This is a genomic window from Variovorax pasteuri (assembly GCF_051216435.1).
GTDB lineage: Bacteria > Pseudomonadota > Gammaproteobacteria > Burkholderiales > Burkholderiaceae_C > Variovorax.
In genome coordinates this window covers 338,746-396,416 of sequence record NZ_JBPJZS010000006.1, presented here as the reverse complement: position 1 = coordinate 396,416, position 57,671 = coordinate 338,746, and the positions used below count along the sequence as shown (strand labels likewise).

General features: G+C 69.9%; 42 protein-coding genes (2 of these 42 only partly in view). 16 read left to right on the top strand and 26 right to left on the bottom strand.

From position 1 onward, the window contains the following. The 6 genes from ACSFBM_RS23010 to ACSFBM_RS22985 form a co-directional block, all read left to right on the top strand. On the top strand, positions 1-375 hold the final stretch of the coding sequence (locus tag ACSFBM_RS23010; RefSeq protein ID WP_435486444.1) for a putative Na+/H+ antiporter. Its footprint begins 882 nt before the window's first position; 375 of the gene's 1,257 nt are visible here — the last part of the coding sequence; its start codon lies off the left edge, out of view; its stop codon occupies positions 373-375. A 119-nt stretch (positions 376-494) separates the two neighbouring features. Beyond that, positions 495-1,463 (top strand): TRAP transporter substrate-binding protein, encoded by a 969-nt coding sequence (locus ACSFBM_RS23005; RefSeq protein WP_435486443.1) that lies wholly within the window; start codon positions 495-497, stop codon positions 1,461-1,463. An 18-nt stretch (positions 1,464-1,481) separates the two neighbouring features. After that, complete coding sequence (locus tag ACSFBM_RS23000; protein WP_435486442.1) at positions 1,482-1,988, top strand: TRAP transporter small permease; 507 nt, start codon at positions 1,482-1,484, stop codon at positions 1,986-1,988. Then, positions 1,981-3,282 (top strand): TRAP transporter large permease, encoded by a 1,302-nt coding sequence (locus ACSFBM_RS22995; protein WP_435486441.1) that lies wholly within the window; start codon positions 1,981-1,983, stop codon positions 3,280-3,282. The genes ACSFBM_RS23000 and ACSFBM_RS22995 overlap by 8 nt, the downstream gene beginning before the upstream one ends. Positions 3,283-3,450: 168 nt before the next feature. Continuing rightward, complete coding sequence (locus ACSFBM_RS22990) at positions 3,451-3,636, top strand: hypothetical protein (protein ID WP_435486440.1); 186 nt, start codon at positions 3,451-3,453, stop codon at positions 3,634-3,636. Positions 3,637-3,650: 14 nt separating this feature from the next. Then, the gene (locus ACSFBM_RS22985) at positions 3,651-4,691 is read left to right on the top strand and encodes a lysylphosphatidylglycerol synthase domain-containing protein (protein WP_435486439.1); all 1,041 of its coding nucleotides are present in this window, start codon (positions 3,651-3,653) and stop codon (positions 4,689-4,691) included. A 32-nt stretch (positions 4,692-4,723) separates the two neighbouring features. Here ACSFBM_RS22985 and ACSFBM_RS22980 read toward each other — a convergent pair whose 3' ends face one another. Then, positions 4,724-7,024 (bottom strand): sensor histidine kinase, encoded by a 2,301-nt coding sequence (locus tag ACSFBM_RS22980; RefSeq protein WP_435486438.1) that lies wholly within the window; start codon positions 7,022-7,024, stop codon positions 4,724-4,726. A 7-nt stretch (positions 7,025-7,031) separates the two neighbouring features. After that, positions 7,032-7,892: a response regulator gene (locus tag ACSFBM_RS22975; protein WP_435486437.1), complete on the bottom strand. Its 861-nt coding sequence runs from the start codon at positions 7,890-7,892 to the stop codon at positions 7,032-7,034. Positions 7,893-8,113: 221 nt separating this feature from the next. On the opposite strand from ACSFBM_RS22975, the gene ACSFBM_RS22970 reads away from it, so the two are divergent. Continuing rightward, entirely contained in the window at positions 8,114-16,186 is an 8,073-nt protein-coding gene (locus tag ACSFBM_RS22970; protein WP_435486436.1) for an SdrD B-like domain-containing protein, read from the top strand. Positions 16,187-16,224: 38 nt separating this feature from the next. Then, positions 16,225-20,457 carry an OmpA family protein gene (locus tag ACSFBM_RS22965; RefSeq protein ID WP_435486435.1) on the top strand — a complete coding sequence of 1,411 codons (4,233 nt, stop codon included), beginning with the start codon at positions 16,225-16,227 and terminating at the stop codon, positions 20,455-20,457. A 38-nt stretch (positions 20,458-20,495) separates the two neighbouring features. Here ACSFBM_RS22965 and ACSFBM_RS22960 read toward each other — a convergent pair whose 3' ends face one another. The 4 genes from ACSFBM_RS22960 to ACSFBM_RS22945 form a co-directional block, all read right to left on the bottom strand. Next, on the bottom strand, positions 20,496-21,188 hold the full coding sequence (locus ACSFBM_RS22960; RefSeq protein ID WP_435486434.1) for an aspartate/glutamate racemase family protein: 693 nt from the start codon (positions 21,186-21,188) through the stop codon (positions 20,496-20,498). 69 nt (positions 21,189-21,257) lie between these two features. After that, the gene (locus ACSFBM_RS22955; RefSeq protein WP_435486433.1) at positions 21,258-21,506 is read right to left on the bottom strand and encodes a hypothetical protein; all 249 of its coding nucleotides are present in this window, start codon (positions 21,504-21,506) and stop codon (positions 21,258-21,260) included. Between the two features lie 71 nt (positions 21,507-21,577). Then, positions 21,578-22,456: an amidohydrolase family protein gene (locus tag ACSFBM_RS22950; protein WP_435486432.1), complete on the bottom strand. Its 879-nt coding sequence runs from the start codon at positions 22,454-22,456 to the stop codon at positions 21,578-21,580. 30 nt (positions 22,457-22,486) lie between these two features. Then, on the bottom strand, positions 22,487-23,911 hold the full coding sequence (locus ACSFBM_RS22945) for an MFS transporter (protein ID WP_435486431.1): 1,425 nt from the start codon (positions 23,909-23,911) through the stop codon (positions 22,487-22,489). A gap of 250 nt (positions 23,912-24,161) precedes the next feature. Between ACSFBM_RS22945 and ACSFBM_RS22940 the strand changes: the two genes are divergently transcribed. The 3 genes from ACSFBM_RS22940 (at position 24,162) to ACSFBM_RS22930 (ending at position 28,851) form a co-directional block, all read left to right on the top strand. Then, positions 24,162-25,532 (top strand): dicarboxylate/amino acid:cation symporter, encoded by a 1,371-nt coding sequence (locus ACSFBM_RS22940; protein ID WP_435486430.1) that lies wholly within the window; start codon positions 24,162-24,164, stop codon positions 25,530-25,532. Positions 25,533-25,624: 92 nt separating this feature from the next. After that, entirely contained in the window at positions 25,625-27,490 is a 1,866-nt protein-coding gene (locus ACSFBM_RS22935) for a sensor histidine kinase (protein WP_435486429.1), read from the top strand. After that, positions 27,487-28,851 (top strand): sigma-54-dependent transcriptional regulator, encoded by a 1,365-nt coding sequence (locus ACSFBM_RS22930; RefSeq protein WP_435486428.1) that lies wholly within the window; start codon positions 27,487-27,489, stop codon positions 28,849-28,851. The genes ACSFBM_RS22935 and ACSFBM_RS22930 overlap by 4 nt, the downstream gene beginning before the upstream one ends. A gap of 30 nt (positions 28,852-28,881) precedes the next feature. Here the strand turns inward: ACSFBM_RS22930 and ACSFBM_RS22925 are convergent, their stop codons facing one another. Genes ACSFBM_RS22925 through ACSFBM_RS22905 form a run of 5 tightly spaced genes read right to left on the bottom strand, consistent with a single transcriptional unit; the run spans position 28,882 to position 34,941 of the window. Continuing rightward, entirely contained in the window at positions 28,882-30,297 is a 1,416-nt protein-coding gene (locus tag ACSFBM_RS22925) for a coniferyl aldehyde dehydrogenase (RefSeq protein ID WP_435486427.1), read from the bottom strand. Between the two features lie 4 nt (positions 30,298-30,301). Further along, positions 30,302-31,156, bottom strand: a complete 855-nt coding sequence (gene nadE, locus ACSFBM_RS22920; protein WP_435486426.1) for an ammonia-dependent NAD(+) synthetase — start codon at positions 31,154-31,156, stop codon at positions 30,302-30,304. 25 nt (positions 31,157-31,181) lie between these two features. Further along, positions 31,182-32,354 (bottom strand): phospholipase A, encoded by a 1,173-nt coding sequence (locus ACSFBM_RS22915; protein WP_435486425.1) that lies wholly within the window; start codon positions 32,352-32,354, stop codon positions 31,182-31,184. Then, positions 32,351-32,848: a hypothetical protein gene (locus ACSFBM_RS22910; protein ID WP_435486424.1), complete on the bottom strand. Its 498-nt coding sequence runs from the start codon at positions 32,846-32,848 to the stop codon at positions 32,351-32,353. The genes ACSFBM_RS22915 and ACSFBM_RS22910 overlap by 4 nt, the downstream gene beginning before the upstream one ends. After that, positions 32,845-34,941, bottom strand: a complete 2,097-nt coding sequence (locus tag ACSFBM_RS22905; RefSeq protein ID WP_435486423.1) for an ATP-dependent helicase — start codon at positions 34,939-34,941, stop codon at positions 32,845-32,847. The genes ACSFBM_RS22910 and ACSFBM_RS22905 overlap by 4 nt, the downstream gene beginning before the upstream one ends. A gap of 166 nt (positions 34,942-35,107) precedes the next feature. Between ACSFBM_RS22905 and ACSFBM_RS22900 the strand changes: the two genes are divergently transcribed. Further along, entirely contained in the window at positions 35,108-36,154 is a 1,047-nt protein-coding gene (locus ACSFBM_RS22900; RefSeq protein WP_435486422.1) for an AEC family transporter, read from the top strand. Positions 36,155-36,169: 15 nt separating this feature from the next. On the opposite strand, the gene ACSFBM_RS22895 is transcribed toward ACSFBM_RS22900, so the two are convergent. Beyond that, positions 36,170-36,901: a hypothetical protein gene (locus ACSFBM_RS22895; protein ID WP_435486421.1), complete on the bottom strand. Its 732-nt coding sequence runs from the start codon at positions 36,899-36,901 to the stop codon at positions 36,170-36,172. A gap of 255 nt (positions 36,902-37,156) precedes the next feature. On the opposite strand from ACSFBM_RS22895, the gene ACSFBM_RS22890 reads away from it, so the two are divergent. After that, complete coding sequence (locus ACSFBM_RS22890; RefSeq protein WP_435486420.1) at positions 37,157-37,366, top strand: hypothetical protein; 210 nt, start codon at positions 37,157-37,159, stop codon at positions 37,364-37,366. Positions 37,367-37,377: 11 nt separating this feature from the next. On the opposite strand, the gene ACSFBM_RS22885 is transcribed toward ACSFBM_RS22890, so the two are convergent. From ACSFBM_RS22885 to ACSFBM_RS22870, 4 genes are all read right to left on the bottom strand, one after another. Then, complete coding sequence (locus ACSFBM_RS22885; RefSeq protein ID WP_435486419.1) at positions 37,378-38,295, bottom strand: hypothetical protein; 918 nt, start codon at positions 38,293-38,295, stop codon at positions 37,378-37,380. A gap of 49 nt (positions 38,296-38,344) precedes the next feature. Then, positions 38,345-40,444, bottom strand: a complete 2,100-nt coding sequence (locus ACSFBM_RS22880) for a primosomal protein N' (protein ID WP_475545042.1) — start codon at positions 40,442-40,444, stop codon at positions 38,345-38,347. A gap of 456 nt (positions 40,445-40,900) precedes the next feature. Further along, positions 40,901-42,010, bottom strand: coding sequence for a uroporphyrinogen decarboxylase (gene hemE, locus ACSFBM_RS22875; RefSeq protein WP_435486418.1), 1,110 nt, complete (start codon positions 42,008-42,010; stop codon positions 40,901-40,903). 44 nt (positions 42,011-42,054) lie between these two features. After that, entirely contained in the window at positions 42,055-42,990 is a 936-nt protein-coding gene (locus ACSFBM_RS22870; RefSeq protein WP_435486417.1) for a LysR family transcriptional regulator, read from the bottom strand. An 80-nt stretch (positions 42,991-43,070) separates the two neighbouring features. On the opposite strand from ACSFBM_RS22870, the gene ACSFBM_RS22865 reads away from it, so the two are divergent. Beyond that, complete coding sequence (locus tag ACSFBM_RS22865) at positions 43,071-43,790, top strand: SDR family oxidoreductase (protein ID WP_435486416.1); 720 nt, start codon at positions 43,071-43,073, stop codon at positions 43,788-43,790. A 6-nt stretch (positions 43,791-43,796) separates the two neighbouring features. On the opposite strand, the gene tcuC is transcribed toward ACSFBM_RS22865, so the two are convergent. The 4 genes from tcuC to ACSFBM_RS22845 all read right to left on the bottom strand — a co-directional run bounded on the left by tcuC (position 43,797) and on the right by ACSFBM_RS22845 (position 49,108). Beyond that, a complete protein-coding gene (tcuC, locus tag ACSFBM_RS22860; RefSeq protein ID WP_435486415.1) occupies positions 43,797-45,149 on the bottom strand; it encodes an MFS transporter in 1,353 nt (450 codons plus the stop codon). 125 nt (positions 45,150-45,274) lie between these two features. Then, positions 45,275-45,967 carry a redoxin domain-containing protein gene (locus ACSFBM_RS22855; RefSeq protein ID WP_435486414.1) on the bottom strand — a complete coding sequence of 231 codons (693 nt, stop codon included), beginning with the start codon at positions 45,965-45,967 and terminating at the stop codon, positions 45,275-45,277. Positions 45,968-46,062: 95 nt separating this feature from the next. Then, entirely contained in the window at positions 46,063-48,297 is a 2,235-nt protein-coding gene (locus ACSFBM_RS22850; RefSeq protein ID WP_435486464.1) for a protein-disulfide reductase DsbD family protein, read from the bottom strand. A gap of 43 nt (positions 48,298-48,340) precedes the next feature. Beyond that, complete coding sequence (locus ACSFBM_RS22845; RefSeq protein ID WP_435486413.1) at positions 48,341-49,108, bottom strand: alanyl-tRNA editing protein; 768 nt, start codon at positions 49,106-49,108, stop codon at positions 48,341-48,343. Between the two features lie 163 nt (positions 49,109-49,271). Here ACSFBM_RS22845 and ACSFBM_RS22840 point away from each other — a divergent pair, with 163 nt between their 5' ends. Beyond that, on the top strand, positions 49,272-50,645 hold the full coding sequence (locus ACSFBM_RS22840) for a PQQ-dependent sugar dehydrogenase (RefSeq protein ID WP_435486412.1): 1,374 nt from the start codon (positions 49,272-49,274) through the stop codon (positions 50,643-50,645). A 19-nt stretch (positions 50,646-50,664) separates the two neighbouring features. On the opposite strand, the gene ACSFBM_RS22835 is transcribed toward ACSFBM_RS22840, so the two are convergent. Together ACSFBM_RS22835 and ACSFBM_RS22830 are read right to left on the bottom strand one after the other, a co-directional pair. After that, positions 50,665-51,237: a GNAT family N-acetyltransferase gene (locus ACSFBM_RS22835; protein ID WP_435486411.1), complete on the bottom strand. Its 573-nt coding sequence runs from the start codon at positions 51,235-51,237 to the stop codon at positions 50,665-50,667. 18 nt (positions 51,238-51,255) lie between these two features. Next, on the bottom strand, positions 51,256-52,266 hold the full coding sequence (locus ACSFBM_RS22830) for a zinc-binding alcohol dehydrogenase family protein (protein ID WP_435486410.1): 1,011 nt from the start codon (positions 52,264-52,266) through the stop codon (positions 51,256-51,258). 85 nt (positions 52,267-52,351) lie between these two features. Here ACSFBM_RS22830 and ACSFBM_RS22825 point away from each other — a divergent pair, with 85 nt between their 5' ends. Beyond that, positions 52,352-53,257 (top strand): LysR family transcriptional regulator, encoded by a 906-nt coding sequence (locus tag ACSFBM_RS22825; protein ID WP_435486409.1) that lies wholly within the window; start codon positions 52,352-52,354, stop codon positions 53,255-53,257. A gap of 407 nt (positions 53,258-53,664) precedes the next feature. Here ACSFBM_RS22825 and ACSFBM_RS22820 read toward each other — a convergent pair whose 3' ends face one another. From ACSFBM_RS22820 to pgaB, 4 genes are all read right to left on the bottom strand, one after another. Further along, entirely contained in the window at positions 53,665-54,462 is a 798-nt protein-coding gene (locus tag ACSFBM_RS22820; protein ID WP_435486408.1) for an SDR family oxidoreductase, read from the bottom strand. A gap of 113 nt (positions 54,463-54,575) precedes the next feature. After that, complete coding sequence (locus ACSFBM_RS22815) at positions 54,576-55,163, bottom strand: PgaD family protein (protein WP_435486407.1); 588 nt, start codon at positions 55,161-55,163, stop codon at positions 54,576-54,578. Then, positions 55,153-56,430: a poly-beta-1,6-N-acetyl-D-glucosamine synthase gene (gene pgaC / locus ACSFBM_RS22810; protein WP_435486406.1), complete on the bottom strand. Its 1,278-nt coding sequence runs from the start codon at positions 56,428-56,430 to the stop codon at positions 55,153-55,155. The genes ACSFBM_RS22815 and pgaC overlap by 11 nt, the downstream gene beginning before the upstream one ends. Then, positions 56,427-57,671 carry the 3' portion of a poly-beta-1,6-N-acetyl-D-glucosamine N-deacetylase PgaB gene (gene pgaB, locus ACSFBM_RS22805; RefSeq protein ID WP_435486405.1) on the bottom strand. The gene runs 807 nt beyond the window's last position, so only the last 1,245 of its 2,052 coding nucleotides appear in the window; the start codon falls outside the window, past its right edge; it ends in the stop codon at positions 56,427-56,429. Before pgaB ends, pgaC begins: the two co-directional genes overlap by 4 nt.

Here is a 57,671-nt window from a genome sequence, read left to right as displayed (position 1 = left end):
CTGCTCGTCGGATTTTTCCTGGCTGGCTTGGTGGTGCTCGGCGGAATGCAGCAGTGGTGGTTGCAGCCGGTGGTGTCCAGCCTGGAGCCGGTGGCCTTGTTCTTCGGCGCCCTCGGCTTGACAGCCATCACGGACAACGCGGCGCTGACCTATCTGGGATCGCTCATCGCGGGAATCTCGGACGAGTCCAAATACATGCTCCTTGCCGGGGCGGTGGCTGGCGGTGGACTGACGGTGATCGCCAATGCGCCGAACCCGGCAGGCGTTGCGCTTCTCAAGAAAGGGTTCTCCGACGAGACGATCGGCGCTGGCGGCCTGCTGCTCGGAGCGCTAGCGCCGACGATGGTCGCTGCCGCAGCGTTCATGCTCTTGTAGAAGGCTGGCGGAAGCTGCGGCAACCACGAGCGAGCCGAAAGCCCGTGGCAACCCGAAGACGATGGCGCGGTATTTGCTCCTATTCTTGTGGTCTCGACATTCCTTCCACCGGAGCAATCATGAATTTCAAGTTCTGTCTCGGCCTTGCTGGTCTGACACTGGGCGTCTCTGCATTCGCGCAGACCAAGTGGGACCTGCCGACGGCGTACCCGGCGAACAATTTTCATACCGAAAATCTTGCCCAGTTCGTCGGTGACGTCGACAAGGCTTCCGGCGGAAAGCTGAAGATCACGCTTCACGCGAACGCGTCACTCTTCAAGGCCCCCGAGATCAAGCGCGCAGTGCAAGGCGGGCAGGCACAGATGGGCGAAATCCTGCTGGTCAATTACCAGAACGAGTGGCAGGGCTTCGGGGCGGATGGCCTTCCATTTCTGGCGGACAGCTACGACGCGGCATGGAAGCTTTATCAGGCGCAGAAGCCGGCGCTTGAAAAGAAACTCGGCGACCAGGGGATCATGCTGCTCTACGCGGTGGCATGGCCTCCTCAGGGCATCTTCGTCAAGAAGACCATCGAATCGGCCGCAGACCTCAAGGGTGTGAAGTGGCGTGCCTACAGCCCCGCGACGGCGCGCATCGCAGAGTTGGTCGGCGCGCAGCCGGTGACCGTGCAGCAAGCCGAGCTCTCGCAAGCCATGGCAACCGGCGTGATCGAGTCCTACATGTCCTCCGGCTCGACGGGCTACGACACCAAGACGTACGAATACATCAAGAACTTCTACGACACCCAGGCCTGGCTGCCGAAGAACGCGGTGCTGGTCAGCAAGAAGGCGTTCGACGCGCTCGACAAGCCGACGCAGGAGGCCGTGCTGAAGGCCGGTGCCGAGGCGGAGAAGCGTGGCTGGGACAGCTCGAAGAAGAAGAACCTCGAATACCTCGACCTGCTCAAGAAGAACGGCATGACGATCCATGTTCCGTCCGCACAGTTGAAGGCAGACATGAAGAAGGTGGGCGAGACCATGCAGAAGGAATGGATCGAGAAGTCCGGGCCCGAAGGCCAGGCGATCATCGACGCCTACAAGAAGATGTAGGGCACGGGCGTTCATCCAATGCGCAAGACGCTCGATTTTCTCTATGACAGTGCCGCCGCCCTGGCGGCGCTTTTCATGATCGGTCTGCTGTTGATGGTGCTGCTGTCGATCGTGGGACGACAGCTTCACTTCAACGTACCAGGCACGGATGCCTACGCTGGCTACCTCATGGCCGGCGCCGGCTTCCTGGCCCTGGCGCACACGCTCAAGCGTGGCGAACACATCCGGGTGACGCTGATCGTCTCCAGCCTGAAGCCTTCCGCCCGGCGCTGGCTGGAGCGCTGGGCCATGGGCGCAGGCGCATTGCTTGCCGGTCTGTTCGCGTTCTACAGCGTGCGGCTGGTCTGGAACTCCCATGTCTTCAACGACATCTCCACAGGCAACGATGCGACGGCGCTGTGGATTCCTCAGCTGGCCATGGCCATCGGCACCGTGATCCTCGCCATCGCCTCGATCGATGAATTTGTCCTCGAGTGGCGTGGCCGGGTTGCACCTCAAAACAACGAGGCGCTGCGCCATGAATGACCTCGCCGTTGCAGGCCTGCTGATCGTCAGCCTGTTCCTCATTCTTGGCAGCGGTGTCTGGATCGGCCTCACCCTCTCCGGGGTGGCTTGGATCGGCATGGAGCTCTTTTCGTCGCGCTCTGCCGGGGATGCGATGGCCGTCACGATCTGGGGATCTGCGTCCAGCTGGACACTGACCGCGCTGCCGCTCTTTGTATGGATGGGCGAGATCCTGTTTCGCACCAGGCTGTCGCAAGACATGTTCAAGGGTCTGGCGCCCTGGATGCAGGCGTTGCCAGGGCGGCTCCTGCACACCAACGTGGTGGGCTGTGCCATCTTCGCAGCGGTGTCGGGGTCGAGTGCCGCAACCTGCGCAACCATCGGAAAGATGACGCTTCCCGAACTCAAGAAGCGCGGCTATCCGGAGGACATGGTCATCGGCACGCTGGCCGGAGCCGGGACGCTGGGGCTGCTGATTCCGCCCTCGATCATCATGATCGTCTATGGGGTCAGCGCGGACGTGTCCATTGCCAAGCTGTTCATCGCCGGTGTTCTGCCCGGCGTGCTGCTGGCATTGCTTTTCTCCGGCTACATCGCGCTGTGGGCCTTGCGCCACCCGGATCAGATCCCTCCGGCCGACGCCAAGATGAGCTTCATGCAAAAGCTCGGCGAATCCCGCAGCCTGATTCCCGTGGCGCTTCTGATCCTGGCGGTGCTCGGATCCATCTACGCGGGGATTGCCACGGCGACGGAAGCTGCGGCGGTCGGCGTTGTGGGTGCCCTTGTCATTTCGGCGGTGCAAGGTTCCCTGAACTGGAGCTCCTTCAAGGAGTCGCTTCTGGGGGCCACGCGGCTGTACTGCATGATGGCGCTGATCCTGGCGGGCGCGGCCTTTCTGACGCTGGCCATGGGCTACATCGGGCTGCCACGCCACCTTGCCGAGTGGATCGGTTCGCTGGGCTTGTCGAAGTTTCAACTCATCATGATGCTGGCCATTTTCTACATCGTGCTGGGATGCTTCCTGGACGGGATCTCGATGGTGGTCCTGACGATGGGTGTGATCATGCCCACCGTGCTGGCGGCGGGCATCGACCCGATCTGGTTCGGCATCTTCATCGTGCTCGTGGTCGAGATGGCGCAGATCACGCCACCCGTTGGATTCAACCTTTTCGTCCTTCAAGGCATGACGGGGCGCCAGCTGCCGTATATCGCGAAGGTGGCACTCCCCATGTTCCTGCTGATGGTTCTGGCCGTGCTGCTCATCTACTTCGTGCCCGGAATCGTGACCTGGCTGCCGCAGCAAATGACCCTGTAAGGCGGGCAGCCGACCAGGTTCCGCCTGCAAGCAAAGGGCGAAGGGGCGCCTGCCGCCGACCGGCGGCTATGGCAAATGTCCTGCACCCGTCGTCGCCGACGGATGGCGGTGCCTGCGCCCCGGACGCCGAAAACTCTTCGCATCCACACAGAGATCGAGGAGTTGTCCATGTCCACGTCCAAGCCTTCAGGGCACGAAGAACCCGAAGTCACGCAGGAAGAGTCCGTGCCCAGCGATGGCCGCGACACCGAGGGCGAGGAGCTGATGAAGCAGGTGCGCAACGACAAGCTCCAGGACAAGGGCTCCGCGGCACCCAAGACGCCCGCGCCAAGCGGCAAGCAAGACCCGGCCTGAGGCGCAGCACGGCCATGAATTTCCAGGCGACCCACGCGGCTGCTTCTCTGGACGCCGCGCCGGACGCTGCCCGCCCACCCCACTCGCTGTGGCAACGCTGCCGCAAATGGCTGCTGCCTCTGCTCGGCATCGCCGTGCTGGGCCTGTTGCTGTCTCACGCGCACAAGGTCGACTGGGCTGGCGCCTGGCATGCGTTGCAGCGCTACTCGCCCTGGCTGCTGCTCGCGGTGCTCGGGCTCGCGACGGCCAGCCATGCGCTCTACGGCTGCTTCGACCTGATCGGCAAGCGCCATGTGCGCCACCGCCTCCCGTATTGGCGCACCTGGGCCATCGCGGTGACGAGCTATGCCTTCAACCTCAACCTCGGCTCCCTGGTCGGCGGCATCGCGATGCGCGCACGCCTCTATGCGCGCGCCGGGCTGGACGACGCGACCGTCGCGCAGATCGTCGGCCTCAGCCTCGTCACCAACTGGCTCGGCTACGGGCTGCTGGCTGGCGGGCTGTTCGCCTCGGGCGTGATCGAGCCGCCGCGCCAGGCGCACATCGGCGAGTTCGCATTGCGCGCGCTCGGCGTGGTGATGATTCTTCTGGCCTTGGCCTATGTGGTGGCCTGTGCCGTGTCGCGCGGGCGCGAATGGCGCTTCAGGGGCAAGCGCCTCCACCTGCCGAGTGCGCGCCTGGCCGTGGTCCAGCTGGCGCTTTCCGCGAGCAACTGGGCGCTGATGGGCGCGGCCATGTACTTGTTGCTGGGCCAGCAGGTGCCTTACGCGACCACCCTGGGCGTGCTGCTCGCCGCGTCCATCGTCGGCGTGATCACGCCGATTCCGGCCGGGCTTGGCGTGCTCGAGGCCGTCTACCTCGCGCTGTTGTCGGGCACCGTGAAGCAGGGCGCGCTGATGGGCGCCGTGCTTGCGTACCGCGCGCTGTACTACCTGCTGCCGCTGGCCGGCGGACTGGTGCTTTACCTGTTCCTCGAACGCTACGCGGCAAGCCATCCGCAGGACGCAGCACAGGGCGCTGCGCCCAGGCCTGAATCACCCGCTGCGCCGGCCTGACCGCGGCACACGGGCAGCAACGCGCCGCCACGTCATGAGCCCGCGTTCGGCGTGGCACGCGCCAGCAGACGGATGTGCTCGAAGTCCAGCAGGTCCAGCGCGTGCCGCACCGCGTCGACCAGCGCCGAATGCCGCGTGTCGCCGTCCAGCCGGTCGGCCCATTCGTGCAGGTCGCTCCAGCGGCCGTCGCGCGCGAGCATTTCCAGTTCTTCGCGCACCGCCGCAGGCAGCGGCGCGATCGCGGGCAGGGGCGGGCGCCGCCTGCGGCTCTGGGCCGCAGGGACAGGGCGCGCAGGCTGCGGCTTGGCGAGGGCGAACGGCAGCAGTTCCTTGGGCGCGTCTTTCACGATCACCGAGAAGCGCACGCGCGTGCCGAGTTCGCGGCGGCTCTCCAGCAGCAGCCGCCCGCCCATGTGCTGCACGATGCGCCGCGCAATCATCAGCCCGAGCCCGTTGCCGTCCGCGCTCGCCGCACCTTGCGCAAAGGCCTGGAAGATGCGCGCCTGGTCGGCCTTGTCGATGCCCACGCCGCTGTCCCACACCTCGAACTGGAGGCGCCATGAGTCCGCGCGCGGCCGCGCCTGCACGCGCAGGCCGATCTTGCCGTCGCGCGTGAACCTGGCGGCGTTCGACAGCAGGTTGAGCAACAGCTGCAGGAAGCGCTTGCTGTCCAGGTACACACCGATCGGCAGCGCGCCCTTCACCTCCAGTTCGAACCGGTTGTGCTGGCGCTGCGCGAGCGTGTCGGCGTACTGCGCGATATCGTCGATCAGCGCGCGCAGGTGCACCGGCCGGGGTTCGAACGAGAAGGGCAGCAGCTCGCCCTTGGCGTAGTCGAGCAGGTCGTCGATCAGCGTGAGCTGGTAGGTTGCGCTGCGCTCGATGGCCTGCAGCCGCTCGGCCGGCGGCAGGCTTTCGTCGCGCAGCAGGCGCACGTTGCCGATGATGGTGGCCAGCGGCGCGCGCAGGTCGTGGCTGACATAGGCCATGAGCCGCGTCCGCTCGCGCGCCTCGTGCTCGGCCTGCTCGAGCGCGGCGTTCAGCGCATGCGTCTTGCGCGCCACTTCTTCGTGCAGGCGCTGCTGCTCGTCGGCCTGCCAGTGCCCCAGCGTGCGCTGCGCCTCGAGGCGCTGGCGCGACAGGTGGTGCGTCCACGTGGCCAGTGCCACCAGGCCGAACAGCATGCCCGGGAAGCCGAGCGCATAGGCGTCGAAGCCGGGAATCGCGTGCGCCGGCATCACCAGCTCGGTGAGCCGCAGGCACACGCCCAGGGTGATGATGCACATCAACACGAAGGCCAGCTGGCCGCCGGGGCCCGCGCGCCGCATGTACAGAAAGGTGCTGACCGTGAGCGCGATCACCACCAGCGGCCCGCTCAGCGTGGCGAGCTTGGCGGCCGGCGCGTACGGGCCCCACGCCATGCCGATCACCGCCACGCACTGCAGCGCCGCCAGCGCCAGCAGCACCGGCAAGCCGGGTGCGCGCACCGGCCCGCGCCGCGACAACGCATACAGGTGGCACATCAGGTTGAGCACGCAGCAGCCGGCGGTGACGCCGGCCGCGCGGTAGCTCCACTCGAAGTTGTCGGGCCACAGGGCGAGCCGCGCATGGCCGCGGTAGACGCTCTCGTAGAGCGCCACCAGGGCGAAGCCCAGGCTCTGCAGCGCCATCGGCAGGCTGCGCGAGATGAACCACAGCGCCAGCGAATACACCGCCAGCACCAGCAGCCCGCCGATCAGCAGGCCGTCGAGCAAGGCATGGCTGCTCTCGGCTTCGCGCCAGCTGTCGGCGGTGTGCAGCTCGGGCGCCAGCTTGACGCTGCTGCGCGACTGCACCCGCACCAGCACGCGCGCCTGCTCGCCGGGCCGCAGGTCGAGCGACAGCGTGGGCACCCGGTCGCGTGCGCCGTGCAGCGGCACCGACACGCCGGCCTCTTCATGGGTCCATGCGGCGCGTGACGTGCTGCCCTGCAGCACGTGAAAGTCCGCGTGCTGCAGCCAGGTGGCGTTGAGCACCAGCCGCAGCGACTGGGGCGCGCCGCTGTCGTTCGACAGCCTGAGCCGCAGCCAGAAGACCGACTTCGAAAAGCCCTGCCGCATGCGCGCCGGGTTGCCGGGCTGGAAGCCGCCGGGCGTGTCGCTGCCCAGCGCGTCGACCTCGTCGCGCGACAGCTGCGCGCCGGTGTCCTCGAACAGCTCCAGCGCGTTGTCGATGTCCAGCGGCCACTGCGTCGTGCCGTCCAGGCGCAGCGTGCCGGCCTGCGCCGCGGGCGCGCATGCCAGCCAGAACACCGCGCACAGCAGCAGGGCGGCGAGCCCGCGCGCCGGGGTCACCGCCGGCTCATGCCAGCGGTGCCGGCAATGACGACGGTGCCTGCCGTGCGGCCGCGGGTGCGTTGCGGAACGCGGTTGGCGTGCAGCCGAAGCGCTCGCGGAACGCCGTCGAGAAGTTGGCGGCGTTCGAGAATCCCACCGCCTGCGCCACCTCCTCCACGCTGAGCGCCGACGCGCCCAGCAGGCGCTGCGCTTCGCCCAGCCGCGCCTGGCGCACGAACGCGAACACCGAGCCACCGGTCTGCTCGCGGAACACCCGCGACAGGCGCTTTTCGTGCGTGCCCACGCGCGCCGCGAGCTCGGGCAGGGCGGGCACCTGCGCCAGGTCCGCACGCACCACGCGTTCGGCGGCTTGCACGAGCACCCGGTCGAGGCTGTCGGGGTTCCTGCCGGCGTTCGCGCGCTCGCCGCGGGCGTTGTCCAGCGCGCTTACGGCCTGGGCCATGCAGGCCTGCGCCTGCTGTCGGCTGCCCGCGAGCGCCAGGTGCACCGTCACGCGCGCCAGCACTTCGGCCGGCTCGAAGGGCTTCAGGATGTAGTCGACGGCGCCCTCGCGCAGCCCCGTCAGGCGCTCTTCCACCGAGCCCGACGAGGTCACGAAGATCACCGGAATGTGCGCCGTGGCAGGGTCGGCCTTCAGCAGCCGGCAGGTGGCGTAGCCGTCGGTGGCGCCCATGCGCACGTCCAGCAGCACCAGGTCGGGCTGAAGCGCCGTCACGCGGCGGTAGCCCTGCATGGCGTCGAACGCCAGGCTGATGCGGTGCCCCGCCTCGCGCAGCGCGCCCAGCAGCAGCTGCAGTTCTTCGATGTTGTCGTCGATGAGAAGGATGTGCGCGCGGCGGGGCGGGATGGTCGACCAGTAAGACATGCCGCGAGGGTAGGGGTGCTGCCCTTAAATGCCATGTGAAGAATTTCACATTACGTTGCATTCGTAAACAAATGTCAGTTAAAGCAAACGTTTTGTCCTGAATCCCAAAGGTGCGGGCAGGACGACGGCCCAAGACTCGCCCTCTTTCCGGAGCACCCCGCCGCATGCAGCGGCGCCACCCCCACGGTGCCCGGTCCATCAGAGCCATCGCGAGGGACAGGATGTCCAGCACCCCAACGAATCTGTCGGCCGCCGCTTGCGTGCGCCGCGACGTGTCTTCCAACGCAGCGCCGGTGCGGCATCGCAGCGGGCAAGGTCCGCTGGCGCGCCGGTCGGGCATCGCGCGCCTGGCTGCCCCGTTCACGGCCCTGCTGGCCGGCCTGCTGTTCGCCGCAGCCGCCCATGCGGTGCCGCAGGTGTCCAGCCTGAGCCACGCGCCCGACATCCTTCCCGCCGGCGGCACGGTGACCAGCACCGTCACCATCGCCGACAGCGACAGCCAGCCGATCGACGCGCCGGGCGCCTCGTTCACCTACACCATTCCCGCCAACACGATCTACATGGGCACCGGCCCGTTGCCCGTGGGCAGTTGCACGTCCACCGTGGCTGTGGGCGCCGCAGGCCCGGGCACGCTGACCTGCTCGGGCATCACGCTGGCGGCCAACCAGCTGCGCAACTTCGAAGTGCTGCTGCGCACGACGCAGCAGGGCACCTTGAGCGTCACCGCCACGCCCAGCGGCGGCGGCTCCAGCGAAACCAAGGCCATCACCGTGAACCAGGGCGCCGACATGGCCGTGGCGATCGCCGTGCCGGCCAGCGCCCCGAGCGGCTCCACGGTGGTGATCGCCTTCACGCTCACCAACAACGGCCCCGACGCCAGCTCGGGCTCGACGCTGACCTACCCGATTCCCACGGGCCTGTCGGTCTCCGGCAGCGGCCTGCCCGCAGGCTGCTCGGTGGCCGGCGGCACGCTGACCTGCAACGTGGCGTCCATCGCCCTGAACGGCTCGCGCACCCTCAACGTGAACGGCGTGGTCACCGCGGGCTCGGGCTCGACCATCACGCACCAGCCGGCCGTGGCGCCGGCCGGGGGCATCGGCGACGGCGTTTCCGTCAACAACAGCGTCACCGCCAACACCACGGTCACGCCCGGCTCCGTGCTGCAGCTCGTCAAGACCCATGACGGCGGACAGCTGCTGGTGGGCCAGCGCTTCAACTTCAGGCTGAGGCCCAGCTTCAGCGGCAGCGCGCCCACCGGCGTCACGCTGAGCGACACGCTGCCCGCCAACTTCCAGGTGCAGACCCCCATCGGCGCGGCCGCGGGCTGGAGCTGCTCGGCCGCCGGCCAGACGGTCAGCTGCACCCGCACCGACATCGGCACCGGCGGGGCCGGCGTGGCGCTCGGCGACATCGTGATCCCGGTGATCGCCGTGGCGCCCGGCCTGGGCGTGGTCAACGAAGCCACCGTCAGCGCCACCGGCCCGGTGGTCGGCTCGGCCACGGGCAGCGTGTCCGCCGACGTGGCGGTGTCCGAGACCGACTTCCGCGCCGACAAGCGCCGCGGCTGGCCGCAAAACAACGTGCCCGTGGGCCAGGCCTTCGACTACCAGGTAGGCGCCACCAACCTCGGCCCCACGCGCCTGCTGGCCGGCAGCACCGTGAACCTGGTCGACAGCATGCCGGCCGGCGTGCGCATCAACAGCGTGTCCTCGCCCAGCGGCTACAGCTGCACCATCGTCAAGGGCGGCGCGACCGTCGCCGCGCCGGTGGACGGCCCCGCCACGGTGAACTGCTCGCGCGTGCTCACCGCCGACATCGGCGTGGACACGTCCAACGGCGCCACCGCGCGCAACGCCGGCTACGTGGTCGTGAACGCCACCATTCCCGCCGCACTGGCCCCGGGCGACCAGATCGTCAACAACATGTGCGTGAACGTGGCGCTGGCCTCGGGCACCGACCCCGACGCGCAGACCGGCAACGACTGCGTGAACCTGGGCACCGGCGTGAACGAAGCGGCCGACGCCGCCGACGTCAGGACGCTCAAGCGCGTGGTGGGCATCGGCGACAGCGCCGCCAACCGCCAGACCGCGGGCCAGGCCGTCACCTGGGAAATCGAGGTGGTCAACACCGGCCCGCGCGAGGCGCAGAACGTGGTCGTGAGCGACAGCTTCGCGCAGGTGGTCGGCGCCGGCGCCGTCACCCAGGTGGCCAACGGCGGCACCTTCTCGGGCACTTGCGCGCTGCCGGCCAACGGCAACGGCTTCGGCACCGCCACGCTCGGCGGCTGCACGCTGTCGGTGCTGCCGGTCTGCCGCGCCAGCACGGACGCCGCCAGCGCCTTGCCGCTGTGCCCGGTGGTGCGTGTCGTGGCTTCGCACTACGGCGACGGCGCCTCGGCCACCGACCACGGCTTCCAGATCGACAACACGGCGCGCGCCGTGGGCGCGACGCCGGCGGACCCGAACCTTGCCAACAACGACGCCAGCGCCACGGCCTGGTACACCGCGCGCACCGACGTGCTGGTGACCAAGAGCGCCAGCCCGGCCTCGGTGCCGGTCGGCCAGCTGCTCACCTACACGCTGACGGCCGTGAACCGCGACGTACCGCAGGGCAGCTTCAGCCGCGCCTACGACGTGCGCGTGCTCGACACATTGCCGGCCAACCTGATGTTCATCTCGGCCACCGCCTCGGGCGGCGGCAGTTGCACCACGCAACCGAACACCACCCAGCCCACCGGCACCGGCACCACCAACAACCAGCTCGCCTGCGGCTGGACATCGCTCAACCGCACCGTGCAGCAGACGGTGACGGTGCGCGTGCGCCCGCTGTACGCCCTGAACGGCACCACGGTGACCAACAACGTGCACGTGAGCACCGCCACGCCCGAGGTCATCACGGCCAACAACGACGCCAGCGCCCCGGCCAGCGTCACCGCGCCCGAATACGACCTGGTCGTGACCAAGCGCGACGACGTCGACCCCGTGAACGTGGGCGACAACGTCACCTACACCATCACCGTGTCGAACAACAGCGCCTCGACCGCCGAAGACGTGCGCATGACCGAGCTGCTGCCGCTGGCGCTGCCGGGCGGCGAGACGCCGCCCACGCTGGTGTCGGTCGGCACGCCCCCAGGCACCAGCTTCTCGCTGACCAACGGCGCGGCGGTGGGTGCGGCCGGCGGGCAGATCGTGTTCACCATTCCCACGCTGGGCGGCGCGGGCGCCACCGCGACCGGCGAGCCCAATTCGCTGCAGTTCCAGGTCGTGCTCAAGGGCACCTCGCGCGGCACCTTCCAGAACAACGCCAAGGTCGACTTCCTGGACGCCACGCGCAACGTGTACGACACCGTGCAGGGCAACAACACGGTGGCCGAGAACACCACCTTCCGCTTCAAGGCCGACGTGCAGGTGGTCTCCAAGGCCGCCGTGTCGGCCGGCGGCAGCACGCCGCTGGCCACCGTGTCGACGGCGCAGGCCTTCGACTGGCTGGTCCACGTGCGCAACAACGGCCCCGACAGCGCCGAGACCACCACCTTCGCCGACACGCTGCCCGCCTCCCTGGTGCTGGCCGGTGCACCGGTGTTCACCGTGAACAGCGGCACCTTCGTGCCCGCCGCACCGTCGTGCACCGGCGCGGCCGGCGGCTCGGCCGTGAGCTGCGCCATCACCTCGATGCCGGCCAACGCCGACGCCACCGTGCGCATTCCGGTGCGCTTCAGCGGCGCAGTGCCGGCCAACGGCACCGAGATCACCAACCGCGCGACCATCGTCACCACCGGCTCGGGCGACACCAACGGCGGCGCCAACCCCAACGCCGGCAACAACTTCAACGAGGGCAAGGTCACGGTGCAGAACAGCGCGCTGTCCGGGCGCGTGTTCGAAGACCTCAACGGCAGCGGCGCCATCGACGCCGGCGAACCCGGCATCGCGGGCGTCACGCTGCGCCTGACCGGCACCGACAGCCTGGGCAACCCGGTGTCGCAGACCACCACCACCGACGCCAACGGCAACTGGGGCTTCACCGTGCCCGCGGGCACCTACAGCGTGGCCGAGGACCAACCCGCGGCCTACCTGCCCGGCATCACCAGGGCCGGCACCGTCAGCGGCGTGGGCAGCACGCCCGGCACCGTGCCGGCGGGTACGTCGAACGGGCCGAACGGCTCCAACGCCAACACCATCAACGCCATCGTGCTGGGCACGGGCGGCACGTCGAGCGCCAACAACTTCGGCGAAGTGCGCGCGTCCAGCCTGGCCGGGCGCGTGTACCAGGACGCCGACTACAACGGCGCCGCGAGCGCGGGCGACCCCGGCATCGCGGGCGTCACCGTCACGCTCACCGGCACCGACATGTTCGGCAACCCGGTGTCCCGAACCACCACCACCGCCGCCAGCACCGGCAACTACAGCTTCACCGCGCTCACGCCCGGCACCTACGCGCTGACCGAAACGCAGCCCGCGGCCTTCGCCGACGGCAGCGACGCGGCCGGCACCGAAGGCGGCACCCTGGCCAACGATGCGGTGAGCGCCATCGCGCTGAAGTCGAACGCGAACGGCACCGGCTACGACTTCGGCGAACTGCTCACCCGCGTGTCGGTGCGCGTGTTCGTCGACGCCAACAACGACGGCGTTCCGCAGGCCGGCGACACCGGCATCGCGGGCGTGGAGGTGCGCCTCACGGGCACCGACGCCGCGGGCAACCCGGTGAACATCCTGGCCGTGCCCACCGGCCCGGCCGGCAGCTACGAGTTCCGCAACGTGCCCCCGTCGGGCGCGGGCGGCTACACCCTCACCGAAACCCAACCGGCCACCTACGCGCCGGGCAAGGCCAACAACAACGGCCAGCCCGGCACGCCGCAAGGCGGCGGCAACACCATCACCGGTGTCACCGTCTCGGGCACCACGGTGCCGCTCGTGCAGGGCGAGTACTACTTCGGCGAACTGCTGCCGGGCGGCATCTCGGGGCGCGTGTACTACGACCGCGACGGCAACGGCGCGCAGGGCGCCACGGCCACCGAGCCGGGCCTGGCGGGCGTGACCATCACGCTCACGGGCACCGACGTCAACGGCCAGCCGGTGACGCGCACCACCACCACCGACGCCGCCGGCGACTACAGCTTTCCCAACCTCGCGCCGGGCAGCTACACCGTGACCGAGACGCGCCCCGCGGGCTACCTGCCGGGCCTCACGCATGCAGGCAACGTCAGCGGCGCGGGCAGCACGCCCGGCACGGTGGCGGCCAGCGGCGGCGGCGGGGCCAGCGGCCCCAACGGCTCGAGCGCCAACGTCATCCAGAACATCGTGCTCGGCGCCGCGGGCGCGGGCTCGGCCGGCAACAACTTCTCGGCCGTGAAGCCGGCCAGCCTGTCGGGCTACGTGTACGCCGACGTGGCGCCGTCCAACGGCACGCGCGACGCCGCCGAGCCCGGCATCGGCGGCACCACGGTGCGCATCACCGGCACCGACTTCCTGGGCAACGCCGTCACGCACACGGTGCAGACCGCCGCCGACGGCCGCTACCTGGTCGACACCCTGACCCCCGGCACCTACCAGATCGACGAGACCCAGCCCGCCGGCGTGGCCGACGGCCCCGAGTCCCTCGGCACCGTGGGCGGCGCACCGCGCGGCACCGTCAACCCCGGCGCCGTGAACGACCGCTTCGGCGGGCTGGCGCTGGTGTCGGAAGACGTGGGCATCGACTACAACTTCGGCGAGCGCGGCGGGCAGATCGCCGGCTGGGTGTACGTCGACACCAACAACGACGGCATCCGCCAGGCCGGCGAGGCCGGCATTCCCGGCGTCACCGTCACGCTCACCGGCCGCTCGGCCGGCGGCCTGGCGGTGAACGCCACCGTGGTCACCGACGCCAGCGGGCGCTATGTCTTCACCGGCCTGTTGCCGGCCGACGCTGCGGGCTACACCCTGCGCGAGACGCAGCCCGCGACCTATGCCGACGGCATCGACGCCGTGGGCACGCTCGACGGCGTGCCCAGCGGCACGCTGGGCAACGACGTCCTCGGTGCCATCGCCTACCGGGGCGGCAACGGCGACAACTACAACTTCGGCGAGCGCGGCGCGTCGCTGGCGGGCACCGTCTACAACGACGCCAACCGCAACGGCACGCGCGAGCCGCAGGACCTGCCGATCGCGGGGGTCACCATCACGCTCACCGGCACCGACGCCGCGGGCCAGCCCGTGACGCGCACCGCCGTCACCGACGCCAACGGCCGCTACGAGCTGCCCGGCCTGCCCTTGCCCGGCAGCGGCGGCTACACCGTCACCGAGACGCAGCCCTCCGGCTACGACGAAGGCATGGCCGTGCCCGGCACCCTGGGCGGCACCGCGCAGGGCCCGAACCAGATCCGCGTGAACTTCACCGGCCTGGAGGCGCACGGCACCGGCTACGACTTCAGCGAGCACAGCAACCAGCCCGCCTCGCTCACCGGCACCGTGTGGTTCGACCAGAACCACAACCGCACCCGCGAATCGGGCGAAGGCCACGGCGAAGGCTGGACGGTCGAGCTGCTGCGCTGCGCCGACGGCGCCAACGCCTGCCCGGAAACCGCGGCCACCGTGCTCTACACCGTGATCACCGGCGCCGACGGCAGCTACCGCTTCGGCGACCTCACGCCCGGCGAGTACCGCGTGCGCTTCCGCTCGCCCGACGGGCGCGTGGTGGGCGGCGTGTGGCCGACCGACGCGGCGCAGAACGGCGCCAACGGCCCGTACCCGACGCCGCCGGCGAGCGATCCGCGCTTCACCATCAAGGTGCGCGTTGGCGCCGGCGCCAACGTGCAGAAGCAGGACCTGCCGTACGACCCGGGCGGCGTGGTGTACGACAGCGTGAGCGGCACCCCCGTGCCCGGCGCCGTGGTGCGCCTGGTGGGGCCCCCGGGCTTCGACCCCGCGCAGCACCTGCTGGACGGGCGCGACACCTACACCACCGGTCCCAACGGCTACTACGACTTCTTCGTGCTGCCGGGCGCGCCGGCCGGCGAATACCGCCTGGCCATCACGCCGCCGGGCGCCTACCTGCCGTCGTCCATCTACCCGGCCGCGGCCGGCGCGCTGGGCACGCAGTCGTGCTCGGCGCCCGCCAACGGCCCGGCGCCCGCGCAGACCAACCCCTGCGTGGTGAGCCCCGGGGCGGCCCTGGTGGCCGGCGCCGGCTACTACCTGGTGTTCATGATGCCGGGCGGCGGCGGCCAGCACGTGGTGGCCAACAACATCCCGCTCGACCCGTCGGACGCCACGCTCATCGAGCTGCGCAAGACCACCTCGAAGCTGACCGTGAAGAAGGCCGAGCTGCTGCCGTACCGCATCACGGCGCGCAACACGCGCGGCAACCCGGTGCCGGGCGTGGCCGTGACCGACACGCTGCCGCCGGGGTTCCGCTACATCCAGGGCTCGCTCACCGTGCGCACGCTGCCCGGCGGCGTGGCGCTGCCGGTGGTGCCGCAGATCAACGGGCGCCAGGTGGTGGTGCCCGGGCAGAACTTCGCGCCCAACGAGACCAAGGAATACCTGATGGTCGCGGGCGTGGGGGTCGGCGTGGGCGAGGGCGAGTTCGTCAACCAGGTCATCGCGCTGCAGGGCGTGGGCGGCCGCACGCTGTCCAACCTGGCCACCGCCACCGTGCGCGTGGTGCCCGACGCGCTGTTCGACTGCACCGACGTGATCGGCAAGGTCTACGACGACAGGAACGCCAACGGCTACCAGGACGAGGGCGAGCCCGGCCTGGCCAACGTGCGCATCGCCACCGTCAACGGCGTGCTGGTGACCACCGACGCGCAGGGCCGCTACCACATCGCCTGCGCCGCCATTCCGAAGGAAGGCACCGGCAGCAACCTGGTGTTGAAGCTGGACGAGCGCACGCTGCCCTCGGGCTACCGCACCACCAGCGAGAACCCGGCGGCCGAGCGCGCCACGCGCGGCAAGGTGCTGAAGATCAACTTCGGCGCCACCGTGCACCGCGTGGTGCGGCTCGCGCTGCAGGGCTCGGCCTTCGAGGACGGCGCGGCCGCGCTGCGCGCCGGCTTCACGGGCGAGCTCGACCGCACGGTGAGCGTGCTGGCCGAGAAGACCTCGGTGCTGCGGCTGGCCTACAAGGCGGCCCCCGGCGAGGCCGAGTCGCTGGGCCGCCAGCGCGTGGACGCGGTGAAGGCCGCGGTGCTCGCGCGCTGGAAGCAGCTGGGCGAGCAACGCGCCCGCGCCGACGGCAACGCGCCGCCGCTGTTCAACCTCGACGTCGAGGTCGAACTGGTGCCCGCCGCCACGCAGGAGGGCAGCAAGCCATGACCCGCCCCTTCGCACAGAACCCGAGCCAGCGAGCCGACATGAAAAGAAAGCTACCCAAGCGCATCGCCCTCGCGGGCGCCGTCACCGCCGCCTGCATGGGCATGGGGCTCGCGGCCGCGCAGGAGTCGGCCGTGCGCGGCCGCATGCACGACCAGGCCGCGGCCGATCCGCGCGCCGTGGACATCGACGGCGCGCGCCACTTGCCGCGCAGCAGCGAGCGCGAGCTGCCCAAGGCCACCTTCGTGCTGGGTGACGCGAGCGCGCCGGCAGTCGTCGCCGGCCCGACGCCGACGCCCGTGCCGGGCGCCGAGCGCAGCGACACCGGAGTGCCGCATTTCGCATCGGGCGCCGACGGGCTCGCGCCAGCCGACCGCGTGCAGCTCGACCGCATCGCCGAACAGGTGAAGGGCCGCGACGGCCTGCGCTTCGAGATCGTCGGGCACACCGACACGCAGGCGCTCAGCGCGAAGTCGCGCGAACGCTTCGCCGACAACCATGCGCTGGGGCTGGCGCGCGCGCAGCAAGTGGCGCGCTACCTCACGCGCAGCCTCGGCCTGCCCGAAGACGCGGCGGCCGCCAGCTCTCGCGGACCCGACGTGCCCGTGGCCACGCCCGCCACCGACCCCGCCAACTGGGCAGCCAACCGCCGCGTCGAAGTGCGCGTGTACTGGCGCGATGCGCCCGTCGCTGTCGCACCCGCGCCGGCAGCGGCCGAGCCCGGCGTGTGCCGCACCTTCACCGCCTTCGGCACCGACGATGCACCGCTGCGCCTGAGCGTGGACGGCCAGCTGCTCACGGCCGACGGCAAGGTCGCGGCCGGCGACGGCACCACCAGCGCCGACCGCCAGCGCTGCGTCGACGTGCAGCTCGAGCGCAACCAGCTGCGCCTGCAGTACGACAACCTCTCGCAGCCGCGCCGCCTGAGCGCCAGCGCATGGCCCACCACCGTGGTGGCCGGCGACACCGTGCGCTTCGCCGGCTACAGCAACTACCTGCTGTTCACCGCGAAGGCCGAGCTGCGCGTGTTCACCGCCAACGAGGCGATGCAGCGCCGCCTGGTCGCGACCGTGCCGCTGGACGCCGCATTGCGCGGCGAATGGCAGGTGCCCGAAGGGCTGCTGAACCGCCTTGCCGAAGGAGCGAGCGGCAAGCTGTACTACCGCGTGCGCGTGTACGACCGCCAGGGCCGCTTCGATGAAACCGACGACCTCTCGCTCACGCTGGCGCAGCGCCACCGGCCCGAGACCGGCCTGCCGCCGGACCCCGCGCGCGAACTGTTGCGCGGCTACGGCAACAACAACATCGCCATCGCCAACATTCCGCTTGCCGCCGGCACCGTCACCGCCAGCGGTGCGGCCATTCGCCCGGGCGAGAGCGTGCGCGCGCTCGGCTTCGCGGTGCCGGTGGACGAGAACGGGCGCTTCGTGTTCCAGCAGCTGGTGCCGCGCCGCGTGCAGACCGGCGAAATTGCCGTCACCGACGCGCAGGGCGCCACGCGCGCCTACCGCCGCGACTTCGACCTGCCCGCCAGCGACTGGTTCTTCGTGGGCCAGGCCGACCTCACCGTGGGCAGCAACAGCGTGAGCGGGCCGGCCGCGATCATGACCAACGACAAGAACCGCTACGGCGGTGGCGGCTGGAGCGAAGGCCGCATCGCCGGCTATGCCAAGGGCCAGCTGAACGACCGCTGGACGCTCACGGCCAGCGTCGACACCGAAGAGCGCCCGCTGAAGGAGCTGTTTCGCAACCTCGAGCGCAAGGACCCGACCTCGCTGTTCCGCCGCTTCGACCCCGAGGACTCGTGGAGCACCTTCGGCGACGACTCCACCACCATCGAGGACGCGCCCACGCAGGGCCGCTTCTACCTGCGCGTGGACGACGGCCGCTCGCAGGCCATGTGGGGCAACTTCAAGCTCAACTTCGGCGACACCGAACTCACCCGCGTGAGCCGCGGGCTCTACGGCTTCCATGGCCGCTACCTGGGCGAGGAGTCGACCTCGTTCGGCGAGGCGCGCCTGAAGGTCGACGCCTTCGCGGCCGAGCCCGGCACGCTGGCCGCGCGCGAGGAATTCCGCGGCACCGGCGGCTCGCTGTACTACCTGCGCAACCAGGACATCACGCGCGGCGCCGAGCGCGTGACGCTGGAAATCCGCGACCGCGACTCGGGCTTCGTGCTCAAGCGCACGCAGCTCGTGCCCAGCTCCGACTACGAGATCGACTACCTGCAGGGCCGCGTGCTGCTGTCCGCGCCGCTGCCCAGCCTGTCGGACGACGGTGCGCTGGTGCGTGCCGGCGGCTTCACCGGCATGCCGGCCTACCTGGTGGTGGACTACGAATACACGCCGCTGGCGACTTCGCTCGACACCCTCGCCGTGGGCGGACGCGTGTCGTGGTGGGCCAACGACCACGTGGGCGTGGGCGTGACCGCGTCGCGCCAGGACCAGATCGGGGGCGACCAGCGCCTGGCCGGCGCCGACCTCACGCTGCGCAAGACCGAGAACACCTACTTCAAGGGCGAGTTCGCGCGCAGCAAGGGCCCGGGCACCGGCCAGCTCGACTCGATGGACGGCGGCTTCAGCTTCACCGGGCGCAACGGCGCGGTCGGCAGCACGCTGGGCAACGGCCCCACCGGCAACGCCAGCGCCTGGCGCCTGGAAGGACAGGCCGACCTGGGCGACTACGAGATTCGCGGCGGCGGGCGCGTGAGCGCCTATGCGCAGTCGCGCGACGCCGGCTTCTCCGCGCCGGGGCAGTACGCGAGCAACGCCACGCGCCAGGTCGGCGTGCAGGCCACCGTGCCCTTCGGCGAGAAGGGCGAGAACGGCGAGCTGCGCCTGAAGGCCGACCGCCGCGACGAGCGCGACGGCTACAACGCCAGCGTGCTCGACGCGCAGTACGCCCTGACCCTGTCGCCCGCGTGGAAGCTCGGCCTGGGCATGCGCTACGACGACAAGACCGGCGACGCGCTCATCACCAGCCCGTCGCTGCCCACCACGCAGGCCGTGTCGGGCGAGCGCGCCGACGCCGTGGTGCAGCTGGAGTACACCGGCAGCGACACATGGAGCGCCTACGGCTTCGCGCAGAAGACGCTGCGGCGCACCGGCACGCGGCTGGAGAACGACCGGCTGGGCCTGGGCGGGCGCTACCGCGTGAGCGACAAGCTCGCGCTGCGCGGCGAAGTCTCCACCGGCGACGGCGGGCTGGCCGGCAAGGCCGGCGTCGACTACCAGTACGACGACCGCTCCAACCTGTACATGACCTACGTGGCCGACACCGGCCGCACCGACGAGAACCTCATCGGCCGCGGCGGCAGCCTGGTGACCGGCGTGCGCTCGCGCGTGGGAGACGGCCTCACGATGTTCACCGAGCACCGCCAGGCCACCGGCGCGCAGCCGGGCCTCACGCATGCCTACGGCGTGCAGTACGCGCCCGACACGCACTGGACCTTCGGCGTCAACTTCGAGAACGGCTGGGTCGGCGCCGAGACGCTGGGCGCCACGCGCCGCGAGGCCGTGGCCTTCACCACCGGCTATTCGAGCGAAAAGCTCAAGTACAGCGGCGGCCTGGAATACCGCAAGGACCGCACCACGGCCGAGACGCGCACCAGCTGGCTGGTGAAGAACTCGCTGAGCTGGAAGGTGGACGACGACGCGCGCTGGGTCGGCAAGTTCAACTGGGCCGACAGCGACAGCACCACCGGCACGCTGGCCGCGGCCAAGTACACCGAAGCCATGCTCGGCTACGCGCTGCGCCCGGCCTTCAACGACCGGCTGAACCTGCTGTTCAAGTACACCTACCTGTACGACCTGTCGTCACCGGGCCAGGTGGTGTCGGGCGGGCTCGATTCGAGCCTGGGCACCGTGTCGACCACCGGCATCGACTACCAGCAGCGCAGCCACGTGTTCGCCATCGACGCCACCTGGGACCTGAACGAGCGCTGGACGCTGGGCGGCAAGTACGCCTGGCGCCGCGGCGAGCTGCGCGCCAGCCGCGACAGCAGCGCGCCGTGGTTCAAGAGCTCGGCCGAACTCGCGGTGCTGCGCGTGGACTGGAAGCTGGTGCGCAACTGGGACTGGATGGTCGAGTGGCGCACGCTGCGCGCGCGCGAGCTGCAGGACCGCAAGAGCGGCTGGGTCACCGCAGCGTACTACCACGTCAACGAGAACCTGAAGGTGGGCGTGGGCTACAACTTCACCGACTACTCCGACAACCTCACCGACATGAGCTACCGCAGCAAGGGCTGGTTCCTGAACGTGCTCGGCAAGTTCTGACGGCTGCGGCGCCTCGGTGAACGGCGGTGCCGCCGCGCTCAGGCCGTGGCGTGCCGCAGCGCCGCGCGCGCCAGCAGGCGCGTCGAATCCAGCGTGGGCAGCGCCGAGTTGCCGTCGTTCAGCACCAGCGGCAGCTCGGTGCAGCCCAGCGCCACGGCGTCGCAGCCGCGCGCCTTCAGGCCGTCGATCATGCGTTGCAGCACCGCGGTGGATTCGGGGCGCAGCACGCCGCGCACCAGCTCGTCCATGATGATGCGGCCCAGCTCGGCGCGCTCCTGCGCATCGGGCTTCACGGCCTGCAGGCCTGCCGCGGCGAGCGCCTGCGGATAGACCTCGCTGTCGACCAGCCAGCGCGTGCCCAGCACGCCCACCCGGCGGAACCCGCGCGACGCCGCTTCGGCCGCCACCACCTCGGCGATGTGCAGCCACGGCAGCGGCGAGCGCGGCCGCACCAGGTGCATCGCCTGGTGGATGGTGTTGTCGGGGCAGACCAGAAAATCCGCGCCGGCCGCGGCCAGCTTGCCTGCCGACGACAGCATCAGCTGCGCCACGCCTTCCACGTCGTTGCGCTCGAGGCACTCGACATAGGCGGCCAGCGAATGGGTGTGCATCGACACCTCGGGGTGCGCGTGGGGCGTGCCCAGGTACGAGGCACCTTCCACGCACAGCGTGCGGTAGCAGAGCGCGGCGCCTTCGGCCGAGCAGCCGACCACGCCAATGTGCAGGGACATGACAATTTCTCCGGAACGTCAGGAAAGAGCGGTGGGCCGGTTCTCCGGCGCCGGCATCGGCTGAAACGGCTATGCCGGCGACCGGGCGCGCGACTGCCATTCAGCGAGCCATTCTTCCACGCGTCGCTTGACCGATCCCAGCGCTTGCGCGCGGTCGCCGCCAAGGCCGGGCAGGGTCAGGTGGCACATGGGCACGCCGTGGCGCAGCAGCACGCCCACGCCGCTGAAGTCGTCTTCGGCGCTCCGGCTCATGTGCAGTTCGAAGGTCCATCCGACCGGCAGCAGCGGGTTGCATTGCGCTGCGAGATCTGTGTTCAAGGAGGGCCTTTGCGATGCGGTGGCGGAAGCGGCCAGCATAGACCTTGCAGGGCCCACCGCGTCAGATGGATTCACGCGGGCGGGATGGCGCTTCCATTCGTGCCCTGCCGATCGCGCAGCTGGAAGCCGAAGAGCCGCGCCGGCGTCTCCAGAAGCATCGCGCGGCGGTCGGCCTCCGAGGGCACGCTGCGCACGAACACCTTCAGCAGCGTGCCGTAGTCCAGCCGCCGCGTGGCGCGCACATGCGGCCAGTCCGAGCCCCACAGGCATTGGGCGGGGCCGAAGGCGGCCAGCAGCGCGGCGGTGAAGGGCTGCGCATCGGCAAAGGGCCAGGCCTCCCGCGAGAACTTGTCGTAGCCCGACAGCTTGACCGCGCAGCGCCCGCTGCCGGCCATGCCGAGCAACGCCTGGAAGCCCGGGCTCGCGAGCCCCTGGCCCACGTCGGGCCGGCCGTGGTGATCGACCACGACCTGCGCGCCGCAGCCCAGCAGGCGCGGCGCCAGCGCGGCCATCTGGTCGCCCTCGACCTGCACCTGCACGCACATGCCCAGTGCCGCGATGCGTGCCCACAGCGCGTCCGCGTCGGCGTAATGGGCCAGGCCCAGCAGCGCCATGTTGAATGCGAAGCCCGCCACGCCTTGCGCCTGCAGTTCCTGCAACTGCGCGGTGGAAGCGTGGTTGTCGACCACCGCGATGCCCTTGAAGCGGCCCTGGCCGTGGTGGATCGCGTCGAGCATGCAGCGGTTGTCGGTGCCGTAGCCCGAGTTGGGGCCGACCAGCAACGCGTGCGACACGCCGTAGGCCTCCATCACCTCGGTGAAGTACGCGGCCGTGGCGATCTCGCCGCCCGAGGGTTCGTAGAAAACGCCCGGCGCGTACGGGAAGGACACGGGGTCGAACAGGTGGCAGTGGCAGTCGATCTTCGGCGTGGAAAAAATGGCGGTGTCCATGGCGCGGATTTTCACTTCGGCCCGTACCGGCTAGCGCTTGCTCGACACCGCCATGCCCGCCTCGCGGTCCAGCCGCAGCGACATCAGCGTCGCGGCCGCCATCAGCGCGGCCACCACGTACCAGGCGTGGTGAAAGTCCACCAGCTGCACCGCCGGCGCGTCGCGCAGCGCCTTCGACGCGCCGAGCACCATCGCGCCCAGCGCCACGCCCAGCGCGAGTGACACCTGCTGCAGCATCGTGCCCAGCGTGCTGGCACCGGCGCGCGCGCTGTCGGGCACGTCGGCGAAGGCCAGCGTGTTGATGGCGGTGTAGTTCATCGAGCGCGCCATGCCCGCCACGAACAGCAGCACGCACACCCACGGCAGCGGGTCGCCGGGCACGAGCAGCCCGCAGGCGAACAGCGTGGCGGCGCAGATCGCGCCGTTCACCGTCAGCACCTTGCGAAAGCCGAAGCGGCGCAGCACCGCGGTGGTGGCGCTCTTCATCACGAGGTTGCCGCCCATGTACACCAGCAGCATCGAGCCGGCCTGGAACGCCGTCATGCCGAAGCCGATCTGGAACATGAGCGGCAGCAGGAAGGGCGAGGCGTTGATGGCCACGCGCGAGACGAAGCCCGCCGTGGCGGTGGCGATGGCATAGGTCGGCACGGCCAGCGCGCGCAGGTCGAGCATGGGCGCGGCGGCCCGCCGCGCATGGCGCACCGCGGCCGCGGCGGCGACGGCGCCCACGGCCAGCAGGCCCAGCGTGGTGGCCGAGCCCGGGTGCGGTCCGCCCAGGCGCGTGAGGCCTTCGACCAGCGCGGCCAGCGCCACGGCCGTCAGCACGAAGCCGGGCGCGTCGAAGCGCGTGGGCGCCACGTCGGTGCGGCGCGGAAACAGCCGCAGGATCAGCAGCAAGCCCACCAGCCCCAGCGGCACGTTCAGCAGGAAGATCCAGCGCCACGACGCATGCGTGGCGATGAGCCCGCCCAGCGGCGGCCCGAGCACCGGCGCAATGAGGCCGGGCCAGGTGATGGTGCCGATGGCCTCGATCAGCCGGTGCCGGGGCGTCTCGCGCAGCACCACCAGCCGCCCTACCGGCGACATGAAGGCCGCCGCCGCGCCCTGCAGCACACGGGCCGCCACGAACATCCCGAAGGTCGGCGCGAGCCCGCACAGGAGCGAGGCCACGGTGAAGGTGCCGACGGCCAGCGCGAACACCCGCCGCGCGCCGAAGCGCCCGGCGCACCAGCCCGCCGCGGGCACCAGCGCCGCCATGGCGATCAGGTAGATGGTCACGCCCAGGCTCGCGTCCAGCGCGCCGATGCCGAAGCCCGCGCCGATGGCCGGCAGCGCCGTGACGATGACGGTGGCGTCCAGCGTCTCCATGAAGAAGGCGGCGGCCACGGTGAGGGCAATGCGCCTGGAGGCGGTGTCGCTCGCCTGTGCCGGGGCCGGTGCTGCGGTGTCGGTCATGCCCGAAGTCTGACACCGCTGTGTTAGCTAGGGTTTCCCCTCGGGTATCGGTCCGGTGGATCGGACGGGCAGGGTCGGCGCCATCCGGATCGTCGGCGCGCCGTGCCGCACACCCCGATGCGAAGGCCCATGAAATCAACGACTTAGCGCACGTTGCGCGCCTTCCAGCGCGTGGCATATCGATTGCTCAGTCAACCGGCCGACCGTATCGCCCGATGCGGCGCGCCGCCTTGCGACTGGAGACACACCAATGAGCACCCCCGTGGAACACCCACCCCAAGCCCCGACCCCCCAACCCATCTACAAGTCCCTGTACTTCCAGGTCATCACGGCCATCGTGCTGGGTGTGCTGCTGGGGCATTTCTGGCCCGACACCGGTGCGTCGATGAAGCCGCTGGGCGACGGCTTCATCAAGCTGATCAAGATGATCATCGCGCCCATCATCTTCTGCACGGTGGTGGTGGGCATCGCCGGCATGGAAGACATGAAGAAGGTCGGCAAGACCGGCGGCCTGGCGCTGCTGTATTTCGAGGTGGTCAGCAGCATCGCGCTGGTGGTGGGCCTGGTCATCATCAACATCGTGCGGCCCGGCGTGGGCATGAACGTGGACGTGAGCCAGCTCGACACCAAGGCCATTGCGGCCTACACCGGCCCCGGCAAGATGCAGAGCACCACCGACTTCGTGCTCAACATCATTCCCAACACGCTGGTGGACGCCTTCGCCAAGGGCGAGATCCTGCAGGTGCTGCTGATCGCCGTGATGTTCGGCTTTGCGCTGCACAAGTTCGGCGGGCGCGGCACGCTGGTGTTCGACGTGATCGAGAAGGGCTCGCACGTGCTCTTCGTGATCGTGGGCTACATCATGAAGGTGGCGCCCGTGGGCGCCTTCGGTGCCATGGCCTTCACCATCGGCAAGTACGGCGTGAGCTCGCTGCTGCAGCTGGGCCAGCTGATGGCCACCTTCTACCTGACCTGCCTGCTGTTCATCTTCGTGGTGCTCGGGGGCATTGCCCGGTTCCACGGCTTCAGCATCTGGAAGTTCATCAAGTACATCAAGGAAGAGCTGCTGATCGTGCTGGGCACCTCGTCCAGCGAATCGGTGCTGCCGCGCATGATGGCCAAGCTGGAGAACCTGGGCGCGAAGAAGTCGGTGGTCGGCCTGGTGGTGCCCACGGGCTACTCGTTCAACCTGGACGGCACCTCGATCTACCTGACGATGGCGGCGGTGTTCATCGCGCAGGCGACCAACACCGACATGACGCTCACGCAGCAGCTCACGCTGCTGGCGGTGCTGCTGCTCACCTCGAAGGGCGCGGCGGGCGTCACGGGCAGCGGCTTCATCGTGCTGGCGGCCACGCTGTCGGCGGTGGGCCACGTGCCGGTGGCGGGGCTGGCGCTCATCCTGGGCATCGACCGCTTCATGTCGGAGGCCCGCGCGCTGACCAACCTGATCGGCAACGGCGTGGCCACCCTGGTGGTCGCCAAGTGGACCGGCGACCTGGACACCGTGCGCATGCACCAGCACCTGAACCAGGAAACCGCGGCGGAGGCCGACGCGCCCGAGCGCGTGCTCGACGCCACCGACACGCACATGCCCACCGGGGCGCCGCGCCGGGCCTGAGTCCCGAACCCACCCCCGGCCGCTGGCCCCCGGCCAGGGGTCATCGGGCTGCCACCGATGCGGGCGGTGCGCCCCTGTGCAATAACGCTCCCATGATTTCAAGGGAGCCCGTTCGCCGCGCCGATCCGCCCGCCGACAGTGCGCGGCGCCGGCGCGCATTGCCGCGCTGGTGCGGCGCGCTGGCCCTGGTGGCGGTGGCCGCCTTCGCCGGCCACCAGTTCGCCATGCAGGCCGGCCTGGCACGCCTGCGCGAGGCGGCCGACCATCGCCTGGACATGCTCGCGACCGGCCTGGACGCCGACCTGGCCCGCTTCGACTACCTGCCCGCGCTGCTGGAGATGACGCCCATCGTGCCGGCGCTGCTCGGTGCGCCCGCCGACACGCAGCTGCGCGACGCCGTCAACCGCTACCTGAACGGCGTCAACGCCGCGGCCGGCGCCGAGATGCTTTACGTGCTGGACGCCGCCGGCACCTCGCTGGCCGCCTCCGACTGGGACAAGCCCGGCACCACGCTGGGCCAGGACCTGTCGTTCCGCCCCTACGTGATCGACGCGCTGGGCCAGGGCCGGGGCCGCTTCTACGGCGTGGGCATCACCAGCAAGCGGCCGGGATACTACCTGTCGTATGCGCTGCGGCGCGGGCAGCCGCAGCGCGGCGTGGTGGCGGTGAAGGTCAACCTCGAAGAGGCCGAGCTCGCCTGGCGCAAGCTGCCCGGCGACGTGGCGCTGATCGACCAGCGCGGCGTGGTGATCCTGGCCACCCGCGAGGACCTGAAGTTCAGGCCGCTGCTGCCGCTCGATGCGCTGCAGCGCGCCGAGGTGCTGCGCTCGCGCCCCTACGGCGAGGCCGGCCTGCTGCCGCTGCGGTGGACGCCCAAGGAGGCGCTGGACCGCAACGTGCAGGTGATCTCGCTGGACGGCCGCGACCAGCTCGCCACCGCCCGCACCCTGCGCGGCGCGCCCTGGCAACTGGTGGTGCTCGACGAGCTGGCGCCGGTGCGCGTGGCGGCGCGCAACGCGGCCATCACGGCCAGCCTGGCGATGGCGGTGCTGCTGCTGGTGGCCGTGGCGCTGTGGCTGCGCCGCCGCGCGGTGCGCCAGAAGCTGGCCAGCCAGGCCGCGCTGCAGGCGGCGCACGACACGCTCGAGTCGACCGTGGTGGCGCGCACCGCGCAGCTGCGCGCCGCGCAGGGCGAGCTGGTGCACGCCGGCAAGATGGCCGCGCTGGGCCAGATGTCGGCCGGCGTGGTGCACGAGCTCAACCAGCCGCTCACGGCCATGCGCACGCTGTCGGAAAGCGCCGGCATCCTGCTCGACAGGAACCGGCTGGACGACGTGCGCGGCAACCTGGAGCGCATCCGCCACATGGTCGACCGGCTGGCGCGCCTGACCACGCAACTGAAGACCTTCGCCCACAAGAGCGAGCTGCCGCTGGCGCCGCTGCGGCTGTCGCAGGCCATTGCCGACGCGCAGGTGATCGTGGCCGAGGCCTCGAAGAAGCAGCGCGTGACGGTCGAGGTCGACGTGCAGCCCGCCGCGCTGAGCGTCATGGCCGAGGAGGCCGCGCTGGGCAGCGTGCTCGCCAACCTGATGCGCAACGCCATCGACGCCATGCAGGACGCGCCCGTGCGCACGCTGCGCCTGGAGGCGCGCGCGAAGGACGGCCGCGCGGTGCTCAGCGTGAGCGACACCGGCCCCGGCGTCCACCCCGACGTGCTGCCGCGCCTGTTCGAGCCTTTCGTGACCCGCAAGCCGGCAGGGTCGGGCCTGGGCCTGGGGCTCGTCATCTCGGCACAATTGGTGCGGGCGATGGACGGCACGCTGCGCGCGGCCAACCTCGCGGGCGGCGGTGCATGCTTCGTGGTCGACCTGCCCGCGGCGATGGCCGCGGACCCCCTTTCTCTCCTTTCTTCCCCTTCTTTCCCTTCCCCCTTGCACAACAGGAGTGACCCCCCGTGAGCGAAGCCCCTGCCATCCGGGTGCTGCTGGTCGAGGACGACGAAGACGTCCGCGTCAGCACGACCCAGGTGCTGACCCTGGCCGGTTTCGAGGTCGACGCGTTTCCCAGCGTCGAGCGCGCGCGTGCGCACATCGATCTCGGCGTGCCCGCCATCGTGATCAGCGACGTGCGCCTGCCGGGCATGAGCGGCACCGAGTGGCTGCCCGAGCTGCGCCACATCGACGCCGAGCTGCCGGTGATCCTGGTCACCGGCCACGGCCACATCGCCATGGCCGTGCAGGCCATGCGCGAGGGCGCCTACGACTTCATCGAGAAGCCTTTCAGCTCCGAACGGCTGGTGGCCATCGTGCGCCACGCCATCGAGCGGCGCCAGCTCACGCTGCAGGTGCGCGCGCTGCGCGAGGCGCTGGAGAACTGGCAGGGCATCCAGTCGGTGCTGATCGGCCGCTCGGCGCAGATGCAGCAGGTGCGCCAGACCGTGAAGACGCTGGCCGAGACCTCGGCGGACGTGCTGGTCTACGGCGAGACCGGCACCGGCAAGGAACTGGTGGCGCGCTGCCTGCACGACCACAGCGCGCGCCGCCGCCAGCATTTCGTGCCGCTCAACTGCGGCGGGCTGCCCGAGGCGCTGGCCGAGAGCGAGCTGTTCGGCCACGAGGCTGGCGCGTTCACCGGCGCCAACCGGGTGCGCGTGGGCAAGTTCGAGTACGCCAGCGGCGGCACGCTGTTTCTCGACGAGATCGAGAGCATGCCCATGGCCGTGCAGATCAAGCTGCTGCGCGCGCTGCAGGAGCGCAGCATCGAGCGCATCGGCTCCAACAAGACCATTCCCTTCGACTGCCGCGTGGTGGCCGCGAGCAAGGACGACCTGAAGGAAATGAGCGACCAGAAGAAGTTCAGGGCCGACCTGTACTACCGCCTGGGCGTGGCCTTCATCGAGCTGCCGCCGCTGCGCGAGCGGCGCGAAGACATTCCACTGCTGTTCGAGCACTTCACCCTGCAGGCCGCGAGCCGCTACGAGCGCGCCGCGCCGCTGCCCAGCCATGCGCAACTGGCCGACCTGATGGCCTATGCCTGGCCCGGCAACGTGCGCGAGCTGCGCAACGTGGCCGACCGCTTCGTGCTGGGCCTGCTCGGCGAGCGGCTCACGCAGGCGCGCGGCGGCAGTGCAGAGGGGGTGCCGGCCTTGCCGCGCGGGCTGCCGCAGCAGGTGGAGTCGTTCGAGCGCGCGGTCATCGTCGAAGAGCTGCGCCGCCAGCGCGGCGACCAGCCGGCCACGGCCACCGCGCTGGGCATTGCGCGCCAGACGCTGCACGACAAGCTGCGCAAGCTGGGCGTGGCGGTGGACGAGTTCAAGTAGCCGGGGGCGGCAGGCCCCGGCGGCGCGCGGTCAGCGCAGCAGCAGCTTCATCATCCGCGCGAAGGTCTTGCCGTAGGGCGGCCTGAACAGGCCCACGCCGTTGAACGCCGACTGGTGGAAGATCGGCTTCATCTTCGAGAAGGTCTGGAAGCCGTGCTCGCCGTGGTACGCCCCCATGCCGCTCGCGCCGACGCCGCCGAAGGGCAGGTCGTCCTGCGCAACGTGCATCAGCGTTTCGTTGATCGACACCCCGCCGGCCACCGTCTCGTGCATCACGCGCTCGATGGTGGCGCGGTCTTTCTCGAACAGGTAGAGCGCCAGCGGGCGCGGGTGCGCGTTGACGTAGGCAATGGCTTCGTCGATGGCGCGGTACGCCATCACCGGCAGCAGCGGGCCGAAGATTTCCTCGCGCATCACGCGCATGCCGTCGTGCACGCCGGTCAGCAGCACGGGCGGAAAGCGGCGCGTCGCCTCGTCGGGTGGCGTGCCGCACAGGGGCACCGCGGTGGCGCCTTCCTGCTGCGCCGCGGCAGACAGATCCTGCAGCCGCGCGAAGTGGCGCGGGCTCACGATGCTGGTGTAGTCGGTGCTGCTTTCCAGGCGCGGGTACATCTGCGAGAACACGCGCCGCGCCGCATCGATGAAGTGCTGCTGCCTGCCTTCGGGCAGCAGCACGTAGTCGGGCGCGATGCAGGTCTGGCCCGCGTTCAGCGTCTTGCCCACGAGGATGCGCTCCACGGCTTTCTCGAAGTTCGCGCCGGGCCCGATGATCGCGGGCGACTTGCCGCCGAGCTCCAGCGTCACCGGCGTGAGGTTCTCGCTCGCGGCGCGCATCACCTGGTGGCCCACGGCGGTGGAGCCGGTGAACAGCAGGTGGTCGAAGGGCAGGGCGGAGAACGCGCGCGCCGCTTCGGCGTCGCCGTTGACGATGTGGATCTCGTCTTCGGCGAAGGCCTTGCGCACCAGCGCGGCGAACAGCTCGGCGAAGCGCGGCGTGAACTCCGACTGCTTCACCATCACGCGGTTGCCTGCGGCCAGTGCCGCGGTCATCGGGCCCACCGCCAGGTACAGCGGGTAGTTCCAGGGCACCACGATGCCGACCACGCCCAGCGGCTGCGGCATGACGCGCGACGAGGCGGGCTTGAACCACAGGCCGGTGGCGCGGCGTTTCACGCGCATCCATCGCTGGCCGTGGCGCAGCGCGTGGTCGATGCCCTCGACGCTGGGAAACACCTCGGCCAGTTCGGTCTCCTGCGCGGCGCGGTGGTGGAAGTCGGCGCTGATGGCCGCGGCGATGGCGCCGCGGTGGTCGACGACCAGCGCGCGCAGGCGCTTCAGCCGGTCGGCGCGCTCGCGCCAGGGCGGGGTTTGTGCGCGCAGGCTCGCGGCGCGCAGGGCGTCGAAGCGCTGCCGCATGTCTTGCTGCGTCAGGGCTTCGGGCGCCATGGCGTCAGCTTTCGGTGAAGGGTGCGGGCTCGACCGGCAACGCGCGCTTGTGGGCGCTCTTGCGGTGCGTCGAGACGATGATCTCGCGCGCCTTGGCCGACACCGGCTTGCCCTCGAGGAAGTCGTCGATCTGCTCGTAGGTGACGCCGAAGGCGTCTTCGTCGGGCTTGCCCGGCACCAGCGACTCGAGGTCGGCCGTGGGCACCTTGTAGACCAGCGCGTCGGGCGCGCCCAGCAGCTGGGCCACCGCGCGCACGCGGCGCTTGTTCAGGCCGGTGAGCGGCGTGATGTCGGCCGCGCCGTCGCCGAACTTGGTGAAGAAACCCATCAGCGCCTCGGCCGCATGGTCGGTGCCGATGACGATGCCGTCGTGCGCGCCTGCCACCGCGAACTGCGCCACCATGCGCTCGCGCGCCTTGATGTTGCCGAGCACGAAGTCTTCGTGTGCCGCGTCGCGGAACTTCAGGTCGCCGGCCTTCAGCGCGGCCAGCATGCCGTCGGCCGCGGGGCGGATGTCCACCGTGATGGTGCGGTCGGGCTTGATCACCGCGAGCGAGGCCTGCGCCTCGGCCTCGTCCTTCTGCACGCCGTACGGCAGGCGCATGGCGATGAAGGTGGCGTCGCGGCCTTCGGCGCGCAGCTTCTCCACGGCGCGCTGCGCCAGGCAGCCGGCGGTCAGCGAATCGACGCCGCCGCTGATGCCCAGCACCAGCGTCTTCAGGCCGGTCTGCTTCAGGTAGCTCGCGAGAAAGTCGACGCGGCGCGCCAGTTCGCGGGCGGCATCGAACACGGGTGCGACATGCAGCGCCGCGATGATCTCGCGCTGCGTGGCGTCGGCGGGGGTGAGGTCTGCGCTCATGGGTTTTGTCGGGAGTGGGGGAAGGTCAGAAATCCACCAGGCTGAGGCCGATGCTCAGGACCGTGCGCTTGCGGTTGTAGTCCACCAGCGTGTCGCCGTAGCCCGAGAACAGCTGCGTGTGAAAGCGCAGGTTGCTCTTGGTCGGGTCGCCGATGGCCTTGAGCCATTCGAGGCGGATCGAGCCGCGTCCGCTGTCGCGCAGGTTGTTGCGCACCGTGATGCCGAACTGGTTGTCGCGGTTGAAGTTCCAGCGGCCGGTGACTTCGGCGCGGCCGATGTAGTCGGCGATGTCGGGGTTGTCGTCCTTGGCGGCGCTCTCGGCAATGCGCTTCCAGATGCGCCCGGTGATGGTGAAGCGGTCGTCCAGCTCGGCGCCGCCCATCAGGTACACGCGGTTCCAGCTGCGCGATAGCGGCAGCGTCTGGCCGTTCGACTGATGCACCAGCCCCAGGCCGGCATAGCGCCAGCGCCAGCCGCCGGGCAGCTTGAAGTCGGTCGGGTAGACGTACATCAGCTCGGGCTCGTGGTCGGTGGTGCGAAACGGCCGCGAGATGGCGCCGTTGAACAGCTGCCATGTCGACTGCTGCGTATAGGCGAACCACAGCGAGTCTTTCTTCGTCGGGTCGTCCTGCGTGAGCATGCCCTGCGCGAGCTTGGTGCGCACCGACAGGCCGATGCGCATCTCGTTGGCCTGGTAGGCGACCGGGGTGGCGGTGTGGTCGGCCGAGGGCGAGGTGGGCGTCTCGGGCTTCTTGGTGGCGGCCGAGACCGACACGTTCAGCGGGCGGTAGCCGCGAAAGCCGAAGGTGCCGCAGTCGGTGGCGTTCTCCAGTTCCCAGAAGCGCGACAGCGTCGAGTACTGGCGGTCGCGGCAGCCTTCGGTGGTGGCCACCGAGACCACGCGCGTGGCCGGGATGGAGGCGTCCACCGGTGGCGCCTGCGTGCTGGCGAGCACCGGCGGCGCCACGGGCACCGACGCGGAGGGCAGCGTCTGCTGCTGCGCCCAGCGGTCGAAGCAGGCCAGGCGTGCCTCGTTGTTGCTGCCCAGCGCGCTGCATTGCTGCCAGGTGAGCTGCGCGTCGGCCAGCGGGCTGGCCGGCTTGTCGACGGCCTGCGCATGCGCGGCGGCCGCGCCACCGAGGCAGGCGGCCAGCGTGGCGAGCGTGGCGAACTTGAAGGGGGGTGGAGGTTTCTTCATGGCTTTCCTTGCGCCGCCGCCGGCGCGGCTGTCTTGCTGAGCACGAACGGGTGAATGCTTTCGTCGGCGGCGTTGCGCCACGTGCCCCTGAACTCGCGGCCGCACGAGCGGGCCTGGAGCTTGCCGGACCACACGCCGCTGATGGCGCGGCCGTCCTGCGATTCGTCGATGGAGAGCGCGCCTTCGTCGTCCACGTCGCCCGCGAGCTGCGCGACCGTGGCCTTGGCGGGGTTGTCCGGGTTGCGGGTGATGGTGCCGCGCACGCCGTCGTAGTCGGGGTGCTTGCCCAGCTGCACGGCAGCCACGGCGGGCAGGCCGTCGAAGCGCGCCTCCCAGCGGCCGTACAGCGATGGCAGCGGCAGCTCGCGCGCGTCGGTGGGGCAGTCGGGGTTGCCGCGGCCGATGGCGCAGCCCGCGAGCGCGGTGCTTGCGAGCACGGTGGCGGCCAGCAGCGCCGCGGTGAAGGGGGAACGGGGGGTACGGGTCTTTGTCATGGGGTGGCGGCGGCCTTGGCCGCGCTGTCCTGCGCCTTGCGCGCGAACTCGGCGCGCAGCGCCTTGAGCTTTTCGCGCGGGTCTTCCTTGATGGTCTCCTTGCTCAGGCCCATCTCGGCGATGAAGCGGCTGGGCACGCAGGGCACCATCTCGCGGCCCTGCTTGCGCTTCTTGGTCCAGCTCACGGCCAGGCTGCGCTGGGCGCGGGTGATGCCCACATACATCAGGCGGCGCTCTTCCTGCAGGCGCTGCAGCGTCTCGTCGCTGATCACCTGCTGGCGGCCGTTGTCGTCGTCCAGCTTGAAAGGCAGCAGGCCCTCGCTCACGCCGACCAGCATCACGTGCGGCCACTCCAGGCCCTTGGAGGCGTGCAGCGTGGAGAGCGTGACCACGTTCTGGTCCTGCTCGCGCTCGCTGATGGTCGACAGGAGCGAGATGGTCTGCGCCACCTCCAGCAGGCTCTTGCGCTCGGCCTCGATGTTGCTGTCGGCGCCCGAGGTGTCGTCCAGCGTGCCGCCGGCGCGCTGCGACATCCAGTCGACGAACTCCAGCACGTTGGTCCAGCGCGAGGCCGCGGCGGCCTCGCTGTCCTCGCCGTCGTACAGGTGCTTCTCGTAGTCGATCTCCTTCAGCCATTCGAGCATGAAGGTGCGCGAGTCTTCCGCGCCCATGGTGCGGCGCGCGCGGTACTCCAGGTCGTTGATGTAGCGGCCGAACTCGTGGATGCCCTCGAGCGTGCGCTTGGGCATCACGCTGGGCAGCGACGGGCTGAACAGCGCCTCGAACAGGCTGAGCTTGTACTGGCTCGCGAAGGTGCCCAGGCTGGCCAGCGTGGTGTGGCCGATGCCGCGCTTGGGCGTGGTGATGGCGCGCAGGAACGCGGGGTCGTCGTCGTTGTTGACCCACAGCCGGAACCAGCCGCACAGGTCCTTGATCTCGGCGCGGTCGAAGAAGCTCTGGCCGCCCGACACCTTGTACGGAATCTGCGCCTTGCGCAGCGCCTGTTCGAACACCCGCGCCATGTGGTTGGCGCGGTACAGGATGGCGAAGTCGCGGAACTCCTTGTGCTGCTGGCCCTGCGTGAGCGAGTCGCCCGCGCGGATGCTCACGATGCGCGCCACCGCGCGCTCGGCCTCGTGCAGCTCGCTGTCGGCGTCCACGATGCGCACCGGTTCGCCCTCGCCGAGCTCGGAGAACAGCGTCTTGGGAAACAGCTTGGGGTTGGGCCCGATCACGTTGTTGGCCGCGCGCAGGATGGCGCTGGTGGAGCGGTAGTTCTGCTCCAGCTTGATGACCTTGAGCTTGGGGTAGTCGATCGGCAGCTTGCGCAGGTTGTCCAGCGTGGCGCCGCGCCAGCCGTAGATCGACTGGTCGTCGTCGCCCACCGCGGTGAACTGGCCGTGCTCGCCGACCAGGGCCTTGAGCACCTCGTACTGGGTGGCGTTGGTGTCCTGGTATTCGTCCACCAGGATGTGGCCCAGCGCGGCCTGCCACTTGGCGCGCACCTCCGGAAACTCGTGCAGCAGCTTCAGCGGCATGCCGATCAGGTCGTCGAAGTCCACGCTCTGGTAGGCCTGCAGGCGCTCTTCGTAGCGGCCCATGATCTTTGCGGTGATGCGCTCGTTGTCGTCCACCGCGGCGGCCTCGGCCTGGGCGGCGTTCAGGCCCATGTTCTTCCACTTGCTGATGGTCCACTGCCAGATGCGTGCGGTGGCCGCGTCGGTGCTGCCGCCGGCGTCCTTCAGGATCTTGGTGACGTCGTCGCTGTCCAGGATGCTGAACGCGGGCTTCAGCCCGAGCACGGCGCCGTCCTCGCGCATCATGCGCACGCCCAGCGCGTGGAAGGTGCACACCACCACCTTGCGCGCGTCCTTGCCGATCAGGTCCTTGGCGCGCTCGCGCATTTCCGCGGCGGCCTTGTTGGTGAAGGTGATGGCCGCGATGCGCTTGGGCTCGAGGCCGGCCTGGATGAGGCGGCCGATCTTGTGCGTGATCACCCGCGTCTTGCCCGAGCCTGCGCCTGCAAGCACCAGGCAGGGACCGCGCATGTAGTTGACAGCTTCCTGCTGCGCGAGATTGAGACCGTGAGACATGGGGATGGGAGAGAACCGGAAATCGCCGTGCGCAGCCGCGGGCGAAAAAGCGTGAAAGCCGAGAAAAGCGGGCAATGATACGGGGCGGACCCCGCGCGGGGTTGTAGGCCGCGCACGCCTGTGCAATGACCCTGCGGCCATCGCGGCAGGCAACGACAATCGCCGGGTGCTGCCTGTATTCCTTGTTACTTTCCCTTTCTTCGCGTTAATCGCGGCTGGTTATGCCGCCGCTCGCGCGCGCGTCCTGCCGCTGGACGCGATTCCTGGCCTAAACACCTTCGTGCTGTATTTCGCGCTGCCCTGCATGCTGCTGCGCTTCGGCGCGGGCACGCCCATCGGGCAGTTGCTGGACGGCAGCGTCGCACTGGTCTGGGGCGTTTGCGCGCTGGCCGTGGTGGCGGGCGTGGTGATGTTCACCCGCAATGCGCGCATCGGCTGGAACGACGCGGCCTTCGGCGCGCTGGTGGCGGCGTTTCCCAACACCGGCTTCATGGGCGTGCCGCTGCTGGTGGCCCTGCTGGGGTCGCAGGCGGCGGGGCCGATGATCATCACGATCGCGTTCGACCTGGTGGTGACCTCGTCGCTGTGCATTGCGCTCTCGAGGCTGGACGGCGCCGTGGGCTCCGTGGGCGTGGCGGTGGCCGGGCGCCAGGGCGCCTCGCTGGCGGCGCGCAAGGCGCTGCGCGGCATCCTGGTCAACCCGATGCCGTGGTCGATCCTGCTGGGCGTGCTGCTGTCGGCCGCGCGCTGGCAGCTGCCGGGCCCCCTCGAGCGCACCGTCGCCATGCTGGCCGATGCGGCGTCGCCGGTGGCGCTGTTCACCATCGGGGCGGTGCTGGCGCGTTCGGCGCTGCTGGCGCGCGAGCACGACGCCAGCGCGGCGGTGGCCGAGGCGATGGGCACGCGCCCCAAGGCCGCGCACAACGCGGCGAAAGCGCCGTGGAGCGACGTGCTGCCGGTGGTGGCGGTGAAGCTGCTGGTGCACCCGCTGCTGGTGTGGGGCCTGGGCCTGGGCGCCATGGCGCTGGGACTGCCGCTGTCGCATGCGGCGCTGGTGGTGATCGTGCTGGTCGCGGCGCTGCCGAGCGCGAGCAACGTGGCCATGCTGGCCGAGCGCTTCGGTGCCGACAACGGCCGCATCGCCCGCATCATCCTGTGGACGACGGTGGTGGCGTTCTTCAGCTTTCCGCTGATGGTCGGCGCGCTGAACTGAGCGGCCGGGGTGGCGCTACGGCGTCAGCACGCCCAGCTTGTACGGGTCTGCGTCGGAGAGCCGTTCGCACTTGGAGAAGTCGCGGCCCTGCGTGCCGTCGCAGTAGTAGGTGTTGTAGACGCGGCCGAAGAGGGTGGGGCTCGCGGTGAAGAGCACGCCGTGGTCGGGCTGCCAGTTGTCCTTGGGCGGCGGCGCGCCGGCTTCCGCCGGTGTGGCGCTGGCCGGGGTGGTGGAAGCAGCGGTGGAAGTCGAAGCAGCGGTGACTGCTGCTGCCGCGGCGGGCGGCGTGAAGTCGGCCAGCGTCTTGTGGGCCTCGTCCCCGCGCCAGCGCGTCGCCAGCTCGGAGGCCGTGGGCCGCACCGCCACCGGCAGCATGATGCCGTTGACCTGCGGGCCGTAGCCGAAGCGGTGCGTCTTGCCCGCCAGGAAGGCGTAGGCGCAGGCTGCCATGCACTGGCCCCGCACCTCGGTCTGAACGCCGCTCGCGCGGATGGCTTCGGCATAGGCGCCGGCCGCGTCCGCGGTGCCGCCGAACGAATCCTCGAAAACCACGGTGCGCACCGTGCCGCTGGCCAGCTGTTCGGTGAATTCCTTGACGGCGGTGCCGTCGAGCATGCCTGCGACCACCAGCCGGCTGCCCTGCAGCGCCAGTTCGGCTGCGCCGGCCGAGGGCGAGGCGGTCAAGGCCAGGCATGCGAGGCAAGTCGCGAGTGACAAAACCCAACCTGGTGCGGACGGCGGTTTCATGGCGATCTTTGCGGACCCTGGGGCCTTTGCCTTTTCGATGGCGAGCTTGCTTGGAAGACGTAACCCGCGACAGGTTCGCGTCGGTTACAGCTTGAACAGCGCCGGGGGATGCCGTCAACTGTTTTTTCACAAATTTTCGGGTAAGCCAAGGCTGGCCTTAAGGCATAGACGGCGCTATCACTTCAGTTGAATGCTTCCGTTTGCAGTGGCGCTGCTACAGTGCTTGTACGTCAAAGGTGTGAATAGGGGCGCGCAATGGCAATTCTGGTTCGCATCCTGTTGTGGTTCTTGTGGCTCGCCGGCGTCGGCTGGTTCTGGCACGCCAGCAAGTTCGGCACGGCCACCGCCATCGCGCTGGCCGCGCTGAGCCTCGTGGTGTTCGCCTGGCCGAGCAGCATGGTGAGGCGCCGGCACAACGAGCTTCGCTACGTCGACATGGGCAAGGAACCGACCGGCTACCACTGACAAGCGCGGTGTCAGGAAGGCGCTTGCTGCAAGCGCTCGAACTCGTGGCGCTTCATGGTCATGTAGTCGTTGCGGTCGACCTCGTGCAGCTGCTTCGCGTACTGCTCGGTGGCGTCGAACCACGCGCCCAGGCGCTGTTCGAGCTGGCCCGCGGCCGGCGCATCCAGGTAGCTGTCGATGGCCAGGTAGTAGCGCATGGTGTTGCGCTCCACCACGCCGCGCACGCCGCCGATGTACTCGCCCTGTCCCTTCGAGGTGAACCCGACCTTGTCGCTGCCCAGTGTCGAGAGGTACCCCTTCATCGCCAGCCGCGCGGCGGTGCCGTAGGCGTAGGCGTAGCTCATGTGGATGGCGGTCTTGCCGTTGTCGGCCGGCGTGGCCTCCAGCACGATGGCGTAGTCGCGCGTGGACAGCGGCCCGGTGGCCGCGCTCAGGCGCACGTTCAGGTAGTTGGCGTCGGCCTTGCCCACTTTGTAGGCGAAGTCGATGTTCTGTGCGTCCGACAGCGGCTGGTCGAACTTGCGCCCGACGGCCACGGCCAGGGCGGCACCGCCGCTCTTTACCGCGCAGTGCTTGGTGTTGAGGTGCAGCATCAGCACCTGGCACCATGCGGCCGGCTCGCGCAGCGCGCCGCTCACCTGGTTGAAGGGGTGGTCGACGAGCGCATAGACGTCGCCGCTCAGCCGGTCGGCGCTTTCGTTCGACTCGATGGTCAGCGGGCGCTTGAAGGCGTTGCTTGCCAGCTGCGGTTTCAGCGCATCGAGCTTCGCGCGCAATGCCTCGCCACCGTTGGCAGCGGCGGCAGTGGCAGCGGGGGCTGCAGGGGCAGGCTGCTGCGCCGCGGCCGGCAAGGCACACAGCGCCGCGCAGGCCGCCAGGAGCCAGGGTGCGAACGCGCGGCGCGCCAAGGGGGTGGGGGCGGTTGTCATGCGAGTCACTGTCGCCACGCGCCGGCTTTCGGCGTGCAGGACAAGCGGCTCAGATGCTGTGCGGATCGACGTCGACCAGCCAGCGGATCACGCCCTTGCCCTCGGGCGTGCGCCGCAGTTCGTGCAGCAGCGGCTGCCACAGCGCCAGCAGGCGCTGCAGCGCGGCGCGCGAGGGGCTTTCGATGAGCATCTGCGCGCGCTCGACGTTGGCCACGCGCTGGATCGCCAGCGGCACCGCCGGGTAGCGCGTGACGAGGTCGGCGCCCGGCAGCGCCTCGGCCTTGTCGGCGGCCAGGTTCAGGAAGCCCTGCGCCACCGCCTGCTCGCGCGCGTCGGCCCGCAGCAGCGCCTGGTAGGCGAAGGGCGGCATGGCGGCGGCGCGGCGCTCGTCGAGCTGCTGCTGCGCGAAGGCGGCGTAGTCGTGCTGGCGCAACGCCGTGAACAGCGGGTGCTGCGCGTGGTGCGTCTGGATCCACATCTCGGCCTTGGCGCCCTGCGCCGCGAGGTAGGCCGCGTCCCGGCCCGCGCGGCCGGCCGACTGCATCAGCAGGCTGAACAGGCGCTCGGGCGCACGGAAGTCGCTCGAGAACAGCGCGCCGTCGGGGTTCACCGCGGCCACCAGCGTGATGCGGCGGAAGTCGTGGCCCTTGGCGATCATCTGCGTGCCGACCAGCACGTCGACCTCGCCCGCGTGCACCGCGGCGAGCTGCGATTCGAGCGCGCCCTGCTTCCTGGTGCTGTCGGCGTCGATGCGCGCGATGCGCACCGCGCTGCCGTCCGGGTGCTTCACCGTGGCGAACAGCTCGGCCAGGTGCTCCTCCAGCCGCTCGGTGCCGCGGCCCACCGGCGCGATGTCGGGGTTGCCGCAGGCCGGGCAGGCGCGCGGCACGCGTTCCGTGAAGCCGCAATGGTGGCAGCGCAGCGTGCGGTCGATCTTGTGGAACACGCGGTAGGCGCTGCAGTGCGGGCATTCGCTCTTCCAGCCGCAGTCGCCGCAGGCCAGCACCGGGGCGTAGCCGCGCCGGTTCAGGAAGATCATGCTCTGCTCGCCGCGTGCGATGCGCTGGCCTATGGCGTCGAGCAGTGCGCCTGAAATGACCGTTTTCGGCGGCTGCAGGTTCATGTCGACCAGGCGCACCGTGGGCAGTTCGCCCGCGCCGATGCGCGAAGGCATGGCCAGGCGCACATAGCGCCCGCCCGGGTCGTCGCCCTCGGGCGGGCGGCTCTGGTGCCAGCTTTCGAGCGAAGGCGTGGCCGAGCCCAGGATCACCTTGGCCTTCTCGCGCTGGCCGCGCCACACGGCGAGGTCGCGCGCCGAGTAGCGCGCGCCTTCCTGCTGCTTGTAGCTGGGGTCGTGCTCCTCGTCGACCACGATGAGCTTCAACCCCGGAATCGACGCGAACACCGCCATGCGCGTGCCCAGCACGATGCGCGCCGCGCCGCCGTGTGCCGCCAGCCAGCTCGCCAGTCGCTGCGGGTTCGTCATGCCGCTGTGCAGCGACACGACGGCCTCGTCGCCGAAGCGGGCCTTGAAGCGGGCTTCGAGCTGCGGCGTGAGGTTGATCTCGGGCACCATCACCAGCGCCTGCGCGGCGGGGTCGCGCGCCAGCAGGTCCGCCACGCAGCGCAGGTAGACCTCGGTCTTGCCGCTGCCGGTGCTGCCGACCAGCAGGAAGGTGCCGGTTTCGGCATCGATTCGGGCCAATGCGGCCGTCTGCTCTGCACTCAGTGCTATCAAATTCGAAGATTCGGCGGTCTCGGCCACCGGCCCGGCCGTCGTCTTGCGCTTGAGGCGGCGCGCCAGCTGCGTGGTGCTCAGGTCGCGCAGCTGCGGCGGCAGGGCCGCCAGGGCGATCTCGCCGATCGAGCGCTGGTAGTAGCGCGCGGCAAAGGCCACCAGGTCTCGCCAGGCCTCGCCCAGCGGCTCGAGCGCGTCCAGCGCGGCGCCCACCGGCTTCAGCGCCATGTCCGGCGCGGCGCCTTGCAGCGCGGTGGGCGGGTTCCACACCACGCCCAGCACCTCGCGCTTGCCCAGCGGCACCCGCACCAGCGTGCCGGGCGGCAGGGGCTCGGCGCCGGCGTAGCTCAGCAGGTCGCCCAGGGCGGCATGCGCGGGGGTCTGCACCGCGACGTCGAGCCGCCAGGGCAGGCCCGAGGGGCTACCGTTCGTCGGATGAACGGTGCCGTCATGAGGGAGGGCGGCGTCGGCGATGGGAATACTTCTTGGCAAGGTTTGTTAAAGCGACTTTGAGCACATTCGCTTAAGTCGTTGATTTCTCACAGCTTTGGAATCCATCCAGAGTTTCTGTGGATAACTTTGTTGACAACCGGGCGCCACACGCCGCCAAGCCTTGTAAATCAAGGCTCCGGCCAGATTGCCCGGAAAAAAAGCAAAGTTCAAATCCTATATAAATCAACAACTTGGCGGTGCTATTGCTTTGGGAGCAAAGGGGCGGATCCCTCGGATAATCTTGCGCAGTGCAGCACGGGTTTTGTGCATAAGTCAGTACCCATATACCGTTTTTGCGCTTGACAAACGGCTGCGGACCGCCTTTTGGGGTGCGGTCGACGCCTGCGCGCCGTCCGCCCCCGCCAGTTCACAGTTTCAACCGCGCAGGGCGCGCGACTGGCTGTGCACCGCCTGCACCAGCGCCGCCACGTGGTCCGGCGGCGTGAACTGGCTGATGCCGTGGCCCAGGTTGAAGATGTGGGTCGGGCCCTTGGCGTTGAGGTCGGCGTGCGGCTTGCCGAAGGCGTTCAGCACCTTCGACACTTCGGCCTCGATCTGCGCGGGCGGTGCGAACAGCACATTGGGATCGATGTTGCCTTGCAGCGCCTTGGCCTTGTCGTCGGCGCCCTCGGCGACCTGCCGGCGCGCGCTGGCCAGGTTCACCGTCCAGTCGACGCCGAGCACCTGGCAGTCGAGCTCGCGCATGGCGTCCAGCCACAGGCCGCCGCCCTTGGTGAACACGATGCGTGGCACCGGCTCGCCGTCGGCGCCGGTGCGCTTCAGGCCGGCCAGCACGCGTGCGGTATAGGCCAGGCTGAATTCCTGGAACGCGCCGTCGGCCAGCACGCCGCCCCAGCTGTCGAAGACCATCACGGCCTGCGCGCCGGCGTCGATCTGCGCGTTGAGGTAGGCGGCCACCGAATCGGCATTCACCGCGAGGATGCGGTGCATCAGGTCGGGGCGGCTGTACAGCATGCTCTTCACGAGGCGGTAGTCGCTGGAACCCGCGCCTTCCACCATGTAGCAGGCCAGCGTCCACGGGCTGCCCGAGAAGCCGATGAGCGGCACGCGGCCGTCGAGCGCCTTGCGGATGGAGGCCACGGCACTGAACACGTAGCGCAGCTTGTCCATGTCGGGCACTTCGAGCGCGGCCACCGCGGCTTCGTCGCGCACCGGGCGCGCGAAGCGCGGGCCTTCGCCGGCCTCGAACGACAGGCCCAGGCCCATGGCGTCGGGCACGGTGAGGATGTCGGAAAACAGAATCGCCGCGTCGAGCGGGTAGCGCGCCAGCGGCTGCAGCGTGACTTCGGTGGCGTAGTCGGTGTTGGTGGCCAGCCCCATGAAGCTGCCCGCCTTGGCGCGGGTGGCGACGTACTCCGGGAGGTAGCGGCCGGCCTGGCGCATCAGCCAGACAGGCGTGTGGTCGGTGGCCTGGCGCCAGCAGGCCCGCAGGAAGGTGTCGTTTTTCAGGGGGGCGAAAGGCATCCGGGCATTGTCGCAGGGGTGTGTCCTGAAGCCTGCAAGCCTCGTCAGGCGATGGGCTTGCCGCCGAACACTTCGGCCACCATCCCGGCCAGCCACCGCAGCCCCGGGTCGCCGTCATGCGCCGCGGCCCACAGCAGCGACACCTCGTAGCCGGGCGTCTCGAACGGCAGCGGGCTGACCGCCAGTCCCAGCGCATCGCGCCAGGCAGCCGCCGCGAAGGTGGGCACCGTGGTGATCGCGGGCATCTCGCGCACGATGAACGGGCTGGTCGCGAAGTTGCGGCTGGAGAACACCACCTGCCGCGCGAGGCCGCGTTCGCGCAGCAAGTCGTCGACCAGCCCGCTCAGGTCGGCGCTGAAGGAGGTGAGCAGGTGCGGATGGCGCAGGTACTCCTCGAGCGTCACTCGCTTTCCGCGCGTTTTCACGAGTTCGGGGTTGTAGACGCAGACGAAGTGCCAGTCGAACAGCGCGCGCCGCCGATGCCATGCGGCGCAGTCGATGAAGACACCCACCGCCAGTTCGATCTGCGCTGCGTCGAGCATGCCGGGCGCGTTGGCGCGGTCGGCTTCGCGCGCGACCAGCCGCACGCCCGGCGCCTCGGCCGCGAGGCGCTGCATCAGCCGCGGCATCAGCGCCACTTCGAGCGCATCGCTCAGGCCGATGCGGAACACGCGCTCTGCCCTGGCGGGGTCGAACGCGGGTTGTGCATGCAGCGCCTGCTGCAGCGACAGCAGCAGCGGCTCGATGACGCGCGCGAGCTCGAGCGCGCGCGGCGTCGGCGTCATGCCGTGCGAGGTGCGCACGAACAGTTCGTCGCCCAGCGCCACGCGCAGCCGCTTGAGCGCGCCGCTCAGCGCAGGCTGGCCGATGAACAGGCGCTGCGCCGCGCGCGTGACGCTGCGTTCGTGCAGCAGCGCGTGGAACACGAGCAGCAGGTTCAGGTCGAGCCGCCTGAAATCACTTTCGTTGATGTATTCCATGGTTTCAAACGATTTGAATGATAGGGCGCCGCTGCCTAACCTGAAGGCACTTTCTTCATCAGTCATTCAAAGGAGTCGACATGGCTTTGGAACAACAGACAGTGGTGGTGGTCGGCGGTTCGTCGGGCGTGGGGCTCGAGACCGTGCGGCGCATGGCCGCAACCGGTGCGCGCGTGATCGCGACCGGACGCGACAACGGCAAGCTGCAGGAGGCCATCGGCGGCCTGGGAGCGAACGTGAGCGGCGCGGCCTTCGACGCCCGCGACCGTGGCGCGCTCGATGCCTTCTTCAAGAAGACCGGGCCCGTCGATCACCTGGTGCTCACGCTCAGCGGCGGCGAGGGCGCGGGCGAGTTCGCGCAGCTCGATCTCCAGTCGCTGCGCAGCGGCTTCGAGGCCAAGTTCTGGCCTCAGCTCGAGGCGGCGCAAGCCGGTGCGCGCGTGCTGCGCAAGGGCGGCAGCCTGACTTTCGTGACGGCGATTTCCGCGCGCAATTCACTGCCCGGCACCGCGGGGCTGGCTGCGATCAACGGCGCGATCGAGGCGATGCTGGGCAGCCTGGCGCGCGAACTCGCGCCGAGCCGGGTGAATGCGGTGTCACCGGGCCTGGTCGACACGCCCTGGTGGGACCGCGTGCCCGCCGCGCTCAAGGACGACCTGTTCCGCCAGCAGGTCGAGACGCTGCCCGTGGGCCGCGTGGGCCGGCCGCAGGACGTGGCGCATGCGATCCAGTTCCTGATCGAGAACGGCTACACCACGGGCACGGTGATCGAGTGCGACGGCGGGCTGCGGCTGGTCTGAAAAAACTCAGACCACCGGCACGCGCCGCGCGTCCGCCGCGCTCACGTTGCGCCGGTAGAGCACCAGCGTCGCAATCAGCCCGCAGATGGCCGCTGCCGTCATCCACAGCCCCGGCGCGCCCTTGTCGCCGGTCATCTCGATCAGCCCCGTCGCAATGGCCGGGGTGAACCCGCCGAACAGTGCGGTGGCCAGGCTGTACGCCAGCGAGAAGCCTGCCGTGCGCACGTTCACCGGCATCACCTCGGTCAGCGCCACCACCATCGCACCGTTGTAGCTCGCGTAGAGGAACGACAGCCACAGCTCCACCTCGAGCATGCGCGCGAAACTCGGCGCGCCCACCAGCCACTTCAGCGACGGGTACGCCGTGAGGATGGTCAGCACCGTGAACAGGATCAGCAGCGGCTTGCGCCCCACGCGGTCCGACAGCGCACCCATGATCGGCAGCCAGATGAAGTTGGAGACGGCCACGCACAGCGTGACGACCAGCGCGTCGGTGGTGCTCAGGTGCAGCACGGCCTTGCCGAAGGTGGGCGTGTAGACGGTGATCAGGTAGAACGACACCGTCGTCATCGACACCAGCATCATCCCGGCCACCACCAGGCCCCAGTTGGCAATCATCGACTGGAAGATTTCGCGGGCGTCCGGGCGGTGCTTGCGCGCCATGAACTCCTCGGTCTCCTGCAGGGAGCGGCGGATGATGAACAGCACCGGCACGATCAGGCAGCCCACGAAGAAGGGCACGCGCCAGTAAAAGTCGCCGATCTCCTGCGAGGTGAAGCTCACGTTGAGCCAGTAGCCCAGCGCGGCCGCCACCACGATGGCCACCTGCTGGCTGGCCGACTGCCAGCTCACATAGAAGCCCTTGTGACCCGGCGTGGCCATCTCCGACAGGTACACCGACACCCCGCCCAGCTCCACGCCGGCGGAGAAGCCCTGCAGCAGTCGGCCGATCAGCACCAGCAGCGGCGCGGCCAGGCCGATGGTCGCGTAGGCCGGCACGCAGGCAATCAGCAGCGTGCCCACGGCCATGAGCGCGAGCGTGACGATCAGCCCCTTGCGGCGGCCGACGCGGTCGACGTACGCGCCCAGGAAGATCGCGCCCAGCGGCCGCATCAGGAAGCCCGCGCCGAAGGTCATGAAGGTCAGCATCAGCGAGGCGAACTCGTTGCCGGCCGGAAAGAACGCCTTCGAGATCTGCGTGGCATAGAAGCCGAACAGGAAGAAGTCGAACATTTCCATGAAATTGCCGCCGGTCACGCGCAGGACGGTGGCGACTTTCGAGGAGGACGATGAGGAGGAGGCGCCGACGGTGGCGCGGGCGGGCGCGCCTTGCGGCGCTGTGGAGGGCGCGGTCTTCATGTTGTTGTCCCCTGTGGCGTATGTGGTCGCCGAGAGTAGGCCGGGCTTCCCGACCGCTGCCTGACTGCGCCGGTCAGGTAGCTGTCACGCCCCGGCGCCGTCGCGCGGGGCATGGGGTTGGGCGCTCAGGTCTTGTACTTGATCGAGCAGCCGTAGGGCCGCGTGCTGGCTGTGGAGATCGGCTTGCCGCCGAAGGCCTCGCCCAGCGCCCGGTTCACGTAGTTGGTGGCGGTCTTGATGTCCTCCGCCCGTGCCGACGCGATGCTGTCGATGCCGCCCGCGTACACCAGCGTGCCCTTGGGGTCGATGATGAAGATGTGCGGCGTGGTGCGCGCGCCGTAGACCTGGCCGATCACGCCGTCCTCGTCCATCAGCACGGCGGTGGGCGCGGCCTTTTGCGACTTCATCCAAGCGTCGAGCGCGTCGGCCTTCAGGTAGTCGCTGGCGGCGCGCTCGGTGGAGTTGATGGCCAGCCACACCACGCCCTTGTCGGTGGCGGCTTTTTGCGTGGCGGGCATGTTGCCGCTGCCGTAGTGCTTGCGCACGAAGGGGCAGCCGGGGTTGGTCCACTCGAGCACCACGAACTTGCCCGCGAAATCGGACAGCTTGTGCTTGGCGCCGGTGGTGTCCACGGCCACGAAATCGGGTGCCTGCTGGCCCACGGCGGGGGCGGCGGCGGCGTTGGTGCCCATCAGGAAAGTGGCGCCGAGTGCCACCGCGGCGGCAACGACGGCACGGCGGGAGGCCCGGCTCAGGGCGGCGCGGGCATGGCGCGCGGCGCGCAGGGAACGCGAGTCGACGGTTGGCGAAAGAGACATGGCCAGCTTGAACTCCAAAAGAAAAATTCCAAACAACAACTGCAGCTTAGAACGGTTTCTTCAAGTGCCTGTGACAACCCATGTCACAGCGGTGGTCAAAGCGCGGCGAGTGCGGCGCGAACCTCGTCCTTGCCCAGTATTTCCGTCAGCACCACCGGCGGCTTGCCCGGCGCCTGCAGCACGTACACCGGCACGCCGCTGCGGCCCAGCGCGGTGAGCGCGGCGGTGATGGCGGGGTCGCGGCGGGTCCAGTCGGCGCGCAACATGGCGACCTTCTTGGCATCGAAGTCGGCCAGCACCTGCGCGTCGGCCAGGGTGGCCTTCTTGTTGTACTGGCAGGTCACGCACCAGGCGGCGGTGAAGTCGATGAACACCGGCTGGCCGGCGCCCGAGAGTTCGGCCACGCGCTCGGCGGACCACGGTTGCCAGCGCTGGCCGGCGGCACCCTGGGGGCCCGCCGATGCGAGCGTGGCGGGCTCCACGACCTGCAACACATTGCGCCCGATGGCGGCACTCAGCAAGGCGGTGAAGGCGATCAGCACGCCCGCAATCACCATGCGCGTGCGCCCGCGCAGCGTGAGCGCCCAGACGATGGCGGCCATGCACACCAGCAGCGCCAGCAGCGTGCCCGCGCCGTCGATGCCGCTTTGCTGGCCGAGCACCCACACCAGCCACGCCACGGTGGCGAACATCGGGAATGCGAGCAGGCGGCGCAGCGTGTGCATCCACGGGCCCGGCTTGGGCAGCAGCCGGGCGATGGCGGGCACGAAGCTGGCCACCAGGTAGGGCAGCGCCAGCCCGAGGCCCAGTGCCGCGAACAGCAGCAACGCCTGCGCGGCCGGCAGGCCGATGGCGAAGCCCAGCGACACGCCCATGAAAGGCGCGGTGCACGGCGAGGCAATGACCACGGCCAGCACGCCCGAGAGGAAGTCGTTGGCCAGCGGATGCTTGGCCTGCGCGCTGCAGACCGACGACGGTGCGGCGCGGCCGAACTCGAACACGCCCACCAGGTTCAGCCCGATCAGCGTGAACAGCGCCGCCAGCGCCGCCACCACGCCCGGCGACTGCAACTGGAAGCCCCAGCCCAGCCCGGCGCCGGCCGCGCGCAGCGCCAGCATGGCGCCGCCCAGCGCGAGGAAGGACAGCATCACGCCGCCCGTGTAGGCCAGCCCGGCCTTGCGGTGCGCGCTGTCGTTGCCCGCCTGCCGCGCGAAGCCCAGCACCTTGATCGCCAGGATCGGGAACACGCAAGGCATCAGGTTGAGCAGCAGGCCGCCGAGCAGCGCGCCGAACAGGGCGGCGATGAAGGTGGTGGCCGACGGCGCGTTCAGCGCGGCCGGTGCAGCGGCGGCCGCATTCACGGCGAGGGCGGCATTGGCAGTGAGGGCGGCCTGCAGCGCCGGCGACACCTCGGCGCGCGGCGCGGCATTGGCGGGCCAGGTGCCCGACACCGGCGGCTCCGCGCGCCAGGCGATCGGCTGGCCGGCCTGCCGGTCGGCCTCGGCCAGCGCCACCACCAGCGGCAGCGCCGTGGGGCTGGCGCTGCGCTGGTCGGCCAGCGGAATCGTCGCGGTCCAGGCGCCGTCCTGCCAGGCCTGGGTCCAGTCCTTGCCGGAGACGGCCGCGGTGCGGATCACCTCGGGGGTCTCGGGGAAGAAGCCCAGCGTCTTGCCCTGCACGGCGGCGGGCAGGCCTTCGAGGCGCACCTTCAGCGTGTGGCCGTCGACCTCCACGGTGCCGGGCCTGGCCAGCGGCTGGGGCTGGGCTGCCGCGGCGGTGTCGAAATCGGCCTTGTGCAGCGCGGTCGAGCCCTGCAGCGGCAACGACAGCGAGAAGGTGCCTTCCTCGGGAATGCATTCCTTGCGGCACACCAGCCAGGAGGCCTTGAGCTGGATGTCCATGGCCGGCGTGGCGCCCAGCGCCACCGGCGGCTTGTACAGCGTGGACACCTCCAGCGGCACCGGCAGCAGCACGGTGTTCTCGTAGCCGTAGTTGGCGAGGCTGCCCACCGCGATCTTCTCGGGCACCGGCCAGGCGATCTCGCCGGTGGACACGCCGGGCGGCAGCGTCCAGGTCATTTCCGTAGGCAGGCCCGAATCGCCGGCGTTCTTCCAGTAGGTGTGCCACTCGGGCTGGTGCGTGATCTGCAGGCCGACCCACACCGGGGCGCCGGGCGTCACGCCGTCGGGCGCGTGCGCGATCAGTTCGGCGCGCACGTGGGGGGTGGTGACCACCGCGCCCGGTTTGGACGCCAATTGCGCGGCAGCCGGCATGCTGGCTGCGGCGGTTGCTATCAGAAGCGTAGCGAAAGAAATGCGCGAAAAGATCATGCCTGCAGTCGGAGCCATCGATGGGGGCGAAGTTCCGGGCGCTTCAGGCGGCCACGGGAGCCCAGCCCAGCACCACGCGACGGCTGTTGGCGCTCTTTTTCTCGATCTTGGTGACCACCATCGCCCCGATCTCCGAGGTGTTTGCAACATGCGTGCCGCCGCAGGGCTGGAAGTCGATCTGCACACCGCCCTCGGCTTCGGAGCCGCCGATGCGGATGGTGCGCACCGTGCCCAGGCCACGCGGCGGCTGCACGCTCATGCTCTTGACCAGGCCGGGGTTGGCGTCGAGTTCGGCGTCGGTGATGGCGCCCACGGTCAGCGGATGGGCCGCCTCGACCAGCCGGGCCAGCCCGGCCGTCAGCGCCTCCTTGTCCAGCGGATCGGTCATGTGGAAGTCGATGCGCGCGTAGTCGGGGGTGATGGAGCAGCCGTTCACCGGCACCGGCACCAGGTGGCACAGCAGGTGGGAGGCGGTGTGGAAGCGCATCAGCCGGTGGCGGCGCTCCCAGTCGATGCGGGCGGTCACGGTGTCGCCGGGCCTCAGCGCGGCCAGCAGCCCGGCCTGTTCCGGGGCGGGCACATGGACGAATTCGTCCGTCGGCTGGCCTTCTTCGTTCTTCGCCTTGCGGGTGTCGGCAATGATCAGTTCGCGGCCGTCGGCCAGGGCCAGCACGCCGCTGTCTCCAGCCTGCCCGCCGCCCAAGGGGTAGAACACCGTGCGGTCGAGCACGATGCCGGCTTCGTCGATGCGCAGAACGCGGGCTTCGCAGGTGCGCAGGTAGGCGTCGGCGCGGAACAGGTCGTCGGTCATCCCGCGATGGTAGCGGCGATGCCCGAATGAGGTGCGCCCACGCCAGAAAGCGCCCACGACCGACAGCCCCGCCCCGCGCACGCGGGGGATGATCCGCTCGACAAGCGGCCCGAACCGCCAACACCGCTCAAAGACCGCTCAAAGACCGCTCAAAGGATCACGCATGAAAGCACCGCAGCAAGCCCCCACCCGCAACGCGTTTCCCTGGCAGGTGCCCGCCGCTGCCGTGGCCGTCGCGCTGCTCGTCGCCGGCTGCGGCGAGGCCGCCAAGCTGACGCCGGAGGCCACCACCGGCCCCAACCCGAAGCTGGCCGAGCCCAACAAGACGCTGATTCCCACCGTCAACGTCGCCCCCGCCGTCGGCTGGACCGACACCGCCACGCCCACCCCCGCCGAAGGCCTGAAGGTCACGGCGCTGGCACGCGGGCTGGACCATCCGCGCTGGGTCTACACCCTGCCCAACGGCGACATCCTGGTGGCCGAGAGCAACAAGCCGCCCAAGCCCGGCGGCAGCGCCACCGACGGCGGCGACGGCGTGGTGGCCAAGGTGCGCAACTGGGTCATGGGCAAGGTCATGGGCCGCGCCGGTGCCGGCGTGCCCAGCGCCAACCGCATCACGCTGCTGCGCGACGCCAACGGCGACGGCGTGGCCGAGGTCAAGCAGGTCTTCATGACCAACCTGATGTCTCCCTACGGCATGGCGCTGGTGGGCAACGAGCTCTTCATCGCCAACGCCGACGCGCTGGTGAAGGTGCCCTACACCGAGGGCCAGACCGCCATCAGCGTGAACCCCACGCTGGTGACCCCGCTGCCCGCGGGCATCAACCACCACTGGACCAAGAACGTCATTGCCAATGCCGACGGCAGCAAGCTCTACGTGACGGTCGGCTCCAACAGCAACATCGGCGAGAACGGCCTGGCGGCCGAAGAAGGCCGCGCCGCCATCTGGGAGGTCGACACGAAGTCGGGCGAGAAGCGCATGTTCGCCAGCGGCCTGCGCAACCCCAACGGCATGGGCTGGGACCCCGACACCAAGGCCCTGTGGACCGTGGTGAACGAGCGCGACGAGATCGGCAGCGACCTCGTGCCCGACTACCTCACCTCGGTGAAGGACGGCGCCTTCTACGGCTGGCCGTGGAGCTACTACGGCGGCATCGTCGACGCGCGCGTCACGCCGCAGAACCCCGAGATGGCGGCCAAGGCCATCGCGCCCGACTACGCGCTGGGCTCGCACGTCGCGCCGCTGGGCATGGCGTTCTCGCGCGTGGGCGTCATGCCCGAGCAGTTCGCCAGCGGCGTGTTCATCGGCGAGCACGGCTCGTGGAACCGCAAGCCCAAGTCGGGCTACAAGGTGGTGTTCGTGCCCTTCATCAGCGGCAAGCCGAGCGGGCCGCCGGTCGACGTGCTGACCGGTTTCCTCACCGCCGACGAAAAGGCCCAGGGCCGCCCGGTGGGCGTGACGCTCGACAAGAGCGGCGCGCTGATCGTGGCCGACGACGTGGGCAATGCGGTGTGGCGGGTGTCGAAGGACAAATAAGCCGCCGCCCCTTGTCTTGTCAGCGCCGCGGCCGGCCGATGCGGAAGAGCCGGTGCCGGCGCAGCGCATGCCCTTCGGGCACCAGCGGATGGTCGAAGGCGCCGGCGAGGTCTTCGGTCATGCCGATGCGTTCCATCACCGCCGCGGAGCGCAGGTTGCCGACGGCGGTGAAGGCCACGATCTCGTCGAGCGCCAGCTGATCGAAGCCGACCTGCAACGCGCCGCGCGCGGCCTCGGTCGCGAAACCCTGGCCCCAGGCATGGCGCGCAAAGCGCCAGCCGATTTCGACGCACGGGGAGAACGGCAGTGTGGCCAGCGGTGCATTCAGTCCCGTGAAGCCGATGAATTCCCCCGACGCCTTGTGCTCGACGGCCCAGAAGCCCCATCCGTTCTTCGCGATGAGCGCCTTGGCACGGTCGGCCGATGCATCGCTGTCGGCGCGCGTCGGCAGGGGCAGCAGGAACTCCATCACCTGAGGGTCGCAAGCCAGCGCAAAAAATGGCGCGAGATCGCTCTCGCGCCATTGGCGCAGCCGCAGCCGTTCAGTGTCGAATTCGATAAGGGGAACAGGGGTGCGAGCGTCGTCGGTCATGCCGGCGATTGTGCTGGCTCAGAACCCGGCCAGCACCACCTTGCCCTGCGCCTTGCCGCTCTCGATGAGCGCATGCGCGCGCTTCAGGTTCGCGGCGTTGATGGTGCCGAAGCTCGCATTCGCCGTGGTGCGGATGCGGCCCGCGTCGACCAGCGCCGCCACCTCGGCCAGCAGCTTGCCCTGCTCGGCGATGTCGGGCGTCTCGAAGCGCGACCGCGCAAACATCATTTCCCAGTGCAGCGAGATGCACTTGGTCTTCAGCGGCATCGCGTCGAGCATCTTCATGTCGTCGATCACCGCGAGCTGGCCCTGGGGCTTGAGGCTCTCGATGATCTGCGCGTAGTGCTGCTCGGTCTGCGTGAGGCTGGCGACCATGTCGACCTCGCCGATGCCGGCGGCCTTGAGCTCGGCCGCGAGCGGCTTCGAATGGTCGATGACCGTGTGCGCGCCCAGTGCCAGGCACCACTCGCGCGTTTCGGCGCGGGAAGCCGTGGCAACGATGCGCAGCTTGGTGAGCTGGCGCGCGAGCTGGATGAGGATGGAGCCCACGCCGCCCGCGCCGCCGGTGATCAGCAGCGTCTGGCCTTCGCCGCCACCCTTGGGCACCTGCAGCCGGTCGAACAGCAGCTCGTAGGCGGTGATGGTGGTCAGCGGCAGCGCGGCGGCCTGTGCGTCGTCCAGGCTCTTGGGCGCGAGGGCGGCGATGCGCTCGTCCACCGCGTGCAGCTCGGCGTTGGCACCGGGGCGAACGATGGAGCCGGCGTAGTACACGCGGTCGCCCACCTTGAAGTTCTGCACGCCGCTGCCGATGGCCTCGACCGTGCCGACGGCGTCCCAGCCCAGCACCTTGGCCTGGCCGGCCTCGGGGGCGGCGTTCTTGCGGACCTTGGTGTCCACCGGGTTGACCGACACCGCCTTCACGCGCACCAGCAGGTCGCGCGCGCCGGCCACGGGGGCGGGCAGCTCGATGTCCTGCAGCGATTCGGGGTTGTCGATGGGAAGGGGCTGGTAGTAGCCGACGGCTTTCATGGCGGGGACCTTTCAGTGACGATGGCTCGACTGTAGGATGGCAAGGCTGGTTTGATAAGACCGTCGAAATGAGCAACACTTTCAAATGAAGATTGAAAATCTCTCCGACCTGCAGGTGCTGGTGCACACCGCGCGAGGCGGCACGCTCACCGCGGCGGCGCATGCGCTGGGCATCACGCCTGCCGCCGCCAGCGCCACGCTCAAGCGGCTGGAAACCCAGCTCGGCGCCCGCCTGTTCGAGCGCTCCACCCGTGCCATGCGCCTCACGCCGCAGGGCCAGACGCTGCTCGACTACGCGGTGCGCGCCTTCGAGCTGCTGGACGAAGGCGAGTCGCTGGTCACGGCCGACCGGGGCGAACTGGTCGGCACCTTGCGGGTGGCGGCGCCATCGGACCTCACGCGCAGCACGCTGCTGCCGTGGTTCGACGAGTTCCTGGCGCTGCACGCCGGCGTTCAGCTGTCGCTGTCGGTCGGCGACCGGCCGCTCGACGTGATGCGCGACGAGGTCGACGTGGCGCTGCGCTATGGCCCGCTGGCCGATTCGCGGCTGGTGGCGCGGCCCTTCGCCATGACCAATCCGTTGTTGATCGCTTCGCCCGACTACCTGCGCCGCCATCCCGCGCCGAAGACGCCGCAAGACCTGGCGCAGCACAACTGCCTGATCTTCAACCGCGGCGGGCGCGCCAACCGCGTCTGGCGTTTCGCGCAAAAGGGCCAGTGGACCGACGTGCGCGTGAACGGCAACCGCAGCGCGGACGACGCCTCGCTCGCGCGCGAATGGGCGGTGGCGGGGCACGGCATCACGCTGAAGTCGTCGCTCGATGTGCGGGACGACATCCGCGAGGGGCGGCTGGTGCGGCTGCTGCCGGAGTGGGACACGGAGCCTTATCCGCTGCATGCGCTGTTGCCCAGTGGGCGGTTCGTGCCGGCTCGGGTTCGGGCGTTTGTGGATTTCTTGGCGTTGAAGTTCGAGGCGCTGATAGGAGCTTGAACTGTTGGCGTTGGTTTGTTTGGCGCTGCTGGCCGGGACTCGCCCCGGCGGGCGACCTACTTTTCTTTGCTTCGCCAAAGAAAAGTAGGCAAAAGAAAGGCGACCCCACTGTCCGCGTCCCTCCGCTTCGCTGCGGGCAACCTGCGGTGCTCGCGTTTCGCGGGGTCTCGCCCAAACTCGCTTCGCTCAAACAAGGGCGAGCCCTGATCCGCGAAACGCTCCGCTCCTCGGCGCGGCCAGAGGGGAGGGAGCCGGTTCAGGCCATCGCTTCGCTCGGCCCTTGCAGTTCGAACGGGCCTTCGCTGCGCTCGGCCCTGTGTTTGGCTCCCTCTCCCCTCGGGGAGAGGGCTGGGGTGAGGGTCGCGGCGCTCGATACCGCCGCTTGCCCCACGTCCCACGCGCCGCCCTCAGATCATCGGCGTCACCGCCCCATCCATCGCCACGATCGCGCCCGTCACATAGCTCGCCTTCGCCGATGCCAGGAACACCACCGTGTTGGCAATTTCCTCCGGCGTCGCGATGCGCCCCAGCGGCAGCCTCGCCTTGGCGCGTGCCAGCGCCTCGTCGGTGCCGATGCCCGCGAGCTTGGCGTCGGCCTTCATGCCTTCCTGCAAGCGCTCGGTCAGCGTGAGGCCGGGGTTCACCGCGTTCACGCGCACGCCCTTGCCCGCATAGGCCGCGGCCATGCCGGCGCTCACCAGCATCAACGCCGCATTGGCCGCGCCGCCGGCCATGTGCACGGGGCTGGCCACCTTGCCGCCCTGGCCGATCACGTTGACGATGGCGCCGCGGCCGCGCTGGCCCATGCGCTTGACCACCGGGTCGATCATGTGGATGTAGGTGAAGTACTTCGCGTCCATCGCGTCGTGCCAGGAGGCCGCGGTCAGGTCGTCGGGCGGGGTGCGGCGCGCGGCGCCGGCCGAATTCACGAGCACGTCGACCGCGCCGAAGGCCTGCTCGGCCGCATCGAGCGCGGCCACGGCGCTGGCCGGGTCCTTGAGGTCGGCCGCATGCACCGACACGCGGCCTTCGGCCTGCGCATGCGCCTCGAGCAGCGTCTTTCGGCCCTGCTCGAGGTTGGCGATGTCGCGCGAGACGAGGCTCACGCGCGCGCCCTCGCGCAAAAAGCCCAGCGCGCAGGCCAGGCCGATGCCCTTGCTGCCGCCGGTGATGAGAACGTGCTGGTCCTGGAGCTGGAGGTCCATGAAAAAATCCTTGGCCGTGATGAATGGGAATCCGCCGGCGATTGAAGCACCGGCGTGAAACCCCTGCACAGACGCGGCTGTGCGCCGCGAACTCCAGCGCTATCGCTACCGGCTCAGCGCCTTGCGCCCGCGCGCTGCAGCGGCTCGGGCTCCAGCGCGCCCGGCGCGGTGTCGGTGGCGTCGCGCAGGTGGCCGTTGTTGTCGTGGTGCGCCAGCAGCTGGCGCGTGCGCTGCCAGGCCGACAGCCGTGCCGGCGGCACGTCGATGAAGGAGGCCAGCGCGAACAGCGACGATTCCTCCTTCTCGGGCGGCGCCTCGCGCTTGTTCTGGCGGCGGCGCCAAGGCGCCATCACCAGCATCGCCACCCCGATCACGCCGATCAGCACCGCGTACAGGCCCAGCAGGTGCATCACCTCGGGCTGCGAGCGCGCGCCCAGCACGTAGGGCCAGGCATACCAGACGGCGCAGAACCAGATGGCGATGGTGAGGGCCGGGCGCAGCACGCGCAGCCACAGGTACATGGCCAGCGTGCGCCGCGGCGAACGGCCGGTGCCGAAGGCGCGCAGCGAAATGCGCGCGGCGTCGATGATCGGCTCGTCCACCGCGGGCTGGCCCCATGAGCGTGAGCGGCTCGGCGGCGGCGTGTCGTCGTGTCCTGGAAAACGGCTGTGGAGCGGTGTCTCATAGTTTTCATTGCGCATCGGAAACTCCTCGGTCAGGGCTGGTCCATACCGCGCGCTTGCCGCGGCGGCGTAACAGGACCTTGGGAAGGGCGATGACGGTGGTCGCCATCGTCAGGGTCCAGAAAGCGATCGGGTACCAGATCGTTCCGGCGAAATAGCGCAGCAGGTCGCGGTCGTAGCGGCGATCGATCCACAGGCTCAGCAGCATCTGCAGGATGCAGGTCATGGCCAGCAGCGTGCCCTGCCAGTGCGGCAGCAGCGCGGAGTGCCACAGCGAGTCGACCGGCAGCAGCGGGCGCACCAGGCTCACCACCAGCACCGCGGCCATGGCATAGGCCCACACCACGCTCGTCATGTACTCCGCATAGACCAGCCACATGCGCCAGTTGCCCGGGCGCAGGATGCGCGGCGTGTAGCGCAGCATGGTCTGGATGCCGCCCATGGCCCAGCGCAGGCGCTGCTTCCACAGGCCGCGCAAGGTCTCGGGCATCAAGATCCAGCACAGCGCGCGCGGCTCGAAGCGCAGCTTCCAGCCGGCGAGTTGCAGCTTCCAGCTCATGTCGATGTCCTCGGTGAGCACGTCGGGGCTCCAGAAGCCCACGTCGATCACCGCGCGGCGGCGGAACATGGCGATCACGCCCGACACCGTGAACAGCGTGCCCACCAACTGCTGCGAACGCTTGATGAGCCCGATGATCGAGGAGAACTCGCCCACCTGCATGCGCCCCAGCAGCGTGGTGCGGGTGCGGATGCGCGGGTTGCCCGTCACGGCGCCGATGCGCTCCGACGCCAGCATCGGCTGCAGCATCCATGCAATGGCGTCCTCGTCGATCAGCGCGTCGCCGTCGATGCCCAGGATGTACTCGCCGCGCGCCAGCTGGCAGGCGGTGTTCAGGCCGACCGCCTTGCCCTGGTTGCTGGCGTTGTGGACCACGCGCAGGCGGCTGTATTCGCGCGTCATCTCGTCGAGCAGCTCGCCGGTGCCGTCGGTGCTGCCGTCGTTCACCGCAATGACCTCGTAGTTCGGGTAGCGCGTGCGCATGAGCTGCTCGATCACCTCGCGCAGGTGCGGCGCCTCGTTGAAGCAGGGCACCACCACCGTGACCAGCGGAAGCGCGGGCAGCCGCTCGAGCGGGTTGCCCTCGATGTCGCGCTTGCGCTCGAACACCCACGCATGCGAGAGGCCGCCCGCCATCCACACGTAGGCCATGAAGAAGGGGTAGTAGAAGACGAAGCCGAACAGCAGCGAGGGCAGCGTCTGCGCGAGGAAATGACTGGAGCTCATGGCGAGCGTTCTCCTTGCGGGGACTGCGGGGGAATTTCAGCGGAGGCCGGCCCCAGGGCGCGCGGCAGCAGGGTGCGCACCGAGAGGGCCCGGCGCACGGTGTCCAGCGAGGGCTGGTCGTTCAGGAAGTCGTCGGGGTAGTAGCCCAGGTGGCGCACGCCGGCGCGCTGCAGCAGCGTCCACTGGCGCGTGAGCTCGGCGTCGGGCACGGGCTCGCCGGTGCGCCAGTCGCGCGCCTGCAGCTCGAACACGGTGCCGTCCAGGCCGCGCGGCGTGTCGGCCGCGCGCTTGGCGAGCCGCGCCAGCCAGGCCTGTGCGTCGGCTTCGCCTTCCATGCGCGGCATGGCCATCAGCGCCACGTAGTCGTAGGCCGCGAGCGAGGCCTCGTAGTTCTGCGCGAACCACTGCTCGGCCTGGGGCTCGAGCAGCGGGCGCGCATACAGGTTGCGCGCGGTTTCCAGCGCGGGCCGCCAGGCGCCCACGCGCGCGGCGAGCTCGTGCGTGAAGTCGATCAGGTAGCGCGTCTTGGCCGTGGTCCAGCGCGCCATCAGCGCGGGGTCGGCGCGGATCGCGGCCACGTCGCGCGGCAGGCCCCAGCGCTCGTAGGTGGCCAGCGCGGCGGGGCTGGCATCCTCGTCGTCCGCCAGCATGGCGTCGTCGTGGAACAGCAGGCCCTCGAAGAAGGCATGGCTGCCCAGGTCTTCGTAGATGTCGCCGACCAGCGCGCGCACGGCCGGGTCGAAGGGCGTGAGGCGGTGGTAGCGGTCGTCGGGCGTCGTGCCGGCCTGCGTCACCACCGTGTGCGTGGCGAGCGGGTTGGCCTCGGGCAGGCGGAAGGCCGTGACCGGCATCCACGCGTAGACCTTCACGCCGGTGCGGGTGCGCAGCTGCCAGGCGGCGCGCGCGAACAGGTCGGCGCGCATCGGCAGGTGGCGGTTGGGAAAGTACATGGCGTCGGCCACGCCGTCGCCGTCGGGGTCGGCATAGGCCTGCAGGAACACCGAGCGCGGGCGCACGGCGGCCACGCGGTCGATCAGCAGCGACAGGTTGCGCTCCTGCTGCGCGGGGTCGGGGTCGTACACGTAGTCCAGGTCCACGTGCATCACGCGGTTGACCGGGCGCACCTCGCCGCCCACGGGGCTGCGCAGCAGCCGGGCGTATTCGGGCGCCTGGTTGTCGTAGGCGGCCAGCGCGCGGCGGATGCGGCTGAGCGGCACCGCGCCGGTGTTGGGGCCGTCGTC

Coding starts and splice junctions, on each gene's coding strand:
- ACSFBM_RS22995 (WP_435486441.1), top strand. CDS start 1,981: ATGAATGACCTCGCCGTTGCAGGCCTGCTGATCGTCAGCCTGTTCCTC.
- ACSFBM_RS22990 (WP_435486440.1), top strand. CDS start 3,451: ATGTCCACGTCCAAGCCTTCAGGGCACGAAGAACCCGAAGTCACGCAG.
- ACSFBM_RS22905 (WP_435486423.1), bottom strand. CDS start 34,941: ATGTCTCACGGTCTCAATCTCGCGCAGCAGGAAGCTGTCAACTACATG.
- ACSFBM_RS22935 (WP_435486429.1), top strand. CDS start 25,625: ATGATTTCAAGGGAGCCCGTTCGCCGCGCCGATCCGCCCGCCGACAGT.
- ACSFBM_RS22855 (WP_435486414.1), bottom strand. CDS start 45,967: ATGTCTCTTTCGCCAACCGTCGACTCGCGTTCCCTGCGCGCCGCGCGC.
- hemE (WP_435486418.1), bottom strand. CDS start 42,010: ATGCCTTTCGCCCCCCTGAAAAACGACACCTTCCTGCGGGCCTGCTGG.
- ACSFBM_RS22820 (WP_435486408.1), bottom strand. CDS start 54,462: ATGGACCTCCAGCTCCAGGACCAGCACGTTCTCATCACCGGCGGCAGC.
- ACSFBM_RS22910 (WP_435486424.1), bottom strand. CDS start 32,848: ATGACAAAGACCCGTACCCCCCGTTCCCCCTTCACCGCGGCGCTGCTG.
- ACSFBM_RS22815 (WP_435486407.1), bottom strand. CDS start 55,163: ATGCGCAATGAAAACTATGAGACACCGCTCCACAGCCGTTTTCCAGGA.
- ACSFBM_RS22945 (WP_435486431.1), bottom strand. CDS start 23,911: ATGACCGACACCGCAGCACCGGCCCCGGCACAGGCGAGCGACACCGCC.
- ACSFBM_RS23005 (WP_435486443.1), top strand. CDS start 495: ATGAATTTCAAGTTCTGTCTCGGCCTTGCTGGTCTGACACTGGGCGTC.
- ACSFBM_RS22985 (WP_435486439.1), top strand. CDS start 3,651: ATGAATTTCCAGGCGACCCACGCGGCTGCTTCTCTGGACGCCGCGCCG.
- ACSFBM_RS22915 (WP_435486425.1), bottom strand. CDS start 32,354: ATGAAGAAACCTCCACCCCCCTTCAAGTTCGCCACGCTCGCCACGCTG.
- ACSFBM_RS22870 (WP_435486417.1), bottom strand. CDS start 42,990: ATGGAATACATCAACGAAAGTGATTTCAGGCGGCTCGACCTGAACCTG.
- ACSFBM_RS22970 (WP_435486436.1), top strand. CDS start 8,114: ATGTCCAGCACCCCAACGAATCTGTCGGCCGCCGCTTGCGTGCGCCGC.
- ACSFBM_RS22965 (WP_435486435.1), top strand. CDS start 16,225: ATGAAAAGAAAGCTACCCAAGCGCATCGCCCTCGCGGGCGCCGTCACC.
- ACSFBM_RS22830 (WP_435486410.1), bottom strand. CDS start 52,266: ATGAAAGCCGTCGGCTACTACCAGCCCCTTCCCATCGACAACCCCGAA.
- ACSFBM_RS22845 (WP_435486413.1), bottom strand. CDS start 49,108: ATGACCGACGACCTGTTCCGCGCCGACGCCTACCTGCGCACCTGCGAA.
- ACSFBM_RS22960 (WP_435486434.1), bottom strand. CDS start 21,188: ATGTCCCTGCACATTGGCGTGGTCGGCTGCTCGGCCGAAGGCGCCGCG.
- ACSFBM_RS22885 (WP_435486419.1), bottom strand. CDS start 38,295: ATGACAACCGCCCCCACCCCCTTGGCGCGCCGCGCGTTCGCACCCTGG.
- ACSFBM_RS22890 (WP_435486420.1), top strand. CDS start 37,157: ATGGCAATTCTGGTTCGCATCCTGTTGTGGTTCTTGTGGCTCGCCGGC.
- ACSFBM_RS22835 (WP_435486411.1), bottom strand. CDS start 51,237: ATGACCGACGACGCTCGCACCCCTGTTCCCCTTATCGAATTCGACACT.
- ACSFBM_RS22850 (WP_435486464.1), bottom strand. CDS start 48,297: ATGATCTTTTCGCGCATTTCTTTCGCTACGCTTCTGATAGCAACCGCC.
- ACSFBM_RS22925 (WP_435486427.1), bottom strand. CDS start 30,297: ATGGCGCCCGAAGCCCTGACGCAGCAAGACATGCGGCAGCGCTTCGAC.
- ACSFBM_RS22825 (WP_435486409.1), top strand. CDS start 52,352: ATGAAGATTGAAAATCTCTCCGACCTGCAGGTGCTGGTGCACACCGCG.
- pgaC (WP_435486406.1), bottom strand. CDS start 56,430: ATGAGCTCCAGTCATTTCCTCGCGCAGACGCTGCCCTCGCTGCTGTTC.
- ACSFBM_RS22865 (WP_435486416.1), top strand. CDS start 43,071: ATGGCTTTGGAACAACAGACAGTGGTGGTGGTCGGCGGTTCGTCGGGC.
- ACSFBM_RS22895 (WP_435486421.1), bottom strand. CDS start 36,901: ATGAAACCGCCGTCCGCACCAGGTTGGGTTTTGTCACTCGCGACTTGC.
- ACSFBM_RS22940 (WP_435486430.1), top strand. CDS start 24,162: ATGAGCACCCCCGTGGAACACCCACCCCAAGCCCCGACCCCCCAACCC.
- ACSFBM_RS22950 (WP_435486432.1), bottom strand. CDS start 22,456: ATGGACACCGCCATTTTTTCCACGCCGAAGATCGACTGCCACTGCCAC.
- ACSFBM_RS22840 (WP_435486412.1), top strand. CDS start 49,272: ATGAAAGCACCGCAGCAAGCCCCCACCCGCAACGCGTTTCCCTGGCAG.
- ACSFBM_RS23000 (WP_435486442.1), top strand. CDS start 1,482: ATGCGCAAGACGCTCGATTTTCTCTATGACAGTGCCGCCGCCCTGGCG.
- nadE (WP_435486426.1), bottom strand. CDS start 31,156: ATGAGCGCAGACCTCACCCCCGCCGACGCCACGCAGCGCGAGATCATC.
- ACSFBM_RS22975 (WP_435486437.1), bottom strand. CDS start 7,892: ATGTCTTACTGGTCGACCATCCCGCCCCGCCGCGCGCACATCCTTCTC.
- tcuC (WP_435486415.1), bottom strand. CDS start 45,149: ATGAAGACCGCGCCCTCCACAGCGCCGCAAGGCGCGCCCGCCCGCGCC.